The organism is Stenotrophomonas sp. 05L413 (assembly GCF_056397945.1).
The window spans coordinates 57,672-113,261 of sequence record NZ_JBFTOL010000003.1 but is presented as its reverse complement, the minus strand read 5'-3'; the positions used below and the strand labels follow the sequence as shown (position 1 = coordinate 113,261).

At 67.6% G+C, this 55,590-nt stretch carries 54 protein-coding genes and 1 tRNA gene (2 of these 55 running past the window's edge); 41 read left to right on the top strand and 14 right to left on the bottom strand.

The window, feature by feature from the left end; translation table 11 throughout:
* The 5 genes from AC1DIQ_RS07160 to AC1DIQ_RS07140 all read right to left on the bottom strand — a co-directional run.
* Positions 1–716, bottom strand: the 5' portion of a protein-coding gene (locus tag AC1DIQ_RS07160; protein ID WP_282258916.1) for an SDR family NAD(P)-dependent oxidoreductase. Its footprint begins 70 nt before the window's first position; 716 of the gene's 786 nt are visible here — the first part of the coding sequence; it begins with the start codon at positions 714–716; its stop codon lies off the left edge, out of view.
* The gene (amaB, locus tag AC1DIQ_RS07155; RefSeq protein WP_478049740.1) at positions 716–2,248 is read right to left on the bottom strand and encodes an L-piperidine-6-carboxylate dehydrogenase; all 1,533 of its coding nucleotides are present in this window, start codon (positions 2,246–2,248) and stop codon (positions 716–718) included. The genes AC1DIQ_RS07160 and amaB overlap by 1 nt, the downstream gene beginning before the upstream one ends.
* A gap of 185 nt (positions 2,249–2,433) precedes the next feature.
* Positions 2,434–2,510: transfer RNA gene (locus tag AC1DIQ_RS07150), tRNA-Arg, on the bottom strand.
* 147 nt (positions 2,511–2,657) lie between these two features.
* Positions 2,658–2,822 carry a hypothetical protein gene (locus tag AC1DIQ_RS07145; RefSeq protein ID WP_183073613.1) on the bottom strand — a complete coding sequence of 55 codons (165 nt, stop codon included), beginning with the start codon at positions 2,820–2,822 and terminating at the stop codon, positions 2,658–2,660.
* A 16-nt stretch (positions 2,823–2,838) separates the two neighbouring features.
* Positions 2,839–3,210: a hypothetical protein gene (locus tag AC1DIQ_RS07140; RefSeq protein WP_478049739.1), complete on the bottom strand. Its 372-nt coding sequence runs from the start codon at positions 3,208–3,210 to the stop codon at positions 2,839–2,841.
* Positions 3,211–3,366: 156 nt separating this feature from the next.
* On the opposite strand from AC1DIQ_RS07140, the gene AC1DIQ_RS07135 reads away from it, so the two are divergent.
* The 10 genes from AC1DIQ_RS07135 to AC1DIQ_RS07090 all read left to right on the top strand — a co-directional run bounded on the left by AC1DIQ_RS07135 (position 3,367) and on the right by AC1DIQ_RS07090 (position 9,910).
* Complete coding sequence (locus AC1DIQ_RS07135) at positions 3,367–3,855, top strand: DUF421 domain-containing protein (protein WP_478049738.1); 489 nt, start codon at positions 3,367–3,369, stop codon at positions 3,853–3,855.
* A gap of 92 nt (positions 3,856–3,947) precedes the next feature.
* A complete protein-coding gene (locus AC1DIQ_RS07130) occupies positions 3,948–4,187 on the top strand; it encodes a hypothetical protein (RefSeq protein ID WP_152150632.1) in 240 nt (79 codons plus the stop codon).
* A gap of 190 nt (positions 4,188–4,377) precedes the next feature.
* Positions 4,378–5,541, top strand: coding sequence for a zinc-dependent alcohol dehydrogenase (locus tag AC1DIQ_RS07125; RefSeq protein ID WP_019183026.1), 1,164 nt, complete (start codon positions 4,378–4,380; stop codon positions 5,539–5,541).
* 1 nt (position 5,542) lies between these two features.
* Positions 5,543–6,535, top strand: a complete 993-nt coding sequence (locus AC1DIQ_RS07120) for an acyl-CoA dehydrogenase middle domain-containing protein (protein ID WP_152150634.1) — start codon at positions 5,543–5,545, stop codon at positions 6,533–6,535.
* Entirely contained in the window at positions 6,532–7,281 is a 750-nt protein-coding gene (locus tag AC1DIQ_RS07115) for a PIG-L deacetylase family protein (RefSeq protein ID WP_478049737.1), read from the top strand. The genes AC1DIQ_RS07120 and AC1DIQ_RS07115 overlap by 4 nt, the downstream gene beginning before the upstream one ends.
* Positions 7,278–7,865 (top strand): class I SAM-dependent DNA methyltransferase, encoded by a 588-nt coding sequence (locus AC1DIQ_RS07110; RefSeq protein WP_478049736.1) that lies wholly within the window; start codon positions 7,278–7,280, stop codon positions 7,863–7,865. Before AC1DIQ_RS07115 ends, AC1DIQ_RS07110 begins: the two co-directional genes overlap by 4 nt.
* Positions 7,862–8,575: a glycosyltransferase family 2 protein gene (locus AC1DIQ_RS07105; protein WP_152150638.1), complete on the top strand. Its 714-nt coding sequence runs from the start codon at positions 7,862–7,864 to the stop codon at positions 8,573–8,575. The genes AC1DIQ_RS07110 and AC1DIQ_RS07105 overlap by 4 nt, the downstream gene beginning before the upstream one ends.
* Complete coding sequence (locus tag AC1DIQ_RS07100; RefSeq protein WP_121036634.1) at positions 8,575–8,844, top strand: PQ-loop domain-containing transporter; 270 nt, start codon at positions 8,575–8,577, stop codon at positions 8,842–8,844. The genes AC1DIQ_RS07105 and AC1DIQ_RS07100 overlap by 1 nt, the downstream gene beginning before the upstream one ends.
* A gap of 169 nt (positions 8,845–9,013) precedes the next feature.
* Entirely contained in the window at positions 9,014–9,463 is a 450-nt protein-coding gene (locus AC1DIQ_RS07095) for a PA2169 family four-helix-bundle protein (RefSeq protein ID WP_019183020.1), read from the top strand.
* Positions 9,464–9,622: 159 nt separating this feature from the next.
* On the top strand, positions 9,623–9,910 hold the full coding sequence (locus tag AC1DIQ_RS07090; RefSeq protein WP_046272599.1) for a hypothetical protein: 288 nt from the start codon (positions 9,623–9,625) through the stop codon (positions 9,908–9,910).
* Positions 9,911–9,968: 58 nt separating this feature from the next.
* Here the strand turns inward: AC1DIQ_RS07090 and AC1DIQ_RS07085 are convergent, their stop codons facing one another.
* Entirely contained in the window at positions 9,969–10,457 is a 489-nt protein-coding gene (locus AC1DIQ_RS07085; protein WP_152150645.1) for a GNAT family N-acetyltransferase, read from the bottom strand.
* Positions 10,458–10,560: 103 nt separating this feature from the next.
* On the opposite strand from AC1DIQ_RS07085, the gene AC1DIQ_RS07080 reads away from it, so the two are divergent.
* The 6 genes from AC1DIQ_RS07080 (at position 10,561) to thrC (ending at position 17,388) form a co-directional block, all read left to right on the top strand.
* A complete protein-coding gene (locus AC1DIQ_RS07080; protein WP_121036636.1) occupies positions 10,561–11,250 on the top strand; it encodes a helix-turn-helix domain-containing protein in 690 nt (229 codons plus the stop codon).
* A 67-nt stretch (positions 11,251–11,317) separates the two neighbouring features.
* On the top strand, positions 11,318–12,265 hold the full coding sequence (locus AC1DIQ_RS07075) for a DMT family transporter (protein ID WP_121036637.1): 948 nt from the start codon (positions 11,318–11,320) through the stop codon (positions 12,263–12,265).
* Positions 12,266–12,394: 129 nt separating this feature from the next.
* Positions 12,395–12,523, top strand: coding sequence for a hypothetical protein (locus AC1DIQ_RS07070; protein WP_264298032.1), 129 nt, complete (start codon positions 12,395–12,397; stop codon positions 12,521–12,523).
* 89 nt (positions 12,524–12,612) lie between these two features.
* Complete coding sequence (gene thrA, locus AC1DIQ_RS07065) at positions 12,613–15,135, top strand: bifunctional aspartate kinase/homoserine dehydrogenase I (RefSeq protein ID WP_478049735.1); 2,523 nt, start codon at positions 12,613–12,615, stop codon at positions 15,133–15,135.
* Between the two features lie 11 nt (positions 15,136–15,146).
* Positions 15,147–16,064, top strand: coding sequence for a homoserine kinase (locus tag AC1DIQ_RS07060; RefSeq protein WP_478049734.1), 918 nt, complete (start codon positions 15,147–15,149; stop codon positions 16,062–16,064).
* 31 nt (positions 16,065–16,095) lie between these two features.
* Positions 16,096–17,388 (top strand): threonine synthase, encoded by a 1,293-nt coding sequence (thrC, locus tag AC1DIQ_RS07055; protein WP_121036639.1) that lies wholly within the window; start codon positions 16,096–16,098, stop codon positions 17,386–17,388.
* A gap of 7 nt (positions 17,389–17,395) precedes the next feature.
* Here the strand turns inward: thrC and AC1DIQ_RS07050 are convergent, their stop codons facing one another.
* Positions 17,396–18,157: a Crp/Fnr family transcriptional regulator gene (locus AC1DIQ_RS07050; RefSeq protein ID WP_019183011.1), complete on the bottom strand. Its 762-nt coding sequence runs from the start codon at positions 18,155–18,157 to the stop codon at positions 17,396–17,398.
* A 141-nt stretch (positions 18,158–18,298) separates the two neighbouring features.
* Between AC1DIQ_RS07050 and hisS the strand changes: the two genes are divergently transcribed.
* The 15 genes from hisS (at position 18,299) to AC1DIQ_RS06975 (ending at position 32,188) form a co-directional block, all read left to right on the top strand.
* Complete coding sequence (gene hisS / locus AC1DIQ_RS07045) at positions 18,299–19,696, top strand: histidine--tRNA ligase (protein WP_478049733.1); 1,398 nt, start codon at positions 18,299–18,301, stop codon at positions 19,694–19,696.
* Positions 19,697–19,719: 23 nt separating this feature from the next.
* Entirely contained in the window at positions 19,720–19,986 is a 267-nt protein-coding gene (locus tag AC1DIQ_RS07040) for a hypothetical protein (RefSeq protein ID WP_282258887.1), read from the top strand.
* Positions 19,987–20,152: 166 nt separating this feature from the next.
* Positions 20,153–20,473 carry a YerC/YecD family TrpR-related protein gene (locus tag AC1DIQ_RS07035; RefSeq protein ID WP_152150660.1) on the top strand — a complete coding sequence of 107 codons (321 nt, stop codon included), beginning with the start codon at positions 20,153–20,155 and terminating at the stop codon, positions 20,471–20,473.
* Between the two features lie 11 nt (positions 20,474–20,484).
* Entirely contained in the window at positions 20,485–21,396 is a 912-nt protein-coding gene (gene hisG / locus AC1DIQ_RS07030) for an ATP phosphoribosyltransferase (RefSeq protein WP_121036643.1), read from the top strand.
* Entirely contained in the window at positions 21,393–22,688 is a 1,296-nt protein-coding gene (hisD, locus tag AC1DIQ_RS07025) for a histidinol dehydrogenase (protein WP_478049732.1), read from the top strand. The genes hisG and hisD overlap by 4 nt, the downstream gene beginning before the upstream one ends.
* Positions 22,685–23,773, top strand: a complete 1,089-nt coding sequence (gene hisC, locus AC1DIQ_RS07020; RefSeq protein WP_121036645.1) for a histidinol-phosphate transaminase — start codon at positions 22,685–22,687, stop codon at positions 23,771–23,773. The genes hisD and hisC overlap by 4 nt, the downstream gene beginning before the upstream one ends.
* On the top strand, positions 23,770–24,843 hold the full coding sequence (gene hisB / locus AC1DIQ_RS07015) for a bifunctional histidinol-phosphatase/imidazoleglycerol-phosphate dehydratase HisB (protein WP_478049731.1): 1,074 nt from the start codon (positions 23,770–23,772) through the stop codon (positions 24,841–24,843). The genes hisC and hisB overlap by 4 nt, the downstream gene beginning before the upstream one ends.
* The gene (hisH, locus tag AC1DIQ_RS07010; protein ID WP_152150668.1) at positions 24,840–25,442 is read left to right on the top strand and encodes an imidazole glycerol phosphate synthase subunit HisH; all 603 of its coding nucleotides are present in this window, start codon (positions 24,840–24,842) and stop codon (positions 25,440–25,442) included. Before hisB ends, hisH begins: the two co-directional genes overlap by 4 nt.
* The gene (hisA, locus tag AC1DIQ_RS07005; protein ID WP_121036648.1) at positions 25,439–26,173 is read left to right on the top strand and encodes a 1-(5-phosphoribosyl)-5-[(5-phosphoribosylamino)methylideneamino]imidazole-4-carboxamide isomerase; all 735 of its coding nucleotides are present in this window, start codon (positions 25,439–25,441) and stop codon (positions 26,171–26,173) included. Before hisH ends, hisA begins: the two co-directional genes overlap by 4 nt.
* On the top strand, positions 26,167–26,943 hold the full coding sequence (hisF, locus tag AC1DIQ_RS07000) for an imidazole glycerol phosphate synthase subunit HisF (protein ID WP_121036649.1): 777 nt from the start codon (positions 26,167–26,169) through the stop codon (positions 26,941–26,943). Before hisA ends, hisF begins: the two co-directional genes overlap by 7 nt.
* The gene (gene hisIE, locus AC1DIQ_RS06995; protein ID WP_121036650.1) at positions 26,933–27,571 is read left to right on the top strand and encodes a bifunctional phosphoribosyl-AMP cyclohydrolase/phosphoribosyl-ATP diphosphatase HisIE; all 639 of its coding nucleotides are present in this window, start codon (positions 26,933–26,935) and stop codon (positions 27,569–27,571) included. The genes hisF and hisIE overlap by 11 nt, the downstream gene beginning before the upstream one ends.
* Before the next feature lie 93 nt (positions 27,572–27,664).
* Complete coding sequence (locus AC1DIQ_RS06990) at positions 27,665–29,263, top strand: calcineurin-like phosphoesterase C-terminal domain-containing protein (RefSeq protein ID WP_121036651.1); 1,599 nt, start codon at positions 27,665–27,667, stop codon at positions 29,261–29,263.
* Between the two features lie 145 nt (positions 29,264–29,408).
* The gene (locus AC1DIQ_RS06985; RefSeq protein ID WP_336619079.1) at positions 29,409–30,410 is read left to right on the top strand and encodes a glucokinase; all 1,002 of its coding nucleotides are present in this window, start codon (positions 29,409–29,411) and stop codon (positions 30,408–30,410) included.
* A gap of 33 nt (positions 30,411–30,443) precedes the next feature.
* Positions 30,444–31,442 carry a glycosylasparaginase gene (locus AC1DIQ_RS06980; RefSeq protein ID WP_282258872.1) on the top strand — a complete coding sequence of 333 codons (999 nt, stop codon included), beginning with the start codon at positions 30,444–30,446 and terminating at the stop codon, positions 31,440–31,442.
* The gene (locus AC1DIQ_RS06975; protein ID WP_461770429.1) at positions 31,439–32,188 is read left to right on the top strand and encodes a copper homeostasis protein CutC; all 750 of its coding nucleotides are present in this window, start codon (positions 31,439–31,441) and stop codon (positions 32,186–32,188) included. The genes AC1DIQ_RS06980 and AC1DIQ_RS06975 overlap by 4 nt, the downstream gene beginning before the upstream one ends.
* A 120-nt stretch (positions 32,189–32,308) precedes the next feature.
* On the opposite strand, the gene AC1DIQ_RS06970 is transcribed toward AC1DIQ_RS06975, so the two are convergent.
* Positions 32,309–35,374 (bottom strand): TonB-dependent receptor, encoded by a 3,066-nt coding sequence (locus tag AC1DIQ_RS06970; protein ID WP_152150683.1) that lies wholly within the window; start codon positions 35,372–35,374, stop codon positions 32,309–32,311.
* 567 nt (positions 35,375–35,941) lie between these two features.
* On the opposite strand from AC1DIQ_RS06970, the gene AC1DIQ_RS06965 reads away from it, so the two are divergent.
* The 6 genes from AC1DIQ_RS06965 to AC1DIQ_RS06940 all read left to right on the top strand — a co-directional run bounded on the left by AC1DIQ_RS06965 (position 35,942) and on the right by AC1DIQ_RS06940 (position 45,868).
* Entirely contained in the window at positions 35,942–38,428 is a 2,487-nt protein-coding gene (locus AC1DIQ_RS06965; RefSeq protein ID WP_478049730.1) for a GH92 family glycosyl hydrolase, read from the top strand.
* Between the two features lie 118 nt (positions 38,429–38,546).
* Positions 38,547–39,590, top strand: a complete 1,044-nt coding sequence (locus tag AC1DIQ_RS06960; RefSeq protein WP_121036657.1) for a LacI family DNA-binding transcriptional regulator — start codon at positions 38,547–38,549, stop codon at positions 39,588–39,590.
* Positions 39,591–39,634: 44 nt separating this feature from the next.
* A complete protein-coding gene (gene fucP / locus AC1DIQ_RS06955; RefSeq protein WP_282258864.1) occupies positions 39,635–40,945 on the top strand; it encodes an L-fucose:H+ symporter permease in 1,311 nt (436 codons plus the stop codon).
* Between the two features lie 7 nt (positions 40,946–40,952).
* Positions 40,953–41,948, top strand: a complete 996-nt coding sequence (locus AC1DIQ_RS06950; RefSeq protein WP_282258862.1) for a carbohydrate kinase family protein — start codon at positions 40,953–40,955, stop codon at positions 41,946–41,948.
* Positions 41,945–43,138: an AGE family epimerase/isomerase gene (locus tag AC1DIQ_RS06945; RefSeq protein WP_478049729.1), complete on the top strand. Its 1,194-nt coding sequence runs from the start codon at positions 41,945–41,947 to the stop codon at positions 43,136–43,138. The genes AC1DIQ_RS06950 and AC1DIQ_RS06945 overlap by 4 nt, the downstream gene beginning before the upstream one ends.
* An 87-nt stretch (positions 43,139–43,225) precedes the next feature.
* Positions 43,226–45,868 (top strand): beta-mannosidase, encoded by a 2,643-nt coding sequence (locus AC1DIQ_RS06940; protein ID WP_478049728.1) that lies wholly within the window; start codon positions 43,226–43,228, stop codon positions 45,866–45,868.
* 73 nt (positions 45,869–45,941) lie between these two features.
* Here the strand turns inward: AC1DIQ_RS06940 and mtnC are convergent, their stop codons facing one another.
* From mtnC to AC1DIQ_RS06915, 5 genes are all read right to left on the bottom strand, one after another.
* A complete protein-coding gene (gene mtnC / locus AC1DIQ_RS06935; protein WP_461770434.1) occupies positions 45,942–46,640 on the bottom strand; it encodes an acireductone synthase in 699 nt (232 codons plus the stop codon).
* A 3-nt stretch (positions 46,641–46,643) separates the two neighbouring features.
* Positions 46,644–47,207: a 1,2-dihydroxy-3-keto-5-methylthiopentene dioxygenase gene (locus AC1DIQ_RS06930; RefSeq protein ID WP_121036663.1), complete on the bottom strand. Its 564-nt coding sequence runs from the start codon at positions 47,205–47,207 to the stop codon at positions 46,644–46,646.
* Positions 47,208–47,324: 117 nt separating this feature from the next.
* Complete coding sequence (locus tag AC1DIQ_RS06925; protein ID WP_121036664.1) at positions 47,325–47,966, bottom strand: methylthioribulose 1-phosphate dehydratase; 642 nt, start codon at positions 47,964–47,966, stop codon at positions 47,325–47,327.
* A 112-nt stretch (positions 47,967–48,078) separates the two neighbouring features.
* Complete coding sequence (locus tag AC1DIQ_RS06920) at positions 48,079–49,503, bottom strand: amino acid permease (protein ID WP_121036665.1); 1,425 nt, start codon at positions 49,501–49,503, stop codon at positions 48,079–48,081.
* Positions 49,504–49,571: 68 nt separating this feature from the next.
* A complete protein-coding gene (locus AC1DIQ_RS06915) occupies positions 49,572–51,050 on the bottom strand; it encodes an amino acid permease (RefSeq protein ID WP_121036666.1) in 1,479 nt (492 codons plus the stop codon).
* 185 nt (positions 51,051–51,235) lie between these two features.
* Here AC1DIQ_RS06915 and AC1DIQ_RS06910 point away from each other — a divergent pair, with 185 nt between their 5' ends.
* On the top strand, positions 51,236–51,817 hold the full coding sequence (locus tag AC1DIQ_RS06910; RefSeq protein WP_478049727.1) for an NUDIX hydrolase: 582 nt from the start codon (positions 51,236–51,238) through the stop codon (positions 51,815–51,817).
* Positions 51,818–51,859: 42 nt separating this feature from the next.
* Here AC1DIQ_RS06910 and serA read toward each other — a convergent pair whose 3' ends face one another.
* A complete protein-coding gene (gene serA, locus AC1DIQ_RS06905; protein WP_478049726.1) occupies positions 51,860–53,101 on the bottom strand; it encodes a phosphoglycerate dehydrogenase in 1,242 nt (413 codons plus the stop codon).
* A 204-nt stretch (positions 53,102–53,305) separates the two neighbouring features.
* Between serA and AC1DIQ_RS06900 the strand changes: the two genes are divergently transcribed.
* From AC1DIQ_RS06900 to AC1DIQ_RS06890, 3 genes are all read left to right on the top strand, one after another.
* Positions 53,306–54,694, top strand: coding sequence for an FAD-binding oxidoreductase (locus AC1DIQ_RS06900; RefSeq protein WP_478049725.1), 1,389 nt, complete (start codon positions 53,306–53,308; stop codon positions 54,692–54,694).
* Between the two features lie 61 nt (positions 54,695–54,755).
* Entirely contained in the window at positions 54,756–55,052 is a 297-nt protein-coding gene (locus AC1DIQ_RS06895; protein ID WP_478049724.1) for a DUF2388 domain-containing protein, read from the top strand.
* Positions 55,052–55,590, top strand: partial view of a DUF7844 domain-containing protein gene (locus AC1DIQ_RS06890; RefSeq protein ID WP_478049723.1) — the beginning only. The gene runs 1,276 nt beyond the window's last position; the window shows 539 of its 1,815 coding nt (coding positions 1–539); it begins with the start codon at positions 55,052–55,054; the stop codon falls past the right edge of the window. Before AC1DIQ_RS06895 ends, AC1DIQ_RS06890 begins: the two co-directional genes overlap by 1 nt.

The window sequence follows — 55,590 nt, the reverse complement described above, 5'->3', positions numbered from 1 at the left end:
CACAGGAACAGCGCGGCGTTGGCGATGGCCGCCGGCTCGCCGAAGCGGCCAAACGGGATCTTCGCCAGGGTGTTTCGATACAGCTCCGGGTCCTGCTCGCGCCGACGCGCCCACAGCCCATCCTCGAACTCGATCGAGCCGGGGGCGATGGCGTTCACGCGGATCCGCTGTGGCGCCAGGGCCAGGGCCTGCGAAGTGGTGTAGTGCATCAGCGCGGCCTTGGCCGCCGCATACGGCGCGCCACCCGGGCGCGGCTGCTGGGCAGCGATCGAGGCCAGGTTGAGAATGCAGGCATCACTGGACTGCTGCAGCCAAGGCAGGGCCAGCCGCGAGGCACGCACGGCCGCCATCAGGTCGACGTTCAAGCTGGCTTCCCAGCCCGCCTCATCGTCGGTCATGCCGTAGCCGGTCGCGTTGTTGACCAGCACGTCGACGCCGCCCAAGGCCTGAGCAGCATCGGCCAGCCAGCGGCCGATGTCGCCCAGCTGGGAGAGGTCGGCCGTGGCCGTATGCACGGCCAGGCCGAGCGCGCCGGCATCCGCACGCAGCGCGGCCAGACCGGCCTCACCGCGTGCGCAGACCGAAACGCGGGCGCCTGCCGATGCAAACGCCAGCGCCATCGCGCGCCCGATGCCCTTGCTGCCACCGGCAATCAGCACCCGGCGCCCGGTGAACTCCAGGCGTGGGCCGGCGGGCAGGTGGGGCGCGGGGTCCATCACAGGTCGAACTTGATGCCCTGGGCCAGCGGCAGCGAATCGGAGTAGTTGATGGTGTTGGTCTGGCGGCGCATATAGACCTTCCAGGCATCCGAGCCGGACTCACGGCCACCGCCGGTGTCCTTCTCGCCACCGAACGCACCGCCGATCTCCGCACCGGAGGTGCCGATGTTGATGTTGGCGATGCCGCAATCCGAACCGGCTGCCGACAGGAAGCGCTCGGCGGTCTTCAGGTTGGTGGTGAAGATCGAGGACGACAGGCCCTGCGGCACGCCGTTCTGCATGTCGATCGCTTCGTCCAGCGTGCTGTACTTCATCACGTACAGGATCGGGGCGAAGGTCTCGTGCTGGACGACCTCATCGCTGTTCTTCAGGCCTGTCACGATGGCCGGCAGCACGAAGTTGCCGGCGCGGTCGAGGCGGGTGCCACCGGTCTGCACGGTGCCGCCGCTGGCCTTGGCCTTCTCGATCGAGGCCAGGAACTGCTGCACGGCGCCGTCGCTGTTGAGCGGGCCCATCAGGTTGGCCGGGTCGGTCGGATCGCCGATCTTGCCTTCCACCTGCTTGTACGCCTTGATCAGCGTGGCCAGCACGTCGTCATGGATGGATTCGTGCACGATCAGGCGGCGCGTGGTGGTGCAGCGCTGGCCGGCGGTACCGACGGCGCCGAACACGATGCCCGGGATCGCCAGCTTCAGATCAGCGGTTTCATCCAGAATGATCGCGTTGTTGCCGCCCAGCTCAAGCAGGCAGCGGCCCAGGCGGTGGGCGACCTTTTCGGCGACCTGGCGGCCGACCTGGGTGGAGCCGGTGAAGCTGATCAGCGGCACGCGCTTGTCGGCCACCATCTTCTGCGACAGTTCGGTGCCGGCATCGTTGATCAGGAAGAACAAGTCCGGGAACCCACCGTCACGCAGCGCTTCATTGCAGATGCGCATGGAGGCGATCGCGGTCAGCGGCGTCTTGTTGGACGGCTTCCACAGGCAGATGTCGCCGCAGATCGTGGCCAGGAACGAGTTCCAGGCCCACACCGCGACCGGGAAGTTGAACGCACTGATGATGCCGACCAGGCCGAGCGGCTGGTACTGCTCGTACATGCGGTGGCCCGGGCGCTCGGAATGCATCGTGTAGCCATAGAGCATGCGACTCTGGCCCACGGCGAAATCGGCGATGTCGATCATCTCCTGCACTTCGCCATCGCCCTCGGGCTTGCTCTTGCCCATCTCCAGCGCGACCAGCGAGCCCAAGGCATCCTTGTTGGCGCGCAGGGCTTCGCCACACAGGCGCACGGCTTCGCCACGGCGCGGGGCCGGGGTGGTGCGCCAGACCTTGAAGGCTTCCTCGGCGCGGGCCACGATGGTTTCGTAGTCGGCGTCGGTGGTCGCGTAGACCTGGGCGATGGCTTCGCCGGTGGTCGGGTTCACCGGGGTGATCACACCGGCATCGGTGGCCGAGGACCACTCGCCGTTGCCAAGGTAGGTGCCAGCGTTGGTCGCGTCGAGGCCGAGGGCCTTGAGCAGGTCAGAGGACATGCAAACTCCTGTTGCGTTGCGTTTGTAAGGCGCTGGCCGCTGGCAGGGTGGGGGGGCGGCAAGCTGAACCCCGAATGGTAACAGAGGGGGGCGATGCCTCATCTGGCGGTGCAGCGCAAGGATCGGCAGACGCCCATGGCGGCAGGAACCCGCGCGGCCGGCGATGGCGCCAAAGCATCCGATGCTGGTGACCCCGGCCCGATTCGAACGGGCGACCTTCCCCTTAGGAGGGGGACGCTCTATCCAGCTGAGCTACGGGGCCAAAACGGCCTGCAAGGATACAGGCAAACAGGCCCCCCTGCAGCCGGGCGTGCATCCACACGCGTGTTTCCCGCTCAGACGAGGCGGGCGTTGGGGGTTCTCATCCTCCGGTGGCCGCAGCGGTCTGCGCCAGCGGAGGGTACGCCGGCTACGGTGCTTTTGGGCGCTCGTAATCCTGGGGTCTGGCAGTGTGTTCCGCCTCCGGCATGTCCTTGTCCTTCCAGCGGGCGTCATCGTTCCTCAGCGTGTCCGGCGTGTGGCTTTTCTGCTGGTCATCTTCTTTGGTAGCCGGTGCTCGCGGTGCAGTGGTCATGACATCTCCTCGTTGATCAGCGATCCAGCGTCTGTTTGCCGGCCGTACCGTGCTGGCCGAAGTCTGGCTGGGTAATGCCGTCGTCCTCGCGCACGCCGTCCGGCTCACCTTCACCGGCTTTGCCTCCCTTGCCGTGGCCGTGCTGGTTGTAGCCCTCGTTCTCGGTCTTCAGGTGCTCCGCATCCGGATCTTTCGCGTCCTTGTCGTCCTCAGGCGGCTTGGCCGCCACGAACGGAGAGATCGGGTCACTGGCCGGGAAGGTCTCTTCCAGCGCTTCGTCGTGGTTCTCCGAGGTGCGCTTCTTGTCGACCGTGCCTTCGGCCGGTGGGCAGGTGTGCGTGGCGTGGGCGTCTTCGGTGGAGGCGGGCGGGGTCTTGTCGTGCTGCATGGCGTGTCTCCTGCGCGAACGGGTAGGGCGGTGATGCCTCGACGCTAGCCCTGGCGCTGTTACGAAGCGGCAGGGATCCCGTGAAGGGCGGGTGCTCCCACCGGCTTCACTTCGGACTTCCTATCGTCCAGACCTCGCCACACGGAGGCTGCCGCGATGCATGAGATGTTCGAGCTGGGAATGGAATGGTGGGAGTTCGTGGTCCGCGCGGTTGCGGTGTATGTGGTGGTCCTGCTGCTGACCCGTATGAGCGGCAAGCGCTCGATGGGGCAGTCCACGCCGTTCGACATCCTGGTGATCGTGCTGCTGGGCACGGCGGTGCAGAACTCGCTGATCGGTGAGGACACTTCGCTGCCCGGCGGGCTCATCCTGGCCGCGACGCTGATCGGTCTGAACTGGTTCGTCGGCTTTCTGGGTGCGCGCAGCAAGCGCCTCAACGAGATCGTGGAGGGCGTGCCGGTGGTGCTGGCGCGGCACGGTACGATCTACTGGGAGCAGGTGAAGCGCTGCAATGTCAGCCCGGCGGATCTGGAAGTGGCGATGCGCGCCAACGGCTGCGAGGGCTTCGGGCAGGTGGAGCTGGCGGTGCTGGAAACCTCCGGCGAGATCACGGTGCACAAGCGCCGCGCCGCCGGCGATGACTGAGCGGGCGCGTTCGCCGGTCACTCCCGCCCTCGCTGGATGTTGACGGTGTGCCGCGTAGCGTCGTGCGCAGTCCCACAACAGGAACACGCGCGATGCACATGCCACTGCACAGTGAAACGACGGCCCGATGCGATGAGGTGATCGCCCAGGTGCCGGACCCGACCCCGGAACCCGTGCCGCCCGCGCCGCCAGTGGAAGAACCGGGCCGTGGTGATCCGCCTGCGCAGGAGCCGCCGCAGGAGATCCCACCGGAGGGCGACCCGGCACCTGCATCGCCGCCGCAGGAACTGCCGCCGGATCCGGAGGCGCCTTCGGCGCCCTCGGTGGAGTAGGCGAACCACGCATGAGGCGCTGGCCGCGCCCGCAGAATGAATGATTCAGTCCTCATGCCCTGCGGAGCGCATGCGCTCCAGCCTCTGCAGTGCGACGCGTTCACCCGGATAGACACGCCGCACACGGCGCGGTCACGACGCTGCCACGCCGTACCACGTACCACAGAGGTACTTGGACACGGAGTTTGCTATGCGCGCACTGACTTACCACGGCAGCAAGGATGTACGGGTCGATACCGTGCCCGATCCCGCACTCGCTGCCCCGGACGACATCATCCTGCGCGTCACCGCCACGGCGATCTGCGGCTCGGACCTGCATCTGTACCGCGGCAAGATCCCGGATCTGCACACCGGTGACGTGCTCGGCCATGAGTTCATGGGCGTGGTGGAGGAGGTGGGCGCTGGCGTGATGGATCTGCGCCCGGGCGACCGCGTGGTGATTCCGTTCGTGATTGCGTGCGGCGAATGCTTCCACTGTCGCCTGGCCGAGTTTGCTGCCTGCGAGACCACCAATACCGGCAAGGGCGCCGCCGTGAACCAGAAGGGCATCCGCCCGCCGGCGGCGCTGTTCGGGTACAGCCATCTCTATGGCGGTGTATCGGGTGGGCAAGCGGAGTTCGTGCGTGTGCCGAAGGCCAATGTGGGGCCGTTGCGCATTCCCGATGCGCTCGCCGATGAGCAGGTGCTGTTCCTCTCCGACATCCTGCCGACCGGCTACCAGGCGGCGATCAATGCAGGGGTGAAGCCGGGCTCCACGGTGGCGATCTTCGGTGCCGGCCCGGTCGGGCTGATGAGTGCGGCATGTTGCCGCCTGCTGGGCGCGGAGACCATCTTCATGGTCGACCATCTTCCGTATCGCCTGGCCTTCGCGCAGCAGACCTACGGCGTGACCCCGATCGATTTCACCCAGGTGGAGGATCCGGCGGAATACATCATCACCCAGACCAACGGCCGCGGCGTGGATGCCACGATCGAAGCGGTCGGCTTCGAGGCGGAGGGCAGTGCGCTGGAATCGGCGCTGACCACGCTCAAGGTGGAAGGCAGCAGCGGCGTGGCGATCCGCCAGTGCATCGCCGCGACCCGTCGCGGCGGCACGGTGAGCATCCCGGGTGTGTATGCCGGTTTCATCCACGGCTTCCTGCTCGGCGATGCATTCGACAAGGGCCTCACCTTCAAGATGGGCCAGACCCACGTGCAGAAGCTGATGCCGGAGCTGCTCGACCATATCGGCGAAGGCCGGCTGGATCCGGGCGTGATCGTGACGCACCGGCTGTCGCTGGAAGACGCGGTGCGTGGCTATGAGATCTTCGACCGCAAAGAGGAGGATTGCCGCAAGGTGATCCTGACGCCCTGACATGAATGCCGTGGCTTCTCTTGTACCGCCGGCGGCACCGCAGCCGGTGACCGATGGCGATGACCTGCAGGCGCAGGCGCGTGCGTGGATCGAACACCAACCCTCGTTGTCGCGCCCCGGCAGTGGGGACACGTTGCTGCGCTGGCAGGCGTTGGCGCATATCGCCGCGCGCGATCTCTGCCTGGCCAAGGTGTTGGAAGCGCATTACGACGCGCAGGCGATCCTGGAAGAACTCGGCGCCTCGATGCCGGACCGCGATCGGCTGGGCGCCGTATGGGCGGCCGAAGGGCCGGCGGCGACCCTGCGCTTTGATCGGGCCACCGGCACGCTGTCCGGTGACAAGCCATGGTGCTCTGGTGCAGGCTGGGTTGACCATGCCCTGGTGACGGTGCGCGATGATGGGCGCTCGCGGCTGTTCCTGGTACCGGTGCGCCGCGCCAGCGTGAGTTTCCTGCCACAGACGTGGCAGGCCACGGGCATGGGGCGGGTGCCGAGCGGGACAGCCCGTTTCGACCAGGTGCCGGCCGTCGAGGTTGGCGCGGCGGACGCCTATCTGCAGCGTCCGGGGTTCTGGCATGGCGGCGCAGGCATCGCGGCGTGCTGGTTCGGCGGCGCGAGCGCGTTGGCTGAGCCCTTGCTGCATAGCGCGCGGGCCGATGAACCGGGCACGACGGCCGGCCTGCTCGGTGAGATCGACCTGGCGTTGTCGCCGTGCGCCTCCCTGTTGCGTGAGCTGGCCGCGTTGATCGATGCGCAGCCCGAGCTGCCGCATCAGCGGGAGATCGTGCGGGCGCGCAGCGCGGTGGAGCGCGCCGCCTCCCTCACGCTGGATCGGGTGGGCAGGGCGCTGGGGCCTGGTCCGATGTGCATGGACCCGGCGCACGCCCGGCGCTGGGCCGACCTGACGGTGTTCATCCGGCAGAGTCATGCCGACCGCGACTGGCAGCATCTTGGCAACCTGATGCACCGCGAGGGCCGCACGTGGACGCTGTGAATCGTCAGATCGAAGGCGGCGGCGTGACCGAAGCGCAGTGGGCGGCATCGCCGTGGTTGCAGGCGCTGCCGCTGGCGTCCCTTGCGGCGCTGTTCGGCGATGCGCGGCGGCTGGTGGTGGTGTCGCCGCATCCGGACGATGAAGTGTTGGCATGCGGCGGCCTGATGGCGCTTGCGCACCACGCCGGCTTGGCCATCACGGTGATCTCGGTGACGGACGGCGAAGCCTGCTATCCCGATCAACCTGCGTGGTCGCCCGAGCGGCTGCGCGTGGCCCGTGCCGCTGAGCTGGACGACGCGCTGCGCTGCCTGGGCTTGGCGAGTGCAGCGCGGATCGCCTGGCACATCGGCGATGGCGCGGTGACGGCCAGCGAGGCATGGATCGGCGAGCAGCTGGCGGCCCTGCTGCAGCCGGATGATCTGGTGTTGGCACCGTGGCGCTTGGATGGGCATCCGGACCATGAAGCGGTCGCGCGTGCCTGCGTGCAGGCCTGCACCGCGCGCGGCGCCGCGTTGAAGGAATACCCGGTGTGGGGCTGGCATTGGCTGGACCCGCAGGCGGCACCGACGGCCTGGGCGCCCGCCACGCGCTATGCGCTGGAGGACGACCTGCTGGGCTGCAAGCGCGATGCCATCCAGCAATTCGTGACCCAGACCGGCGCGGTGCCGGGGCTCGAGTGCGAGCCCATCCTGCCTGCCGCTGTGCTGCGGCGGTTTGAACGGAACTACGAGGTATTGATTGGATGAGCGATGTCGCCTACTTCAACGCGCTGTACGAGAACGAGGATCCCTTCCAGTACCGCACCCGCTGGTACGAACAGCGCAAGCGCGCGCTCACCCTTGCAAGCCTGCCGCGCGAGCGCTTTGGCCGTGGCTGGGAGCTGGGCTGCTCCAACGGGGTGCTGACCGCGGCCTTGGCCGAGCGCTGCGACCACCTGCTCGCCACCGATCTGAGCGAAGGCGCTGTCGTCTCGGCGCAGGCGATGACCCGGCGCCACGCGCACGTTTCCATCGAGCAGGCACGTCATCCTCAGGACTGGCCAGCAGGCACGTTCGATCTGATCGTGCTCGGTGAAATGGGCTACTACCTCTCACAAGACGACATGCGTCAGGTGGCGGCGCAGGTGGTTCAATCGCTCACGCCGCAGGGCGTGGTGATCGCCTGCCATTGGCGCGTGCCGTTCGAGCAGGCGCGTTGCAGCGCTGCGTTCGTGCACGCGCAGTTTGATGACAGCCTGCCCCGCCTGTTCTCGTATCGTGACGAGGACATGCTGCTGGAAGGCTGGTCGGCCGAGACCACCTCGGTGGCCGAACACGAGGGCCTGCGATGATTGCCGTGACCGTTCCCGCGCACAACGAGGAACAATTGATCGCGGCCTGCCTGCAGTCGCTGCAGGTGGCCGCGTTGCATCCCGCGCTGCGTGGCGAGCCGGTGGTGATCGTGGTCGCCCTTGATCGCTGCAGTGACGCGACCGAGTGGATCTGCCAGCGCATGGGGGTGGAGGTGGTGACTGTGGAGGCGGGCTGTGTCGGCGTCGCGCGCGCGGCGGCGAGTGAGCGCGCGTTGGCACTGGGGGCTCGCTGGATCGGCTGCACCGACGCGGACAGCGCGGTGCCGCCGGACTGGCTGGCGCGCCAGCTGCAATGCGGTGCGAATGCCTTCTGTGGCGTGGTGGCGGTGGGCGATTGGCTGGACTACCCGCAGGCCGTGCGCGAGCAGTTCCTGCAGCGCGAGCATGCGGTGGATGGGCACCCGCACGTACACGGCGCGAACATGGGCTTCAGCGCGTTGGCCTACCGGCAAGCCGGCGGCTTCGCGCCGCTGGCAACCGGTGAGGACGTTGCGCTGATCCAGGCCATGTACGGCGCTGGCATGCAGGTGGCGCGGCTGGCCAGCCCCCGGGTGATCACCAGCGCACGCCGGCACGCGCGTGCACCGCACGGGTTCAGTGACTTCCTGCGCCGCCTGGAACAGCGCGTTGGCTTGGCGGCAGATGAGGTGGTGAGCGACGTGCCGCCGCTGTCACTGCTGGCGCGCTGATGGCCCCCATCGATCTGCTCGGCTGGGCGGCGACCGCCGTGCTGATCGCCACGCTGTGGCGGCAGATCTGGAAGCAGTGGACCGCCGAGGATGCGCAGGCGGTATCGACGTGGTTGTTCGTTGGCCAGATCACTGCCTCGGTATTGTTCATTGCGTACAGCGCGGCGACCGGATCGATCGTTTTCGTGGTGACCAATTCGCTGATTTTGCTCACGGCGATCGCCGGGCAATGGCTGTCCTGGATCAAGCGCAGACGGGCGGGGAAGTAACACGTATTTCGCGCCTCGACGACGCGCCGTGCACATCTGCCGCGCAGTGCGTTGAGCTCGCTGAACACTCGCATTTCAGTGTCACGCCGACTTCATGGCCAATGCGGAAAAGTCGACTCACCCCGACAACAACACACGGGTCAAACCGGACCAACAGGAGTACATCGCAGTGAATACCGAATCGAAGACCGCGCATAACTTGAACGACCTGATCGAAATCGCCCGCGATGGCCAGGAGTTCTACACCGAGGCCGCAGGCAAGGTCGAAGATGCCGAGTTGGCGGCGCTCTTCACCCGTATCGCCGGTGTCAAGAATGAGATCGTCCGCTCGCTGAGCGCCACCGTTGTCGCCGCTGGCGGCAAGCCGGCCGACCATGGCACCTTCGTCGGTTCCATGCAGCAGTTCTACGGCAAGGTGCGCGCCACCCTGGGCGACAAGCAGTACGGCTACGTGGCCGAGCTGGAGGAATCCGAGGATCGCCTGCTGAAGGCGTTCAAGGACACCCTGACCGACGCCGACACCTCGCCGGCCGCGCGCCAGGAAGTCCAGCGTCTGCTGCCGCAGGTGCAGGAGTGCCATGCCGTCATGCGCGACCGCAAGCACGCCATGAAGCACTGAGTTCCAGTCGCTTCCTGAAGCGGTATCCAGACAGCCCCGGCACTGCCGGGGCTGTTTGTTTGTGTCCGGCAGGCGGGGTGGCGGCCAAGGTCCAGACGGCGCCGAACGGTAGTGGGGGAATTGGTGCATACTCGGGACAAAGAGCCGCTTGGATTTGTCATGGAACACATGCGTTGGCTGACGCTTCGTCTCAGCAACAATCAATCCATCGGCCCGAAGGTGCTGATGGACCTGTGGGCCAACGCGTGCGAGACCAATCAGTCCTCGGTGACCCGCGAAACGCTGCCCGGGAAATCGACCTCCTACGCCCTACACGCACCGACCTCGCTGGCCTACCCCAAGCGCGCGGAGCTGCGCATGCGCAAGCTGCTGGAAGAGGCTGGATACACGTTCACGCTCGGCTCGCTTGCCGACCGCCCGGCACCGCAGCCGGTGCGCTTCCGCTGACGCCGTTCACCGGCGGCGCATTCATTCATTCTTGAACCAGGGCGCCGCAACCGCGCGTTCAGTCGACGCGGTCGGCGGCCACGCTGCGGACCATGATCCGGACCGGCATGCCGGCGGCATGCTGCAGTGATTCCAGCGGGGCCCAGCCCAGCCGACGATACAGGCCGCCATCATCGGCTTCGGTCTGCAGGTAGAGATCGCGTACGCCAAGCGCGCGACCGCGCACCAGCAATTCTTCGATGACTTTCTCGGCCAGGCCGCGCCCGCGGTGCGCCGGATGGACATAGACGCCGCCCAGCCAGTGCAATCGTTCGGGCCGCTCGGTCCGCTCATGGAACTTGAGCTGCGCTGCGGCGACCGGCACCGCGTCATCCAGCGCGATCAGCAGCAGGGGCAACTCGTCGTCCTGCAGGAACACTTCCAGCCGCTGCTGCTGATCGAGCAGGGTCAGGTCCGGCACGTGGCGTCCCCATTGCTGGAAGTACCACTCGGCCAGGATGGGCAGCAGGTCGGGGCGGTCACTGAGGGGAACGATGGTGCAGGCCACGGTGAACGCTCCATGTTGGACGGGTCGGCTGCCATGGTACGCGGATGCGCGGGCGTTTCGCCGCCGCTTGCAGCGGCCTTCACCCTGCGCGCAGACTATCGCCATGCACGCCAGCGCCTGCCATCTGCGGTGTTACGGAACGTCCAGCGATGTGGACCGGCATGACTTTGCGCAATGGGTGCTGCCGCTGCGCGGCGATCTGGATGTCGAGGTCGATGCGTTTGGCGGCCGCCTGGATGTGCTGCAGGGGGCCTTCGTGGCGCCCGGCGAGGGACATGCGCAGACCGGCGATGGCGATCATCTGATGTTGATCGTCGATTGCCCGGCGGGGGTGATCGATGACCACACCCTGGAGCACCTGCGCCGCCAGCGTTGGCTGGCACTGCCGAAGGGAGTGCGCCAGCGCCTGGCCGGTGCGCCCGCACACGGCAGTGAGGGTCTGCTCGCGACCCTGCTGCAGCAGTACGCGCCCGCTGGCAGCGCGGCACGCCTGCATGCCCTGTGCACCCGGCTCTCGGCCAACCCCGGCGCGGACTGGAACGTAGCCCGCATGGCCGCGCTGGTTGGCATCAGCGGCAGCCGCCTGCACGCGGCCTTCGTACAGGAATTCGGGGTGCCTCCCCAAGCGTGGCTGAGTGCCTGCCGGTTACGCTGGGCCAAGCATCGGCTGCTCACCAGCACCGACAGCATCGCCACGATCGCGCTGGATGCCGGCTATTCCGAGCACAGTGCGCTGACCCGTGCCCTGCGCCGGGAGACCGGGCTGACCCCGCAGGCCTTCCGGCGGCAGTAGCCTCGGTCAAGACGTCGCGGTGCGCGGCTTCTACACTGCGCGGCCGATGCATACCGCGTGAGCTGCAATGAAACGATCGATGGGAGTGGGCATCGCCAACGGCATTGCCGCCGGCGCGCTGTGGGGCGTGGTGTTCCTGGCCCCGGCGGTGCTGCACAGCTTCAACGCGGTACAGCTCTCGGCCGGCCGTTATCTGGTCTACGGCCTGATTGCCGTCGTTCTGCTCGCGCCGCGCTGGCGGCAGCTCAAGGACCGGCTGGCGTGGCCCGAGTGGCGTGGTCTGCTGTGGCTGAGCCTGGCCGGCAACCTGGTCTACTTCCTGCTGCTGGCCAATGCCGTGCAGTGGGCCGGTGGTGCGGCCGCCTCGCTGATCGTGGGATTGATGCCGGTGGTGGTGACCCTGGCTGGCGTGCGCGAGGAAGGCGCCGTCCCGCTGCGACGCCTGGCTCCGGCGCTGCTGTTGTGCCTGCTCGGTGTGGCGCTGGTGGGCTATGAAGCCTTGATGGCCGAACATGCGCAGGGCTCGGCCGGGCGCCGGTTGCTGGGGCTGCTGTGCGCAGTCGGGGCGTTGTTGTCCTGGGCGGTGTATTCGATCGGCAACAGCCGCTGGCTGGCGCGCCGGCCGGATCTGTCCGGGCATGACTGGTCGCTGCTGACCGGCATCACCACCGGCGGGCTTGCCCTGGTGCTGGTGCCCAGTGCGTTCCTGACCAGCGCGACGGTCCATCCGCCAGGCGAGTGGCTGAACTTCTGGCTGATCAGCGCGGGCGTGGCGGTGGTCGCCTCGGTGCTCGGCAATGCCTGCTGGAACCGCGCCAGCCGCCACCTGCCACTGACCCTCACCGGGCAGATGATCGTCTTCGAGACCCTGTTCGCCCTGCTGTACGGCTTTGCCTGGCAGCAGCGCTGGCCGACGCCGATGGAAACGGTCGCCATCGTCTGCCTGGTCTCGGGCGTGCTGATGTGCGCGCACGCGCATCGCCCACCGGCGGCGGTGGCGGAGCATGTGGGATAGGGAAGGCCTTGCCGCGGCTTGATGGTCACAATCGCAACTTGTTGGCCGACGATGGCAGCGGTTTACGTGCCACCATCTTTTGCAGCGCAGCACTTGACAAGCAGGGCGGCGGCGTAGTTTTCTTGATCCATGGTCATCACCGCCGCCCACGCCTACCTGCTCGTTCCCGCCTCCGCGGGCGCCCTGGCCGTGTCGACCGGTACCACCATCATTACCACCGCCACCACTCGCCCGGTGCGGCCCGTCGTCTTCGCGTAATTTCCGAAAACCACGGCCCCGCACCCAGATCAGGTGGCGGGGGAAACTCTCAAACCTGATGTGACGCGGGGCCTCCCATCGAGGTCAGCATGTCTTCTGTCGCCGCTTCCGCTCCACCTTCCGCCCAGCCCGCCGCTTCCGTCGCCGCGCGGGCCGGCGTGACCACCGTGGTCCACAAGTTCGGCGGCACCTCGGTGGCCGATGCCGAGCGCTATCGCCATGTGGCGCAGCTGCTGCTGGCGCGTGAGGAGACGATGCAGGTCACCGTGGTCTCGGCGATGAAGGGCGTGACCGATGCGCTGATCGGGGTGGCCACGTTGGCCGCAGAAGACGCCTCGGCCTGGCGCGAACAGTGGCACGCCTTGCGGGCACGCCACCGCGGTGCCGCCGTTGCCTTGCTCGGCGAGCACGCCGGGGCGACGGTGGAATGGCTGGACCAGCGTTTCGATCAGTTGGCCGAGGTGCTGGGTGCGCTGGCAGTGATCGGCGGCCTGCCCACCGAAGTGCTGGACCGCGTGCAGGGCATGGGCGAGGTGTATTCGGCCCAGCTGCTCGGGAAGTACCTGCAGACGCTGGGCGAAGACTGCGCGGTGCTGGACGCGCGCGATGTGCTGGTGATCGAGCGCGGTGAACTGGGCGTGGACGTGGACTGGGTGCGCAGCGCCGAGCGCCTGGCCCAGTGGCGCCTGCAACACCGACAATCGCGCATCGTGGCCACCGGCTTCGTCGCCCGCGACCGCCAGGACCGCATCACCACGCTGGGCCGCAACGGCAGCGACTACTCCGGCGCGATCTTCGCCGCCTTGTTCAATGCCGACGAGCTGCACATCTGGACCGACGTGGACGGCGTGCTCTCGGCCGATCCGCGGGTGGTGCCCGAGGCGGTCCAGCTGGAAGCGCTGAGTTACGACGAAGCCTGCGAGTTGGCCTATTTCGGCGCCAAGGTGGTGCACCCGCAGACGATGTCGCCAGCGATCGAGCGCGGCCTGCCGATCATCATCCGCAACACCTTCCACCCGGACCATCCGGGCACGCGCATCACCGCCGAGCGCACCGTCTCCGGTCCGATCAAGGGCCTGACCCTGAGCCCGGACCTGGCCGTGATCAACCTGGAAGGCACCGGCCTGATCGGCGTGCCCGGCACGGCCGAGCGGGTGTTCGCCGCGCTGCGCAATGCGCATGTGTCGGTGGTGATGATCTCGCAGGGCTCCTCCGAGCACTCGATCTGCTGCGTGGTGAGGCAGGCCGAGGCGGTGCGCGCACGCGAATCGCTGCTGCAGGCCTTCGCGCACGAATTGAGCCTGGGCCAGGTGCAGCGCGTGCAGCTGACCGACAACGTGAGCGTGCTGGCCGCCGTGGGCGATGGCATGGCCGGGCAGCCCGGCGTGGCCGCGCGCCTGTTCGAGTCGCTGGGCCGCGCACAGGTGAACATTCTGGCGATCGCGCAGGGTTCCTCGGAGCGCAACATCTCGGTGGCGGTGGACAGCCGCCATGCGACCAAGGCGCTGCGCGCGGCACATGCCGGATTCTGGCTGTCGCCGCAGACGTTCTCGGTCGGTGTGATCGGCCCGGGCAATGTGGGCGCGGCGCTGCTGGATCAGCTGCAGGCCGCCCAGGTGCAGCTGCTCGGCCGCGCCAATGTGGATCTGCGCCTGCGCGCGGTCGCCTCGCGCAGCCGCATGGTCCTGGACGAGCGCGGCCTGAAAGGTGACTGGCGCGCGGCGCTGTCCGGCCCGGCGCAACCGAGTGATCTGGAGGCGTTCACGGAGCATCTGCTCTCCGCGCATCTGCCGCATGCGCTGATCATCGATTGCAGTGGCAGCGCCGACGTGGCCGACCGCTATGCCGGCTGGCTGGCCGCGGGCATCCATGTGGTCACCCCGAACAAACAGGCCGGTGCCGGCCCGCTGGAGCGCTATCACGCGATCCGCGAGGCAGCGGCTGGCAGTGGCGCGCGCTTCCGCTACGAAGCCACGGTCGGCGCGGGCCTGCCGGTGATCACCACGCTACGCGACCTGGTCGATACCGGCGATGAGGTGCTGGCGATCGACGGCATCTTCTCCGGCACGCTGGCGTGGCTGTTCAACAAGTACGACGGCCAGGTGCCGTTCTCCGAACTGGTCAGCCAGGCGCGTGGCATGGGCTATACCGAGCCGGACCCGCGCGATGATCTCTCCGGCGTGGATGTCGCGCGCAAGCTGGTGATCCTGGCGCGTGAGGCAGGCCGTGAGCTCAGCCTGGCGCAGGTGCGCGTGGAAAGCCTGGTACCCGAAGCATTGCGCCAGGCCAGCGTGGACGACTTCATGGCCGGCCTGCCGCAGATCGATGCGGTGTTCGCCGAGCGCCTGGCGGCCGCCCGCGCGGACGGTGCCGTGCTGCGCTATGTGGCGCGCCTGACGCCGGACGGCGCCGAAGTGGGCCTGGTCGCGCTGCCGGCAGGCCATGCCTTCGCCAACCTGCGCCTGACCGACAACGTCGTGCAGTTCACCACGCGCCGCTACTGCGACAATCCGCTGGTGGTGCAGGGCCCGGGCGCCGGGCCGGAGGTGACCGCCGCCGGCGTGTTCGCCGATGTGCTGCGCGTGGCGGTGGGTGAAGGAGCACGTCTGTGACTGAGGGCAGCATGACGGAAGCACGTGCGTTTGCGCCGGCCTCGGTCGGCAACGTGGGGGTCGGGTTCGACATCCTTGGCCACGCCATTGAGGGCGTTGGCGATACCGTGACGGTGCGGCGAATCGGGGAACCGGTGGTCCGCATCCACGCGATCCGCGGTACCACGGTGGATCTGCCACGGGTGGCCGAGGACAACACCGCCGGCGCCGCGTTGATCGCGCTGCGTGCCGCGCTGGATCTGCCGTTCGGCTTCGAGGTGGAGATCGACAAGGGCATCGCGCTGGGCTCGGGCATGGGCGGTTCGGCCGCGTCGTGCGTCGCGGCGCTGGTCGCGGCCAATGCGCTGTTGCCGCAGCCCTTGTCGCGCGAGGCGCTGTATCCGTTCGCGTTGACCGGTGAGGCCGTGGCCAGCGGGGGCCGGCATGGCGACAACCTCGGGCCGATGCTGCTGGGCGGGCTGGTACTGAGCACGGCGGACCGGCTGGTGCCGGTGCCGGTCCCGGCGGCGTGGCACAGCCTGCTGGTGCACCCGGATGCCGTGCTGGAGACCCGCCGCGCGCGCGCCGCGCTGCAGGGGCATTACGCGTTGGGCGAGTTCGTCGCGCAGAGCGCGAATCTGGCACTGGTGCTCAGTGGCTGCTTCACTGGCGATGCCTCGCTGATCCGTGCCGGACTGCGTGATGTGCTGGTCGAGCCGCGCCGTGCCGGTCTGATCACCGGGTTTGCCGCCGCGCGCGACGCGGCGCTGGCGGGCGGGGCGATGGGCGCCAGTATTTCCGGCGCAGGGCCGAGCGTGTTTGCCTGGTTCGAGCAGCGTAACGCTGCCCTTGCTGCGCAGGCGGCCGTGCAACAGGCATTTGCCGAGGCCGGCTTCGACAGCCAGGCCTGGGTGTCGCCCTTGAATGCGCCCGCCGCGCGCCTGCTGTGACGCGTCCACTCTTTCTACTCTGGGATGTCCGATGAAGTTCGTTTCCACGCGTCACGCTGCACCCGCCGCTTCACTCAGCCACGCGCTCGCCGCTGGCCTCGCCCCGGACGGTGGCCTGTATGTCCCCGAACACCGCCCGCGCCTGCAGCACTGGTCAGCGCAGGGGTCCTTCGCACAGACCGCTGCGGCGCTGCTGGCGCCGTATTTCCATGACGATGCCCTGGAGAAAGCGCTGCCCGAACTGTGCGAGCAGGCCTTCGATTTCGATGCGCCACTGCGCCCCCTGGCGACCGCCGATGACCATGTGCTGGAGTTGTTCCATGGCCCCACGGCCGCCTTCAAGGATTTCGGTGCGCGCTTTCTCGCGGCGTGTCTTGCGCGCCTGCAGCAGGGGCGCGAGCGTCCGCTGACGATCGTGGTCGCGACCTCCGGCGACACCGGCGCCGCCGTCGCCGCGGCCTTCCATCGGCAGCCGGGAATCCGGGTGGTGGTGCTGTACCCGGATGGCCGTGTCTCGCCGCGCCAGGCGCATCAGCTGGGGTGCTTCGGCGACAACATCCACACGCTGCGCGTCGCCGGATCGTTCGACGATTGCCAGGCGATGGTGAAACAGGCGCTGGGCGATCGCGAGCTGCAGGACGCGGTGCCGTTGAGCTCGGCCAACAGCATCAGCCTGGGCCGCTGGCTCCCGCAGATGAGCTATTACGCCCACGCTGCCCTGGTCCATCAGGCGCAGACCGGCCACGTGCTCAACCTGGTGATTCCGACCGGCAACCTGGGCAATGCGATGGCAGCGATCCTGGCGCGGGCGATGGGCCTGCCGCTGGGGCAGATCGCGCTGGCGACCAATGCCAATGATGTGTTGCCGCGCTACTTCCACGGCGAGGCCTACCAGGCACAGACCAGCGTGGCGACGATCGCCAATGCCATGGACGTGGGGGCCCCGAGCAATTTCGAGCGGCTGCGGTGGCTGTACAACGACGACGATGCGGCACTGCGCGCTGCGTTCAGCGCGGAAGCGATCGACGATGCGGCGATCCGCGAGCTGATCCGTCGGCGACATGACCTGTATGGCGAGGTGTTCTGCCCGCATACGGCGACGGCGGTGGCGCGCCTGGAGCATCTGCGGGCCGCGGGCGCACAGGGCCACTGGGCGGTGGCGGCGACCGCACACCCGGCCAAGTTCGAATCGGTGGTGGAGCCATTGATCGGGCGGGCGCTGGACGTGCCGCCGGCCCTGGCCGCGCTGCTGGAGCGGCCCGCGCAGGCCGAAGCCTGCGCACCGGCGTATGGGGCGCTGCGTGAGGTGCTGTTGCGCGGGTGAGGCGGGGTCAGTACGACTCGTCGGCCGAGAGCTTCTGCAGGCCGGCTTCGTCCAGGATCTCGACGGTGTTCAGATGGGGCAGGGCGATCAGGCCCTGCTGGCGCAGCTTGGTGAAGGTGCGGCTGACGGTTTCCATGGTCAGGCCGAGATGGTCGGCGATGTCGCCACGGCCCATCGGCAGGGTCACGCGCAGCCCCGGCTCACCGAGCAGCGCTTCCCGCGCGGCCAGGCGCAGCAGGAAATCGGCGACCTTCTCGGCCGGCTGCAGCCGGCCCAGCGCCATCGCGGCATCCTGCGCGGCATCCAGCTCCTGGCAGGCGCGCTGCAGCAGCTTGCGCTCCAGATGCGGGAAGCGCGAGCGCAGGTCCTTCATCTGCGGCAGGGCCACGCGGCAGACCCGGCTGTCGGCGATGGCCTCGATGTCATAACGGTGGTGATCGCTGCCGCTCAACCCGAGAAAATCGCCGGGCAGCACGAAGCCGCTGATCTGGCGGCGGCCATCGGCCAGCGTGCGGACCAGGCGCAGCGCACCGGCGGTAATCGTATAGACATGTTGGCGCGGCTCACCGGCACGGGCCAGGGTGGAGCCCAGCGGCAGTGCCTGGGACACGGTGACCCGCTCCAGCGCCTGCACTTCATCCGGCGACAGCGCCGAGCAGACCGCCAGGTGCCGTACCGAGCAATGCAGACAGTCGCGCAGCGGCGAACAACCGGGGGCGGCGGGGTCTTCAACAGCGGAAAGCGCGGTACCGGAGTGGGGCCGGGTCATGTCAGGTCAGCAAGCGGGACCTGCCTATGATACGTCATGCCGCCATTGGCCCGGCCCCGATGTCCGGATGCGGCTCGTTGCGCCGGCTGCGGCTAGAATATGCCGCTCGCTCATCCCCCCGTTTCCGCAGGAGTCCCGCAAGTGATCAAGCCCCGTACGCCGCCCGGCATCATGGAATTGCTGCCGCGTGAGCAGATCGCGTTCCAGCGCATGCTGGACGTCATCCGCCGCAACTACGAGCGGTTCGGGTTCCTGCCGGTGGAAACCCCGGTGTTCGAGCTGTCCGATGTGCTGCTGACCAAATCCGGTGGCGAGACCGAGCGCCAGGTGTATTTCGTGCAGTCGACCGGCGCGCTGGCCAATGCTGCTGAAGCCGAAGAGAAAGCGCTGCCCGAGCTGGCCCTGCGCTTCGATCTGACCGTGCCGCTGGCGCGCTACGTCGCTGAGCACGAACACGACCTGACCTTCCCGTTCCGCCGTTACCAGATGCAGCGCGTGTACCGGGGTGAGCGTGCCCAGCGGGGCCGTTTCCGCGAGTTCTACCAGTGCGACATCGATGTGATCGGCAAGGACGCGCTGAGCACCCGCTATGACGCCGAAGTGCTGGCGGTCATCCACGCGGTGTTCGCCGAGCTGCGCATCGGTGATTTCTCGGTGCAGCTCAACAACCGCAAGCTGATGCGCGGGTTCTTCGAAAGCCTGGGCGTGGCCGATGGCGAACGCCAGCTGGCCGTGCTGCGCGAAGTGGACAAGCTGGACAAGCGTGGCGCCGATTACGTGCGCGAGACGCTGGTGGGCGAGGGCTTTGCGATTCCGGCCGAGCAGGTCGAGCGCATCCTGGCCTTTGTGGCGGTGCGTTCGAGCAGCCATGCCGATGCACTGGCGCAGCTGGATGCGCTGCTGGCCGACGGCACCGCCGGCGAGACGCTGAAGCTGGGCGTGGCCGAGCTGCGCGAAGTGCTGCAGCTGGTCAAGGCGCTGGGCGTGCCCGAAACCGCGTACTGCCTGAACTTCTCGATCGCGCGCGGCCTGGATTACTACACCGGCACCGTCTACGAGACCACGCTGACCGACCACCCGCAGATCGGCTCGATCTGCTCGGGTGGCCGTTACGAAGACCTGGCCAGCCACTACAGCAAGTCCAAGCTGCCGGGCGTGGGCATCTCCATCGGCCTGACCCGCCTGTTCTGGCAGCTGCGCGAAGCCGGCCTGATCGCCGGTATCGAGGACAGCAGCGTGCATGCGCTGGTGGCCCTGATGGATGACAACGGCCTGCCCGAGTCGCTGGATATCGCCCGTCGCCTGCGCGTGGGCGGCATCAACGCCGAAGTGCAGATGGAGCCGAAGAAGATCGGCAAGCAGTTCCAGTACGCGGCCAAGGCCGGCATCCGTTTCGTCGTGCTGGCCGGTGAAGATGAGCTGGCGCGTGGCGTGGTGGCGGTCAAGGATCTGCTGCGCGAGCAGCAGTTCGAGGTCGCCCGCGACGAGCTGGCCAGCGCGCTGCAGGTCGAGCTGGAGCAGGCCAAGGCCATGGCATGAAGCGGCTTGGGGCAGGGGCGCTGATGGTGCTCCTGCTCGCGGCCTGCCAGAGTGATCCGGCGCTGCGCAGCCAGCGGATCGGCCCGGGGCACTACCAGCTCTCGGTCGATCGCTGCCATGTGATCGATCGGGAACAGCTTGAGCACGACCTGCGCGCGCTGGCCGGCAACCGCTGTCCCGGCGGCGCCGGCCCCCTGCAGGCCGTGGAGTCGTTCCCCAGCCGCCAGGGCAGCCTGCTCGGCGAATGCCTGCGCAGCGGCGGCCTGCGTGCCGAGGTCCGCTGCCGGTAGGGGCCGACTGCTGGTCGGCGTGCTTCCTTGGATACCCATCACAACGCCCGCTAACGCGGGCGTTGTGCGTTTCCAGACCCTGAACCGGTCCATTTCGCCTGCGGCGGCGGTTTGACTGCGCGGTTTCGTTTGCGCTAATGTAATAGCACGCTATTACATTGATACGATGAAACTACGTCCCGTCCCCCGCGAAAAAGACGCCCAGGCCGATCTGGCCTCGCTGGCGCGCGCCTTTGCTGCCCTGTCCGATCCGGACGCGGTGACCGCGTTCCTGCGCGATCTGTGCACCCCCGCCGAGCTGGAAGCGCTGTCCGACCGCTGGAAGGTCGTGCCGCTGCTGCAGCAGGGCGTGCCGTACCGCGAGATCCATGAGTTGACCGGGGTCAGCGTGACCACCACCGGGCGCGTGGCGCGCTCGCTGGACCACGGCCACGGCGGTTACGCCGCCGCCATCGCCGCCACGCCGTCCTCCCCCGAATCCGAGTAGAGACCTCCCCCATGAGTGCAACCCAGACCGCCCCGGCACGTGACCGGCTGCGTATCGCCATCCAGAAGAACGGGCGGCTGGCCGAGCCCGCCCGCAGCCTGTTGACCGCCTGCGGGCTGAGCTGGCGGCAGAGCCGCGACAAGCTGTTCTGCTACGGCGAATCGCTGCCGGTGGATCTGCTGCTGGTCCGCGACGACGATATCCCCGGCCTGATCGCCGATGGCGTGTGCGACTTCGGCATCGTCGGGCGCAACGAGCTGGACGAGCAGGGCGCCGCCCGCCGCCGGATCGGCCTGCCGGATGCGTACCAGGCGCTGCGCGGGCTCAACTTCGGCCAGTGCCGCTTGATGCTGGCGGTGCCGGAGGAGTGGGAATGGACGGGCGTGGAGCAGCTGGCCGGCAAGCGCATCGCCACCAGCTACCCCGCGATCCTGGCTGATTGGCTGGCCGAACGCGGCGTGGATGCCCAGGTGGTCGAACTGTCTGGCTCGGTCGAAATCGCCCCGCGCCTGGGCACGGCTGATCTGATCTGCGATCTGGTGTCCAGCGGCGCCACCCTGGCCGCCAACCAGCTCAAGCCGGTCGAAACCCTGCTGGAAAGCGAAGCGGTGCTGGCTGGCCCGGTCCGTACACCCGATGACGCCCGCGCCGGTCTGATGGCCATGCTGCTGCGTCGTCTTGATGGCGTGGTGAAGGTGCAGGACAGCAAGCTGCTGATGTTCCGCGCCGCGCTGGACCGGGTCTCCGAGTTGACCCGCCTGCTGCCCGATGCCGATCCGCTGGTGCAGCTGCCCGATGATGGCGGCCACCTGCGTTTGCAGACCATGTGCCACGGTGCGTTGACCTGGCAGCGGTTGGAGGACCTGGAGCGCGCGGGCGCGCAGGGATTGATGGTGCTGAGTGTGGAGCGGTCGCTGGCATGAATCGTTTGACGTGGTCCCAATTGGATGCCGGCGCCCAGACGCAGGCGCTGCAACGCCCGGTCCAGGCCGTGGCGGCGCGTACCCGTGCGTCTGTCGCGGCCTTGATCGCAGCGGTGCGCGAAGGCGGCGATGCCGCACTGCGCGAGATCACCCTGCGCTTCGACGGGGTGGCGCCGGAGACGTTCGAGGTGAGCGAAGGTGAATTCGCTGCGGCCGAACAGGCCGTCTCGGCCGAGCTGCGCCAGGCGATGATCGATGCCGCCGCGCGCATCCGTACCTTCCACCAGGCCGGCATGAGCCAGGGCTATTCGGTCGAGACCGCGCCCGGCGTGCGTTGCGAGCGCGTGGTGCGCCCGATCGGTCGGGTGGGTCTGTATGTGCCGGCTGGCAGCGCGCCGTTGCCGTCCACCGCGCTGATGCTGGGCGTGCCCGCACAGCTGGCCGGCTGCCGGGAAGTCGTGTTGTGCACGCCGCCGCGCAAGGACGGTAGTGCCGATCCGGCCGTGCTGGTGGCCGCACGCCTGACCGGCGTCCACCGCGTGTTCAAGCTGGGCGGCGCGCAGGCGATCGCGGCGATGGCATATGGCACTGAAAGCGTTCCCGCCTGCGACAAGCTGTATGGCCCGGGCAACAGTTACGTGACCGAAGCCAAGCAGCAGGTCGCCCAGGACGGCGCTGCGGCGATCGATATGCCGGCCGGGCCTTCCGAAGTGCTGGTGATCGCCGATGCCGGCGCCAATCCCGCATTCGTCGCCGCCGATCTGCTCTCGCAGGCCGAGCACGGCCCGGATTCGCAGGTGCTGCTGCTGACTGAAGACGCGGCGATGGTGGACCGGGTCGAGGCTGCGGTTGAAGCGCAGCTGGCGCAGTTGTCGCGTGCGGAAATCGCGGCGCAGGCGCTGGCGTCCTCGCGTCTGATCCTGGTCGATTCGCTGGACGACGCTTTCGCGATCAGCAACCGGTATGCCCCGGAGCACTTGATCCTGGCGCTGCGCGAGCCGCGCGCCTGGTTGGACAAGGTGGAGGCCGCCGGTTCGGTGTTCCTTGGCGATTACACCCCCGAAGCGCTGGGCGATTACTGCAGTGGCACCAACCACGTGCTGCCGACCGCCGGTGCCGCACGTGCCTACAGTGGCGTCAGCGTGGCCAGCTTCCAGAACCTGATCAGCGTGCAGTCGGCCACGCCCGCTGGCATCGCGGCGATCGGCGAGTGTGCCCGTGTGCTGGCACGCGCCGAAGGCCTGGATGCGCACGAGAACGCGGTGACCCTGCGCATGGAGGCCGCCGCATGAGCACTGCCTCCCTCCTGTCCCTGGTGCGTGCCGACCTGCAGGCGTTTGCCGGGTATTCCTCGGCGCGCAGCAGTGCGCTGGTCGGCGATGTCTGGCTCAACGCGAATGAGTCGGCGTGGGCCAACCCGGCCGACGCCGCCGGTGGCGCGCGTCGCTATCCCGACCCACAGCCGGCCGCGTTGCGAGATCGGCTGGCCGAGCTGTACGGCTGCTCCGCCGAACAACTGCTGATCGGCCGTGGCAGTGACGAGGCCATCGATCTGCTGGTGCGCGCGCTGTGCGAGCCGGGCCGCGATGCGGTGCTGACCACACCGCCCGTGTTTGGCATGTATGCCGTCTGCGCGCGGCTGCAGAACGCGCCGTTGATCGAAGTGCCCTTGGTCGATCTGGGCGATGCGCTGGTCGCCGATATCGATGCGGTGATCGCCGCCGCGCTGGGTGGTAACGCCAAGCTGGTGTTCCTGTGCTCGCCGTCCAATCCCGCAGGCAGCCTGATCACGCTGGCCGAGATCGAACGGGTGGCGACGGCGTTGCAGGGCAGGGCGCTGGTGGTGGTGGATGAGGCCTACGGGGAGTATGCCGAGCAGCCGTCCGCGACCACGCTGCTGAGCCGTTACGACAACATCGCCGTGCTGCGCACGTTGTCCAAAGCGCATGCGCTGGCGGCCGCGCGTATCGGCACCCTGATCGCCGATGCCGCCCTGATCCAGGTGCTGCGCCGCTGCCAAGCGCCCTATCCGGTGCCGGCACCTTGTGCCGAGCTGGCGCTGGCCGGTCTCGGCGCCGAGAGCCTGGCCATCACCACCCAGCGCATCGCGCAGATCAAGGCCGAACGTACCCGGCTGCAGTCCGGCCTGGCAGTACTGCCCGGCGTGGTGCGTGTCTATCCCTCGCAGGGCAACTACCTGCTGGCCCGCTTTACCGACCCACAGGGCGCGTTCGATGCGCTGCTCGCCGCCGGTGTGGTGGTGCGTGACCAGCGTGCCGCGCCGCAGCTGGGCGATGCGCTGCGCATTACTATCGGCAGCCCGGATCAGAACGACCGTGTACTCGCCGCCCTGATGGCCCGGAGGGCTGCCGCATGACCCCGATTCTGTTCGTCGACCGCGACGGCACCCTGATCGAAGAACCCGCCGATTTCCAGATCGACGCCTACGAGAAGCTGCGCTTCGTGCGCGATGTGATCCCGGCGATGCTCAAGCTGCGCGATGCGGGCTATCAGTTCGTGATCGTCAGCAACCAGGATGGCCTGGGCACCGAAGGCTATCCTCAGGCCAGCTTCGATGGCCCCAACGATCTGATGGTGCAGATCTTCGCCAGCCAGGGCATCACCTTCCGTGACGTGCTGATCGACGGCACCTGGCCGCAGGACAACGCGCCGACCCGCAAGCCGGGTATCGGCCTGATGCTGCCGTACCTCCAGGACCGCAGCATCGACTGGTCGCGCTCGGCGATGGTGGGTGACCGCCTGACCGATATCCAGTTCGCGGAGAACATGAAGATCCGAGGTTTCCAGCTGCGCACCGAGCAGTTCGGCGGCGACTGGGACTGGACCTCGATCGCGCATGAGCTGGCCGATGCACCGCGCCGCGCCACTGTGCAGCGCAATACCAAGGAGACGAAGATCCGGGTCGAGGTCGATCTGGATCGCACCGCCGAGCCGCAGACCCACACCGGGCTGCCGTTCTTCGATCACATGCTGGAGCAGATCGGCAAGCACGGCGGCTTCGCGCTGAGCGTGCAGGCCGAGGGCGACCTGCACATCGACGAGCACCACACCATTGAAGACACCGGCCTGGCGCTCGGCCAGGCCCTGCGCGAGGCACTTGGCGACAAGCGCGGCATCGGCCGCTACGGCTTCACCCTGCCGATGGATGAGACGCTGGCCAGTGCCGCGCTGGATTTCAGCGGCCGCCCGTACTTCGTCTTCGAAGGCGAGTTCAAGCGCGAGCGCGTGGGCGACATGCCGACCGAGCTGGTGCCGCACTTCTTCCGCTCGCTGTGCGATGCGGCCGGGCTGAACCTGCACCTGAGCGTGCGCGGTGACAACGACCACCACAAGGTCGAGGCCTGCTTCAAGGCGCTGGCGCGCGCGCTGCGCCAGGCCTTGCCGCGGCAGGACACCGCACTGCCGAGCACCAAGGGGGCGCTGTGACCGAGGTTGCGCTGATCGATGCGGGCGGCGCCAACCTCGGCTCGGTCCGCTATGCGCTGGAACGGCTGGGCGTGCAGGTGCGGCTGGTACGCGATGCGCAGGGCCTGCAGGGCGTCTCGCGGGTGATCCTGCCCGGCGTCGGCGCGGCCCCGCACGGCATGGCGCGTCTGCATGCACAGGGCCTGGTGCAGCCGCTGCGCGAGCTGCAGGTGCCGCTGCTCGGGATCTGCCTGGGCATGCAGCTGCTGTTCGACGGCTCCGAGGAAGGACACGTCGAATGCCTGGGCCTATTGCCCGGAGTCGTGCGCCACCTGCGTCCTGCCACCGGCATCCGTGTGCCGCACATGGGCTGGAACCGGCTGCTGCCCCTGCGCACGTCGCCGCTGCTGGCCGGCGTGCCGGCGCGGGCCAGCGCGTACTTCGTCCACAGCTACGCCGCGCCCCTGGGCGAAGACACCGTGGCCGCGTGCGATCACGGCGGGCTGTTCGCGGCCGTCGTGCAGCGCGGCCGGCACAGCGGTGCCCAGTTCCACCCGGAGCGCTCAGCCGACACCGGCGCGCGCATCCTGCGCAATTTCATCGAGAACGAACCGACATGAGTTTCATCGTCTATCCCGCCCTGGATATCCGCGAAGGCCGCGTGGTGCGGCTGCTGCAGGGTGACTACGCGCAGCAGACCACCTACGGCGATGACCCGCTGCCGCGCGCGCAGGCCTTTGCCGCGGCGGGCGCAAGCTGGATGCACCTGGTGGATCTGGATGCGGCCCGCGCCGGTGGCTACACGCTGGCACCGCTGCTGTCCTCGATCGCATCACAGACCGGCCTGAAGGTGCAGACCGGCGGCGGTGTGCGCTCGCGCGATGACGTCGCCCGGATTCTCGATGCCGGTGCCACCCGCGTGGTGGTCGGCTCGGTATCGGTCCGCGAGCCGGACACGGTGATTGGCTGGCTGCGCGAGTTCGGTCCGGAGCGGCTGACCATCGCGCTGGACGCGCGCCAGGCCGAGGACGGCCGCTGGCTGTTGCCGGTGCATGGCTGGACCGAGACCGCCGAGGACACGCTGGACGTGTTGGCCCAGCGCTACGCAGAGGCGGGCATGCAGCACCTGCTGTGCACGGATATCGCGCGCGACGGCATGCTGTCCGGGCCGAACATCGATCTCTACCGGCATCTGGCCGCACGGCTTCCCGGCGTGGCGGTGCAGGCCTCCGGTGGCGTGCGCGATGCCGATGATGTCGCCCAGGCCAAGGCGGTCGGCTGCGGCGGGGCGATCCTCGGCAAGGCATTGCTGGAAGGGCGCATGACCCTGGAAGGGGCGCTGGCATGCTGAGCCGCCGCCTGATTCCGTGCCTGGATGTGCGCGATGGTCGCGTGGTCAAGGGCGTGCGCTTCCGCGATCACGTGGACATGGGCGATATCGCCGAACTGGCGATGCGCTACCGCGACCAGGGCGCGGATGAACTCGTGTTCTACGACATCGGCGCCAGCCCCGAAGGGCGTGCGGTGGACGTGGCCTGGATCGAGCGCATCGCGCGCTTGATCGACATTCCGTTCTGCGTGGCCGGCGGGATCAGCGATGTGGAGACCGCACGGCGTGTGCTGCACGCCGGCGCCGATAAAATCTCGATCAACTCACCGGCCCTCGGTCGGCCCGAACTGATCGAGGAGCTGGCCGATGCCTTCGGCGTCCAGTGCGTGGTGGTCGGCATCGATTCGGTGCGCGAGGCGGACGGACAATGGCGGGTGCGCCGCTTCAGTGGCGATCCGGACAAGACCCAGGCGGTGGCCGTACGTACCTTGGACTGGGTGGTGGAGGCACAGCGCCGGGGTGCCGGGGAGATCGTGCTCAACTGCATGGACAGCGATGGCGTGCGCCGCGGCTACGATGTGGCCCAGCTGCGCCAGGCCCGTGCGCTGTGCCAGGTGCCACTGATCGCCTCCGGCGGCGCGGGCGAGATGCAGCACTTCGCCGATGTGTTCGACCAGGCCGATGTCGACGGTGCGCTGGCCGCCAGCGTGTTCCACAGTGGCGCCATTGCCATTCCCGCGCTCAAGCAGTTCCTGCGCGAGCAGCAGATCGAGGTTCGAGATGTCTATTGACGTGAATTCCATTGACGTGCAGCCATCGCGCGAGGCGCTGGCGCAGCTGGATTGGGGCAAGGGCGATGGCCTGTTGCCGGTGGTGGTGCAGGACACGGATACGTTGCGCGTGCTGATGCTCGGCTATGCCAACGCGGCCTCGCTGGCGCAGACCCTGGCCACAGGCCACATGACCTTCTTCAGCCGCAGCAAGCAACGGTTGTGGACCAAGGGCGAATCCTCCGGCAACGTGCTGGCGGTGACCGCCGTGCGGATCGACTGCGACAACGACACCCTGCTGGTCAGTGCGCGCCCGGCCGGGCCGACCTGCCATACCGGCAGCGAGAGCTGCTTCCCGCAGGCACCCGGCAACTTCCTGGGCCGGCTGGATACCGTGGTGCGCGAACGCGAGCAGCAGCGCCCGGCCGGCAGCTACACCACGTCGCTGTTCGAGGGCGACATCCGCCGCATCGCGCAGAAAGTGGGCGAGGAGGGCGTGGAGACCGCGCTGGCAGGGGTGGTGCAGGACGATGACGCGCTGCTGGGCGAGTCGGCCGATCTGCTGTTCCATCTGACCGTGCTGCTGCGTGCGCGTGGGCTCTCGCTGGATGATGCGGTCGCGGTGCTGGCGGCGCGCCACGCCGGGTAGGGCAGGGCTGCACATCGTTTAACGTCGGTGAAACGCGGTGCAGGCGATGATGTGCCGCTCTACAATTCTCCACCCCCGACCGGACCGCCCCCGATGACCCGTACTGCCGCCTGGCTGGCTTGCCTGCTGTTGATGACTTCGCCTGCCTGGGCTGCTGAAACGACCGTCACCGGCAAGGTGTATCAGGAGCGCGACGGCAAGCCCGGGCGCGGCCCGACCGATCCCGGCCTGGCCGGGGTACAGGTCTCCAACGGCGAAACGATCGTGCGCACCGCCGCCGATGGCAGCTACAGCCTGCCGGTGCGCGAGGGCCAGACCATCTTCGTGATCAAGCCGGACGAGTACCGCTTCCCGGCGGCGGCCAATGGGCTGCCTTCCTACTGGCGCCACTACGCGCCCCAGGGCTCGCCAAAGCTGAAGTACGACGGCATCCGCGCCACCGGCGGCGCCACCCGCAACTGGGATTTCGCGCTGGAACCGGCCAAGGGCACCGATGCGGCACGCAACGGTTTCGAGATGCTGGTGTTCACCGATTCGCAGACCGCCAGTCGCCAGGACATCGGCTACTACCAGCGCGCCATCGTCGAGCCGATCATCGGCAAGCACCCGGCGCGGCTGGGCACCACCCTGGGCGACATCGTCAACGACGACCTGAGCCTGTACCCGGACATCAACAAGGTCACCGCGCAGCTGCAGGTGCCGTGGTTCCACGTGCCGGGCAACCACGACCTGGACATGGACGCCGGCAACGATGCGCACTCGCTGGACAGCTGGCGCGCCGTGTACGGCCCGGATACCTATGCGGTGGAAGAGGGCGGCGCGAGTTTCGTGTTCCTCGATGACGTGGTCTACGACCCCAAGGCCAAACCGAGCTACGTGGGTGGCCTGCGCGCGGACCAGTTCACCTTCCTCGGCAATTATCTCAAGGGGCTGCCGCGTGATCGGCTGATCGTGCTCGGCATGCACATCCCGCTGTTCGATGCCGCGCCCGGCCGGGAGACGTTCCGCCATGCCGACCGCACGCGTCTGTTCGCGCTGCTCAAGGACTTCCCGAACGTACTGGTGCTCAGCGGCCACAGTCACACCCAGCAGCACTACTACCACGGTGCGGCCGAAGGCTGGCAGGGCAGCAAGCCGCTGCACGAGTACAACGTGGGCGCGGCCTGCGGGGCATTCTGGTCGGGCGTGAAGGACAGCAACGGCATCCCCGATGCGACCATGAGCGATGGCACCCCGAACGGCTATGCGGTGCTGTCGGTCAAGCCCGGTGGCGACTACGGCCTGCGCTATTACGTGGCGCGTGCGCCGGACGATTACCAGATCGCCCTGCATGCGCCGAAGGTGCTTCGCCAGGGCGCTTATCCGGCCTGGGGCGTATACGCCAACGTGTTCATGGGCCAGGCCGATTCGTTGGTGGAGTACCGCGTGGACGATGGCGCCTGGCAGCCAATGAAGCGCGTCGAGCAGCCCGATCCGCGCCTGCTGCAGGAGAACGTCGCCGATGACACCGCCGAGCGCCTGCGTGGCTTCGACCGCTCGCCGGAAGCCACGCCGTCACCGCACCTGTGGCGCGGCGCGCTGCCGACCCACCTGGCCGTGGGCGAGCACAAGGTGGAAGTGCGTGCCGTGCAGGGCGATGGCCCGACGGCCACGGCCAGCACCAGCTACCGCCTGCAGACCGCCAAGCCCTGAGCACGGCGCCGTGGGTTCAGTACGGCGCTGTATGGCGCAGGCGGCTTTGCATTCCCCCGGCGATGCCTGAGAATCGCCGGGATTCAATCGATTCAACCAAGGCAAGCGAGTGAGCGCAGCGGTACCGGTTCCGGCTCAACCTGATGTGGCGCGGACCGCGGCCCACCGGGATTCCCCCCCTGACACGCTGATCGTGGCCGATGTGGGCGGCACGTTCGCCCGCGTCGCGCTGGCCACTGTGCGGGCGGGTGCTGCGCCACAGCTGAGCGGCCTGCAGCGTTATGCCTGCGCCGAGCACCCCAGTCTGGCCGCGATCCTGGCCGCTTTCATCGCCACGCTGCCGGCAGCGCCGGACAGTGCCGTGGTCGCGATCGCTGGCTTGCTGGACGGTGATCACCTGGTCAACACCAATCTGCCGTGGCCGGTCTCGGTCGCCCGGACCCGTCACGATTCCGGGCTGGCGTCGCTGGCGCTGATCAACGATTTCGAAGCGGTGGCCTATGCGATTCCGCACGTGGCGCCGGAGACGATGGTGGCCCTCAATGGCGATCCCGAGCCGGGACCGCGCTGGCCGGCGCTGGTGCTGGGCCCGGGCACCGGCCTGGGCGCAGCGCTGCGCTTCGAGGGCGGCGAGCGTCCGGTGCTGGCCAGCGAAGCCGGCCACGCCGCGTTGAACGCCTGCAATCCGCTGGAACTGGAGGTGCTCTCGCGCCTGCTGCAGCGCTGGGAGCACGTGGACAACGAGCGCGTCCTGTCAGGTGGCGGCTTGATGAACCTGTATCCCTGCCTGTGCGATATCCGTGGCGTCACGCCGCACTGGACGAGCACCGAAGCCCTGATCGCGGCCGCCCATGAGGGCGTGGATGCGGTGGCGGTCGAGACGCTGGAGGTGTTCTGCGCCTGGCTCGGCAGTCTGGCCGGCGACCTGGCCACGACCTTCGGTGCGCGCTCGGTCTACCTGGCCGGTGGCATCTCCACGCGGGTGGACCGCTTCCTGCGCGATGGCGGTTTCCGCGCGCGCTTCCTGGCCAAGGGCGTGATGCACGATGTGCTGCGCCAGGTGCCGATCTGGCGGGTGGACCACGGCGAGCTCGGCGTGCTTGGCGCGGCGGTCTGGCATGCGGAGCATCGCTGTATCGTCGTGTAATTCCCTCATTTTCCGTTCGCTGGAGACCTACCCATGACTGACCGCAGGCGATTTCTCCAGGCCAGTGCCTTGGCCGCTGGCGCCCTCGCGCTGCCGACGTTGCAGGCACGTACTGCCTCCGGCGCGCGCGTCGTGTCCACCTGGGATTTCGGTGTGGGAGCCAACCAGGTGGCCTGGAAAACGCTGGCGAGCGGCGGCTCCGCGCTCGATGCGGTCGAGGCCGGCGCGCGCTGGGCCGAGAGCGATCTGTGTAATCCCACGGTCGGGCGCTGCGGCAATCCGGACCGTGACGGCGTGCTGAGCCTGGATGCCAGCATCATGGACGGCGATGGCCGCTGTGGTTCGGTGGCGGCGCTGAGTGATATCGCGCACCCCGTCTCGGTGGCACGGCGGGTGATGGAACAGACGCCGCACGTGATGCTGGTGGGCGAGGGCGCGCAGCAGTTCGCGGTGCAGCAGGGCTTTGAACGCAGGAAGCTGCTTACCCCGGAAGCCGAGAAGGCCTGGCGCGAGTGGCTCAAGACCGCGCAGTACACGCCCGAGATCAATGCCGAACGGCGCAGCCGCCCCGGCGACAGCAGCAACCACGACACACTGGGCATGCTCGCGATCGATGCGCAGGGGCGCCTGGCCGGTGCCTGCACGACCAGTGGCATGGCCTGGAAGATGCACGGCCGCGTTGGCGACAGCCCGATCATCGGGGCCGGCCTGTACGTCGACAACGAGGTCGGGGCGGCCACCGCCTCGGGTGTCGGTGAGGAAATGATCCGCAATGCCGCCTCATTCCTGGTGGTCGAGCTGATGCGCCAGGGCCGCTCGCCGGCCGAGGCCTGCCGCGAGGCGATCGCCCGGGTAGTGCGCAAGCGCCCTGAGGCAAGCAAGACCCTGCAGGTGTGCTTCCTCGCGTTGAACAAGCACGGTGAGGTCGGCGCCTATGCGCTGCACCGCGGCTTTGTCTACGCGGTCTGCGACAAGGACCGGCAGGACGATCTGCGTGATTCCGCCTCGGTGTACACGAGCGAGCAGACGTGAGCGCGCCGTGCCGGGTGCTGGAGATCGCGTCCAATTCGGTGGCCTCTGCGTTGGCCGCCCAGCAGGGGGGCGCGGATCGGATCGAACTGTTCGACAACCTCGCCGAGGGCGGCACCACCCCGTCGCAGGGCAGCATCGCGGTCGCCCGTGATCGCCTGCAGATTCCGCTGTTCGTGCTGATCCGGCCGCGGCCTGGCGATTTCCTCTACACCGCGCTGGAGGCCGAGATCATGCTGCGCGATATCGCGTACTGCCGTGCACTCGGCTGCGAGGGCGTCGTGATCGGCGCGCTGGATGCCGACGGTGGCATCGACATGGCGTTGTGCCGGGAACTGGTGTCCGCAGCAGGCCCGCTCGGCATCACGTTCCACCGCGCCTTCGATGCGGCACGTGATCTGCCGGCGGCACTGGAGCAGATCGTGACGCTGGGCTGCCAACGCATCCTGAGTTCGGGCGGGCAGGCCAGTGCACTGGCCGGTGCCGATGTGCTGGCCGCCCTGGTGGCGCAGGCCGGCGACCGCATCTCACTCATGGCCGGTGCGGGAATCACTGCGGCCAACGTCATGGAGGTGGCCGACCGCAGCGGGTGCGTTGAACTGCACGCCTCGGCGAAGGCGACGCAGCCGTCGGCAATGCGTCACCACAATCCCGCGTTGACCGGGTTGTCGCCGGACTGGAACGTGACCGACACAGCGCACGTCAGAGCACTGTGCGCGGCTCTTGATAATAGGGACGGAGGTAGTTAATCCGCGACGCCCGGCCGCAATTAACTACCTCCGTCCCCATTAGAAAAACGGCAGCCGCCTGTACAAGCGCAGCTGCCGTGGAGGACCGTTGCCCCGCCCGAAGGCGGGGGCGGGTGAGGCTTAGAACTTCCAGTTCACGCCGAAGTACAGCTGGCGGCCGGCATAGATGTTGGACAGCAGGCGGGCCTGGCTGTCATCGCCGATATAGCTCTGCAGCTCGGACTTGGTGGCGTTCAGTACCGAGGCGGTGACCGTCCAGTCCGGGGTGATGTTGTAGGCCACGTTGAGGTCGAGCTGGTCGTACGGCTTGGTGTAGGTGGTCATGCCGTTGTTCAGGCCGCCCACCACTTCGCCACGGCGGTTGTACGAGGCGCGGGCCAGGATCGTGTCGTTCTCATAGAAGATCGTGACGTTGGCCTGGTTCTTGGCGCTGCCCACCAGCGGCGAGGCACCGATTTCTTCCCCATCCAGCACGATCGAGGCGAGGTTGGTGTCGTTGTAGGTGTAGTTGGCCTGGACGCCGAAGCCCATGTCGAAGGTGTACTGGCCGTACACTTCAACGCCCTGCGAGACGCCGTCACGGCCGTTGGCTTCGGTGCGGTACTTCTGCACGGTGACCGACTGCCCGCCGACCGTCATCTGCTGGTCGCGCACCACCGGCACGGTGAAGTTGTCCACGTTCTTGCGGAACAGCGCCACGCCGGCGGCAGAGCCGGGCTTGAAGTACCACTCCAGGCCGAGGTCGAACTGGACGGCCTTGAACGGTTCCAGGTTCTTGTTGCTGCCCGAGCCGTACCAGCCCGGGGTGTCAGTACCACCGGCCACACGGCGGTCGTTGCTGTACTCCTCGCTGATGTAGTTCAGGCCGCCCGGGTAGGCGATGCTGGTATAGCCCGGCCGCGCGATGACCTTCGAGGCTGCGCCGCGCAGCACCAGGCTGTCGTTGATGTCCCAGGCGATGTTGAAGCTCGGCAGGAAGTCGGTATAGGTCTTGTCCAGTGAGCTGAGGGTGTAGACCTTGTCGCGCACCTGGTTGTCCGGCAGGCGCACGAAGCCACCCTGGCAGCGCAGGGTCGGATCCGCGGCCGGGTCATCGCAGCTCATCGGCGACCCGTTGGCGTTATCGACGAAGTAATCGTTGAAGCGCTCGACCGAATCGCTCGACTGGGCGAACTGCTCGGTACGCACCACGCGCACACCGACATTGCCGCGCAGGCGCTCGGTACGGAAGTTGGCCTGGAAGTACCCGGAGTAGATCTTCTCGTTGACGTCGTAGACGAAGTCTTCTTCGGTGCGGTTGTGCGAGCCGCCGTAGGTCTGGTTGAGGTAATTGATGTAGGCCGGGTAGTTGATGCCCGGGAACACGTTGGCGTTGAAGCCGCCGGCGATGTTGCTGATCGGGTTGGACAGGAAGAAGCCCGGCTGGGCATCACCGGCGGTGGAATCGCAGCCGGCCTGGTAACGGTTGTTGTCGTAGTCGGCCGGATCCAGGCCCTGGCACACCCAGTAGGTGTTGCCGGTGTTGCGGTGGACCTTGCCGTCACGGTACTTGGTGCCGAACTGGATGGAATCCAGCCAGCCGGTCTCGAACAGTTTGGTGAAATCGGCCTGGAAGTAGTTCTGTTCAACCTCGGTCTGCATCCACGACGAGTCGGTCGAGCCGGTGTCGACTTCGGCAATGCCGGCCATCAGCTGCTGCTGCAGGTCCGGGGAGAACTGCACCGACGGCGTGCCGGTCAGGTCCCATGCGGTGTACTGGTTACCCGACAGATAGTCCGGACCGACCTTGCGGCGCGGCTTGGCCGACATCCGGAAGTTCATCGACGGGCCACCTTCGGACCAGGTACGGCCACCGGTGAAGGACGCCTTCCACAGCGGGCTGATGTCCCATTCGACCGACAGGTCGGCGGTCTGCGAAAGCGCCTTTTCCTTGCTGTAGCCACCGGTCAGCTGCGGGGTGGGCAGGGTGCAGTCGTCCGGCCCCCAGCCGCCCGGCGCAAGGCCGGCCGCCGCGGCCTGTTCTTCGCTGCAGATGTAGGCCTTGCCTGGCAGCTTCTCGAACTGTGCGCCGGTCACGATGCTGCCGCTGGGATCGAAATCGAGCCCGTTGAGCAGCCGGCCGCCGGCCCAGTTACCGTCACCATTGAAGCGGGCCATGCTCCACTCCGGCACCTTGAGCATGTTCTGGGTGTAATCGCCCTGCAGCTCGAAGCGGAAGTAGTTGGCGGTCAGGGTCAGGTTGTCGAGCGGCTTGAACTGGAAGGTCAGCTGGCCGCCCTTGCGCTCGCGTTTTTCTTCCTTCACCGCGAAGTTGACCGAGGTCGGCATGAAGAAGTCGCTGTAGTTGCCGCCGGTCTGGTTGTTGAAGCCGGACTGCCCCCACCAGTAGTGGATACCATCCTGCGGCAGCGCATTGCCGTTGGCATCACGCGCGTCACCTGCGCCATACCACTGGTAGTCCTCGGTGCTGGCTTCCATGGTGCGGCTGGTGCGCTTCTGCTGCGTCACGCCCACCAGCACGCCGAAGCGTTCGTCCTTGCTGTGCCAGGAATACAGCGCCGAGGCCTGCGGATCGATGTCGTGGCTGGTGTCCGATGAGGTGCCTTCCAGGTTGACGTAACCGGAGTTGGCTTCCATATCGAGCGGGCGGCGGGTATGCAGGATCACGGTGCCACCGATGCCGCCTTCGTCGATGCGCGCTTCCGGGGATTTGAACAGCTCCGCGCTGGACAGCATGTTCGACGGCAGCAGCGTGTAGTTGAACGAACGCGACGCCTCGTTGTTGGTTTCCGAGGTGGCGACGTAGTTGCCGTTCAACTGGGTGAGGGTCAGGTCCGGCGCGAGGCCGCGCACGCTGACGCTCTTGCCTTCGCCGCCACTGCGCGTGATCACCACGCCGGGAACGCGCTGCAGCGCGTCGGCCACGTTCTTGTCGGGGAACTTGCCCACGTCTTCGGCGGTGATCACTTCGACCACGGCGTTGGCATCGCGCTTCTGCTGCAGGCTCTTCTCGATGGCGTAGCGATAGCCGGTGACGGTCACGCTGTCGAGCGTGGTCGCATCGGGGGTGCCGGTGGCCGGGGTTGCTTGTTGCGCGAAGGCGCTGGCCGGCACGATGGCCGTGGCCAACGCGCTGGCAATGGCCGCGGACAACGCAACGCGGCGGTGCATGCGTGACATCTTCATTCCACTCTCTCCCTCTCCTGGATTGAAACGGTGGCGATACGAATTCTTTGAATCGATCTAATGTTTGAAGCCGACTTTCTCGAGCGTCGAGTTGCCTGGCGCGTCCCGCATGCATCGCGTGGGGCAGTCCCCCGGCTCCCCACTTCCGGCAATCGTGACCGTTTTAAGTTGGATCGATCTAAACGATTGGCGGGGGATTTTTAGCACGACCGCGCGGGGGACGCATGCTGCTCCGCAATATGGATCCCGGCGGTGCTTTCGCTTGTGCCGGGCCGAGGCCGCGGCGGCGCTGGGTTGGCCGCCCCAGCCCTGTCGGCGGGCCGACGGGTGCCGATCCGCTTGCCCACGGGTGGGCGGTGCAGCCGAGTGCGCAACTGGACACGCTGCTGCTGGCCCCAGGGTGCCGCCGATGTTGCAGCGCAGAATGCATCCCCCGAAATTCCCGTGCTTTACTTAAATCGATCTAAATTCACCGGGGTGTGGATTGGGTCGCCCAGTCCAGGGAACCAGCGGCGCCCGCCGCCACTGGTTCGCGCTGCCGCCACGTCCGCCAAGGAGTCCGTGTCCGTGACCCGTTTTTCTCACCGTCCTTCCGTTGTTCCCGCCGCCGGTGCCGTCCCGGCCCGCCGCCGCCCACTGGCGGGTCTGGCCTGCCTGCTGGCCCTGAGCTGCGCGCCGCTGTTGCTTCAGGCCGCGCCTGCGGCGCTGGAGCGCGAGGTCAACACCTTCATCGGCAGCAAGGACGATGGCAATACGTTCCCGGGTGCCTCGGCGCCGTTCGGCCTGATCCAGGTCAGCCCGATCGGTGAGCACTATGCTGGCTGGCGCTACGACGATCCCAAGATCCGTGGCTTCGGTCATTCCTTCCTGTCCGGCGCCGGCTGCTGGGAGCAGGGCGGCCAGGTCTCGGTCCTGCCGGTGACCGGCAGCATCGGCCCGGGCGGTGACTTCAATACCGACGACGCCAAGAGCTTCGACCACAAGCGCTACGCCTCCAGCTACACCCACGAGGGTGAAATCGGGCAGGCGGGCTACTACAAGGTGCGCCTGACCAACTACGGCGGCATCGACGCGGAGGCTACCGCACGCACGCGTGCCGCGGCCGAGCGTTACACCTTCGCCGCCGATGCGGGCACCGGCCACGTGCTGGTCAACCTCGGCCAGGCCAACGAGCGCCATTCGGTGATCGGCAGCGTGGTTGATGTTGTCGGCGACCGCGCGGTGGAAGGCAAGCTGGTCACCAAGAGCTTCTGTGGCGGGCATCAGTACACCACCTGGTTCCGCATCGAGTTCGACCGCCCGTTCAAGGCGTTCGGTACCTGGGGCGAGGGCGGCGGCCTGCCGGGCGCACGCCATGGCATGGAAGGCGAGCTCAAGCCCAGCGGCGCCTGGCTGAGCTTCGATCTGGCCAAGGGCCGTGCGGTGACCGCGGTCAGCGCGATCTCGCACGTGGATGCCGAAGGGGCGCGCGCCAATCTGCGCAGCGATGGCATGCAGGGCGGTCGCCTGCTCGGCTTCGATCAGATGCGCCAGATGGCCCAGCAGCAGTGGCGCAAGGAATTGGCTGCCGTGCGTGTCCAGGGCGGCAGCAGCGACGACCGCACCGTGCTGTACACCGCGCTGTACCACGCGTTGCTGCAGCCGCTGACCGGCAGCGATGCCGACGGCCGTTACCGTGGCTACGACGACAACATCCATCGCGCCGATGGCTGGACCTACTACGAGTACTTCTCGCTGTGGGATACCTACCGCGCACAGAACCAGTGGCTGGCGTTGACCAAGCCGGAGGTCGCGCGCGATATCGGCCGCACCCTGCTGGCGATTGAAGCGCAGGGCGGTTGGCTGCCGCGTTGGGGCTACGCCAACTTCGAAACCAACGTGATGACGGGTGACCCGGTCACGCCGTTCCTGGTGGACCTGTGGCGCTTCGGCGCGCTGGCCGGCCGCGAAAGGGAGGCCTACACCGCGCTGCGCAAGAATGCGTTCGAGGTGCCGCCGATGAACTCGCGTCATGCGGGCCGTTCGGGCAACCCGAGCTACCTGGCCAATGGCTATGTCCAGTACGACCGCGCCTTCCCCTCCAAGGGGATGGACGTGGATCCGCACCACGGGGGTTCGGCGACGCTGGAGTACGCGCTGGCCGACTGCGCCCTGGCGCAGATGGCCGATGGCCTCGGCCATGCCGCCGATGCCGGCGTGCTGCGCGAGCGTGGCCGCAACTGGCACAAGGTGTGGGACCCGTCGGTGCGCGATGAAGAGGGCGATTTCAACGGCTTCCCGCGGCCGCGCATGGAAGATGGCGCGTGGTACCTGCCGGCCGATGGCGCGTACAGCCCGCGCTCGCACCATGGCTTCCATGAAGGCACCGCGTGGCAATACCAGTGGCTGGCGCAGCAGGACGTGCCGGGCCTGGTCCAGGCCATGCACGGCCGCGAGCAGGCCGCGCGGCGCTTGGATACCTTCTTCGCTTACGACGCGCTGGTGAAGACGCCGCTGACCGCCGCCCGCAAGGAATGGGTGGTCGGTCCCTACAGCTACTACAACCAGTACCGCTACAACCCCAACAACGAACCGGACCTGCACGCGCCCTGGATGTACACGCTGATCGGGCAGCCGTGGAAGACCGCCACCGTGGTGCGCGCCGCGCAGCAGTTGTTCACCAACGCGCCCAACGGCGTCACCGGCAACGATGACCTGGGCACGATGTCGGCCTGGTACCTGTTCAGTGCGCTGGGCCTGTACCCGGCGGTGCCGGGCAGCGGCGAGTTCCTGTTGCATACGCCGCGCTTCGCCCGCGCCGAGATCGATCTGGGCCAGGGCAGGACGCTCACCCTGAAGGCGCCGGGCGCGGATGGCCGCCAGTTGCAGTATGTCCAGAACGTGCAGGTCGATGGCCGCGCGCATGCGCCGGTGTGGCTGGACTGGGCGCAGCTGCAGCGCGGTGGCACCATCGCCTTCGCCCTGGGCAGCACCGCGCAGGAGAACGGCTGGGGTACCCAGGCCGAGGCGCTGCCGGCGTCCTTCTGCGCCACCCCCGGCGCAGTACTGGAATGAGCCACGCGCCGGTCCGCGCCGTGGCCAGCCCACCGGGGTTGACCCTTGGCGCGGGCAGGGACCGCTGGTCAATGCGATCGTTTAGGCTTGCACCTTGCTTGAGGAACCCGACGACCCGATGAAAGACAAGGCCACCCCCGCCGGCAAAGGCACGCGCGCGGTCACCGTGACCGACATCGCCGAAGCGATCGGCGTGTCGCGCGCGACCGTCTCGCTGGTGCTGCGTGGCAGCCCGCTGGTGAACGTCGACACCCGTGCCAAGGTGGAGGCCGAACTGCGACGCCAACGCTACGTGTACAACCGCGGCGCGGCCAATCTGCGTCGCCGCACGTCCTCAAGCGTGGCCCTGGTCATCAACGACCTGTCCAACCCGTTCTTCGCCGAATTCGCCTCCGGGGTGGATGAAGCGCTCGGCGGCAAGGGCTTCGTGACCCTGCTTGGCAGCACCGGCGAATCGCCGGAGCGGCAGCAGGCGGTGCTGACCACGCTGATGGAGCACATGCCCGCCGGGTTGATCCTGTCGCCGGCCGAAGGCAGCGATGCCGGGCAGCTGCGCCAGGTGCTCGGCCATGCCAACGTGCTGCTGTTCAACCGCGAACTGCCGGGGGCCGACTGGGACTTCCTGACCCTGGACAACCAGCAGGGTGCCTACCTTGCCACCCGTCATCTGATCGAACAGGGCCACCGCCGCATCGCGTTCTATGGCGGCCACGCGGTCTCCAGTTCGTGCCATCAGCGTCGTACCGGGTATGCGCAGGCGCTGGTCGAGGCGGGCATGCCGGTGCAGCCGGCGTGGCTGATCGAAACCTCGCCCAGCCGCCTGGATGCGGCTGCGCGCGCCGGCGAGCTGTTCGCGCTGGATGCCGTGCCGACCGCAGCGGTCTGCTACAACGACAGCGTCGCGCTGGGCCTGATGCTGGGCCTGGCCTCGCGCGGCGTGCAGCCGGGCCGCGACTTCGCGGTGACCGGTTTCGATGATATTTCCGAGGCCTCGGTGGCATCGCCGCCGCTGACCACGCTGACCGTCAACCCGCGCGAGCGCGGGCGACAGGCGGCCGAACTGCTGTTGCTGCGTCTGGATCATCCCGACGCGGCGCCGGCCCGTACCGTTGCACCGGTCCAGCTCCGCGTTCGCGAGAGCAGTGGCGCGATGACCGTCTGATGGTTTCCCCAATCACCTGCTCGCGCACTGAGGCGCGTACCTGAATGCCCATCTCTCCTACGCCCCGCCTCCCCTCCTCATCCTCCGCTGCGCCCGTGGTGAACACGCGTGTCGCGCTGGCCGTGGCGACCACCATCTTCTTCATGTGGGGCTTCCTCACCTGCCTCAACGACATCCTGATCCCGCATCTGAAGGCGGTGTTCGAACTGAACTATGCCCGCGCGATGCTGGTGCAGTTCACCTTCTTCGGTGCGTACTTCCTGATGTCGCTCCCGGCCGGCCGGCTGGTTGCGCATCTGGGCTACAAGAAGGGCATCGTGGCTGGCCTGGCGATCGCCGCGGTTGGTGCGCTGGGCTTCTGGCCGGCCGCCGAACTGCGCGTGTATGAAGCCTTCCTGGGCGCCCTGTTCGTGCTGGCCACCGGCATCACGGTGCTGCAGGTCGCGGCCAACCCGTACGTGGCGCTGCTCGGTCCGGAACAGACGGCCTCCAGCCGGCTGACCCTGGCCCAGGCGCTGAACTCGCTGGGGACCGCGATCGCACCGATCTTCGGTGGCCTGCTGATCCTGGGCAACACGGTCAAGAGTGCCGATGAGATCGGCGCGCTGCCGGCTGCCGAGCAGATCGCCTACCGCGTGCAGGAAGCGCAATCGGTGCAGGGCCCGTACGTCGGCCTGGCCGTGGCGCTGTTCCTGCTGGCCGTGTTCGTCTACCTGTTCCGTCTGCCTGCGCTGACCGAGACCACCGAGCAGGCCGATACCAGCAAGCACACCCTGCTGGATGCGCTGCGCCATCGCCACGTGCTGTTCGGCGTGCTGGCGATCTTCTTCTACGTTGGGGCGGAAGTGTCGATCGGCAGCTTCCTGGTCAACTACCTGTCGCTGCCCAACATCGGCGGCTTCACCGAGAAGGAAGCCACCCATTACGTTTCGGCTTACTGGACGCTGGCGATGATCGGTCGTTTCGCCGGCTCGGCGATCATGACCCGGTTCTCGCCGCGTGTGCTGCTGACCCTGTTCGCGGGCATGAACGTGGCGCTGCTGGCGCTGACCATGCTCAGCCAGGGGCAGGTCGCGCTGTATTCGATCGTGGCGGTGGGCCTGTTCAATTCCATCATGTTCCCGACCATCTTCGCGCTGAGCATCGAACGCCTGGGCACGCTGACCAACAAGGCCTCCAGCCTGTTGATCATGGCCATCGTCGGCGGCGCCGTGGTGCCGTACCTGCAGGGCCTGCTGGCCGACCAGATCGGGCTGCATGAGTCCTTCATCCTGCCGCTGCTGTGCTACGGCTACATCATCTTCTACGGCCTGTCCGGTTCGCGCCCGGCCGTCGGATTCCGTCAGGGAGCTTGAGGCCACGATGTCCAAGATTGTTTGTTTCGGCGAGATTTTGATCGATCTACTTGCCCAACCGCCGGCCACCCCGGACACCCCGCGTGCCTTCCTGCAGTATGCCGGCGGTGCGCCGGCCAACGTGGCCGTGGCCGCAGCGCGGCTCGGTGCGGACACCCATTTTGCCGGCATGCTCGGCCAGGACATGTTCGGCGACTTCCTCGCCGAGAGCCTGGCCAGTGCCGGCGTGGCGACCGACTGCATCGTGCGCACCGACGCCGCCAAGACCGCGCTGGCGTTCGTCGCACTGGATGCCGGCGGCGAACGCAGCTTCAGCTTCTACCGCCCGCCGGCGGCCGATCTGTTGTTCCGCAGTGTGCACTTCCACCCGAACTGCTTTGAAGGCACGCGCAGCTTCCACGTGTGCTCCAACAGCCTGACCGAGGCCGAGATCGCGCAGGCCACGCTGGAGGGCATGCGCCGCGCCCGCCAGGCCGGTGCGATGGTCAGCCTCGACCTCAACCTGCGCCCCGCGCTGTGGCCGACCGCTGTCGACCCGCTGCCGCGGTTGTGGGAAGCCCTGTCGCTGGCCGATCTGGTCAAGCTCTCGCGCGAAGAACTGGAGTACCTGGCGGCCGCAGTGCCGGGCGGCGACGCCGCCGTGATCGCACGCCTGCTGGGTGCGCAGGCGCAGGCGGTGGTGATCACCGACGGCGCCGCGCCGATCCGCTGGCATACCCGCCACACCCACGGCGTGTTGACCGGTTTCCGCGTGACCACGGTTGATTCCACCGCGGCGGGCGATGCCTTTGTCGGCGGCCTGCTGTTCGGGATCGGCGAGCGCGGCGGCGACGGCACCGGTTTTGCCGCGTTCTGCCAGGACCCCACCGCGCTGGTGGAGGCGATCCGGTTCGGCGCGGCCGTCGGTGCTTTGGCCGTGACCCGCAAGGGCGCCTTCGCCGCGATGCCCAGCCTTCATGAAGTCCAGCAACTGCTGCAGCAACAACAGGATGACGCCGCATGACCACGCCGGTTCCGCCGACCCCCGACTTCCGCTCGCCCGCGTTCCTGCGCGCCCACATCGCGCAGACGATGGCGTTCTACCAGCCGCATGAAATCGACCCGAAGGGCGGTTTCTTCCACTACTACCGTGACGATGGCAGCGTGTACGATGCCAGCCACCGCCATCTGGTCAGCAGCACCCGGTTCGTGTTCAACCATGCGATGGCTTACCGCGAATTCGGCAAGCCCGAGGATCTGGCGGCGGCCGAACACGGCGTGCGCTACCTGCGCGAGGTGCATCGCAATCCGGCCACCGGCGGTTATGCGTGGACGCTGCGCGACGGCGTGGTCGAAGACGCGACCAACCACTGCTACGGCGTGGCGTTCGTGCTGCTGGCCTACAGTTGCGCGCTGAAGGCCGGCATTGGCGAGGCGCGTTCGTGGATGGACGAGACCTGGCAGCTGCTGGAAACGCGCTTCTGGGAACCGGCGTTCGGGCTGTACAAGGACGAAGCCGACGCCGACTGGAACTTCACCGACTACCGCGGCCAGAACGCCAACATGCACATGTGCGAGGCGATGCTGGCCGCGTTCGAGGCCAGTGGCGAGCAGCGCTACCTTGATCGTGCGCTGCTGCAGGCCGACCACATGACCCGCCGCCAGGCGGCGCAGGGCGACGGCCTGGTGTGGGAGCACTACGATACCCAGTGGCAGATCGACTGGGACTACAACCGCGACAACCCCAAGCACCTGTTCCGTCCGTGGGGTTTCCAACCCGGGCATCAGACCGAGTGGGCCAAGCTGCTGCTGATCCTGGATCGCCACGTACACGCCGACTGGCTGGTGCCGACCGCGCGGCATCTGTTCGATGTGGCGGTGGCGCGCAGTTGGGACGCCGAGCGTGGTGGGTTGTATTACGGCTTCGCGCCGGATGGCAGCGTCTGCGATGACGACAAATATTTCTGGGTACAGGCCGAATCGCTGGCCACCGCCGCGCTGCTGGCCAAGCGCACCGGCGATGCCGTGTACTGGGACTGGTACGACGCCCTGTGGGGCTACGCGTGGCAGCACATGATCGATCATCGCTACGGTGCCTGGTACCGCATCCTGGATGCGGACAACCGCAAGTACAGCGATGAGAAGAGCCCGGCCGGCAAGACCGATTACCACACCATGGGCGCGTGCTACGAAGTGCTCAACGTGGTCCGTTGAATCCGGAAGCCGACCGTCGGTCGGCTTCCCCGACATCCCGGTAGCGCCGACCGTTGGTCGGCTGCCCCCGCAGCCAGGCAGGTCCCCATGCGCGCGCACAGCCGTCTCCATGTCGTTGCACCGGCCAGCTGGCTGATGCTGGTCCTGCTGGCAGCATGGGCACTGCCCGTGGCAGCCGCCCCGCTGGCGGCGGAGTGGTCATTCCGCCTGCTGCCCGGTGACGCGCGCGGTGCCGCGCACCCTGACCTGCAGCAGTGGCGCCCGGCACAGGTGCCGGGTGCGGTGCATACCGACCTGCTGGCGCGGGGGCAGATTCCCGATCCTTACGTGGGTGCGCCGGAGGCCGGGCTGCAGTGGATCGGCCTGGCCGACTGGGAATACCGCGCACGATTCGATGTGGATGCGACGACCTTGGCGCGCGCGCACGCCGAACTGGCGTTCGAAGGCCTGGATACGTTCGCCACGGTCACGCTCAACGGCCAGCCGTTGCTGCAGCCCAACAACAGTCATCGCACCTGGCGTGCACGGGTGGAGGGCAGGCTGCGGCCTCGCGGCAATGAACTCCGGATCGTGCTGCATTCGCCGATCCGCAGCCTGCTGCCGGACGTGCAGGCGATGCCGCACAAGATCGCCGGCAACTACCCCTCGCCGTATGGCGATGAGCCCAAAGACGCGATGGTCGGCAATTTCGTACGCAAGCCGGGCTACCACTTCGGTTGGGACTGGGGCCCGCGTTACGTGACCGCGGGCATCTGGCGGCCGGTGACGCTGGAGAGCTGGGACGCGCAGCGCTTGACCGCGATGGCGGTGCAGACCCGTGCGCTGGATGCCGCACAGGCTGAGCTTGAGATCGCGGTCGAGGTGGAAAGCGCAGTGGTTGGTTCCGCGTCGGTGCAGATCGAGGTGCTGGATCCGGACGGCACGCGCGTGGCGCGCATCGACCGCAGGACGATGCTGAAGGCCGGTGACAACCGCGTCGCGGTGCCGGTGGCGCTGCAGGAGCCGCGGCGCTGGTGGCCGGCCGGGCAGGGCGAGCAGGCCCGCTATACCGTGCGTGCCACGCTGGCACCTGAGACGGCGGAGGCGACGCACATCGAGCAGCGCACCGGCCTGCGTACCGTCGAGCTGCGCCGCGAGGTGGACCGCAACGGCGGACAGGGCTTCGCGTTCGTGATCAACGGTGTGCCTATCTTCGCCAAGGGCGCCAACGTGATTCCGTTCGACATGTTCCCCGCGCGTGTGGACGCGGCGCGGATCCGCCGCGAGCTGACCGCGGCGCGCGATGCCAACATGAACATGCTGCGCAACTGGGGCGGTGGCTATTACGAAGACGATGTGTTCTTCGATATCGCCGACGAGCTGGGGCTGCTGGTCTGGCAGGACTTCATGTTCGGTGGCGGCATGCAGCCCGGCTACGATCCGGCGTTCCGCGCGAACGTGGTCGGCGAGGCGCGCGACAATGTGCGCCGCCTGCGGCATCACCCCAGCGTGGTGCTGTGGTGTGGCAACAACGAAGAAGAGACCGCATGGAAGGACTGGGGCCACGGCCGTGACCTGACCGCTGCCGATCCTGCCTTCGCCGCGAAGGTCTGGCAGGGCTATGTGGAGTTGTTCGGCAACGACCTGCGCCAGGTGGTGGCCGAGGAAGGGCTGGGCGTGCCGTACTGGTCCAGCTCGCCGAGCAATGATCTGGACGAGAAGGCCAACGATTCCACCCGTGGCGACAAGCACTACTGGCAGGTGTGGGGCAACCCGGCGCTGCCGGTGACCGCCTACCTGCGTGAAACGCCGCGCTTCATGTCCGAATACGGGCTGCAGGCCTGGCCGGTGCTGCGCACGCTGGACGTCATCATTCCCGCCGCCGAGCAGCAGGTGGACAGCCCGACGGTGCGCGCGCACCAGAAGTTCATGGCGGGCGAGGGCAACCAGCGCCTGCTCAAGTACATCGAGGAGGAGTACGGCACGCCGCGTGACTTCCCCACGTTCGTCTACCTGAGCCAGGTGATGCAGGCCGATGGCATCCAGCTCGCTGCCCTGCATCACCGGGCCTCGCGGCCGTACACGATGGGCTCGCTGTACTGGCAGCTCAACGATGTATGGCCGGGGGCGTCGTGGTCCAGCATCGATTACGCCGGCCGCTGGAAGGCGCTGCACTTCCACGCCAAACGTTTCTTCGCCGACCACGCGGTGGCGGCGTTGCGCGACGAGGGCGTGACCCGGGTGAGCCTGCTCAATGATCGTCAGCAGGGCCTGCAGGCGACATGGCGGCTGCGCGTGCTCGATCTCGACGGCACCCAGCGCAGCGAGCAGCGGCACACCGTGGCAGTGCCACCACTGTCCGCGCTGGAGGTAGGGCAGTTCGCCGATGCCGTGTTGTTGAAGGGCGCCGATCCGGGCCGCACCGTGGCGGTGGTCGAGCTGTTCGACGGCGCCACGCTGTTGTCGCAGCAGGTGGTGTATTTCGTCCCGGCCAAAGCGTTGGCGCTGTCACCGGCGAAGATCGACAGCGCGCTGCGCGCCGATGGCGACGGCTACCTGCTGACGCTGCGCTCGCCGACGCTGGTGCGGGCGCTGTGGATCGACTTCGATGGGCTGGATGCCGCGCTGGAGAACAATGCGCTCGACCTGTTGCCGGGTGAAACGGTGACGATCCGGCTGCGCGCGGAGGCGGATCTGGCCACGCTGCGCGGCGCGTTGCGCCTGCACTCCTTGGCAGATATCCGGAGGTAGGGCCACGCCATGCGTGGGTGGCGTGGTACCGGAATCGCGCGAAAGGCATCCACGCGTGGCGTGGATCCACCCGTTACAGCGTGATCTGCTGGAAGTTCTCGACGCGGTCGTGGCCGTGGGTGGCCTCACCGCTGCGCGGCAGCGGGTAATCGTCCAGGCGGTCGATCAGGCGCGTCTGCAGGCCGGCATCGCGCGCGGCATCCAGCTCTTCCACCACGTCAGACAGGAACAGGATCTGCGCGGCCGGTACACCGATCGCCTCGACGATACGGCGGTAGCTGTCGGCCTCACGCTTGCCGCCCACTTCGGTATCGAACCAGCCCGAGACCAGCCCGGTCAGGTCACCGGCTTCGCTGAAGCCGAAGAACAGCTTCTGCGACGGCACCGAGCCGGAGGAATACACGTACAGCGGCTTGCCCTGCGCATGCCAGCCCTTCAGTACGGCGGCCACTTCCGGATAGAAGTGCGCCTTGTAGTCGCCGTTGCGGTAGCCGCTTTCCCAGATCATGCCCTGCAGCGCCTTGAGCGCGGTGTGCTTGCGGTCCTGGTCGATCCAGCCCTGCAGCGTCTCCACGATCAGGCTGTCCTGGCAGGCGCCACCGATCTCCACCGCCACCGCGTCCAGCCAGCGGCGCACCTGCGGCTCCTGGCCATGCGCGGCGACGAACGCCGGCAGTGCCTTGCGCGCATACGGGAACAGCACGTTCTTGACGAACGAAATGCTGCTGGTGGTGCCCTCGATATCGGTGAGGATGACGGTCGGTTGCGGCATGGATCAGTCGGCCTGGTGCTGTGCGGGGTGGTAACGCGGGAAGGTCTGGGCGATGTCGCTGCCGGTGAAATGGCCGACCCAGCCATCCGGCTCGGTGAAGAAGCGGATCGCCACGAAACTCGGTTCCTCGCCCATGTCGAACCAATGGGTGATGCCATCGGGCACGGCGATCAGGTCGTTCTTGACGCACTCGATCTCGTAGACCTTGCCGTCCACGTGCAGGGTGAACAGCCCCGACCCGGCGACGAAGAAGCGGACTTCATCTTCCTTGTGGAAGTGCTCGTCCAGGAACTTCCTGCGCAGCTCGGCGCGGTTCGGGTTGTCCGGCGCGATCGAGGCGACGTCCACGCTCTTGAAACCGTGCGTGGCGACGAGACGGTCGATATCGACCTTGTAGGCGGCGAAGACCTCGTCCTGGCTGGCGCCCGGCGCGACCTCGTGGGCCGCCTGCCAGCGCTCGAACGTGACGCCGATCTTCTTCAGTTCGGCAGCGATCGCCTCGCCATCCCGGCTGTCGAACAGCGGGACATCCGGGGCGGTGTCATCAAAGATACGGAGTCGGCTCATGGCGGCGGCATCGAGGCGAAGAGGGGAAGGAAAGGGTACCAGTGCGGCGCCGGGGTGGGGGCGACGCACTGATGCCGATGCGCGGAATACAGATTCTCTTCAGGAATCTGAGCGCGATCAGCCACGCAGCTTGCGCAGTTCCAGCTCACAGTGCAGCAGGAATTCGAAGGCTTCCATGTGGCGGCGCGCCTCGGCCATGGTGCGGCCCCACGCGTACAGGCCGTGGCCGTCGATCAGGTAGCCCCACAGCGGCTGGGTGTCGAGCAGGGCATCGACCTGGGCCGAGAGCACGTCCATGTCCTGGGTATTGGCGAACACTGGCACATCGATCGCCATCTCGTGGGTGCTGTTGCCGTGGAAGGCCTTCAGCAGCTCATAGCCTTCCAGGCGGATATGGCCCTGCGGCGCATACAGGCGCGAGGCGATGGTCTGCACCGGCGAATGGGTGTGCAGCACGCAGCCGATCTCCGGGAACCGGCGATACAGCTGGGTGTGCAGCAGCGTCTCGGCGGACGGGCGCAGCGGGCGGCCGACGGCCTGGCCGTCGAAATCGACCACCATGATGTCGTCCTCCACCAGCCGGCCCTTGTCCTTGCCGGACACGGTGATCGCCGCGTGGCGGTCATCCAGGCGGTGGGAGAAGTTGCTGCTGGTGGCCGGGGTCCAGCCGGCGTGCGCCAGCTCACGGACGTTGTCGATCAGCAGCTGGGCCAGCTCGCTCAGGCGCGCGGTGTCGTACGGGAAGGTGGGGGTGCTCATGGGGCTATTTTACGGCGCTTCCATCGATTTCGCGCGCTCTGCGGTAGTGCCGGCCGCCGGCCGGCTCCTCATGAGCGTGTTGGGTGCAGGTGGAGCCGGCCAGCGGCCGGCACTACTTGCGCAGCCGGCTATGGCGATACCCATAACAGAAATAGATCGCGAAACCGCCCAGCGTCCAGAAGCCCATCAGCATCCAGTTGTGGGCCGTCATCGCCGTCAGCAGCGCGATGCAGCTGAGCACGCCCAGGCTGCAGATCAGCCACGCCATCGGCATCCGGAACGGACGCGGCAGGTCCGGTTGGGTACGGCGCAGGATCAGCACGCCCGCGCAGACCGCCGCGAACGCGATCAGCGTGCCCATCGAGGTCAGCTCACCCAGCACGTCCAGCGGGAACACTGCCGCCAGCAGCGCGATGCCGATACCGGTGATCACGGTGTTGATGTGCGGCGTGCGGTACTTGGGATGGATCTTGGTGAACAGCGGCGGCAACAGCCCGTCGCGGCCCATGATCATGAAGATGCGCGGCTGCGCGATCACCATCACCAGCACCACCGAGGACAGCCCGATCAGCGCGCCGATCTCCACGACCACGCGCAACCAGCCCAGCTGCGGATGCGCCGCCACCGCGGTCACCACCGGCTCATCGGTGCCCAGCAGCTGGTACGGCACCAGCCCGGTCATCACCGCGGCCATGGCGATGTACAGCACGGTGCAGATCACCAGCGAGAGCAGCATGCCGATCGGCATGTCGCGCTGCGGTTTGTGCGATTCCTGCGCGGCTACCGACACCGCCTCGAAACCGATATAGGCGAAGAACACCATTGCCGCACCGCGCAGCACGCCGTCGAAGCCGTACTTGCCCGGGCCTTCGTTTTCCGGAATGAACGGGGTCCAGTTGGCCGGGTCCACGTACTTCCAGCCAACCACGATCACCAGCACGATCAACGCGGTCTTGAGCACCACCATCGCCATGTTCATGGCCGAGGATTTGCTGATGCCCACGTAGCACAGCCAGGTCAGCAGCAGCACCAGCACCGCGGCCGGGATGTTGGCGATGGCGCCGGTCGGGCGCAGCTGGCCATCCAGTGGCGCGCTGACCAGCGCGGCGGGGAGATGGATGTCGAAATGGCTGAGCAGGCTCAGGAAATAGCCGGTCCAGCTGACCGCCACGGCCGAGGCGGAGACGCCATATTCCAGCACCAGCATCCAGCCGATGAACCAGGCCGAGAGCTCGCCGAAGGTGGCATAGGTATAGGTGTAGGCACTGCCGGAGACCGGCACCATCGCCGCGAACTCGGCGTAGGCCATGGCGCAGAACGCGCAGCAGATCGCGGCGAGCACGAACGACAGCATGATCGCCGGGCCGGCGTGGTTGGCCGCGGCCTGGCCGGTGATCACGAAGATGCCGCCGCCGATCACCGCGCCGATGCCCAGCGCGGTCAGGCCCCAGGGGCCGAGGGTGCGGCGCAGGCTCAGGCCGTTGGCGTCTTCATGGGCGGCGTGCGGATGCTTGGTGGCCCACAGTTGCTTGAACATGGTTTGGATGTCTTCTCAGGCGCGACGTATCAAACGACCGGGCCGGCACGTGGCCGGCCCGGCAGCACTCAGGCGTTCTTCTTGTTCAGCTTGCTGTGGCGGATGCCGTAGCCGAAGTAGATGCACAGGCCCAGCAGGGTCCAGGCCACGAACAGGTGCCAATGCACGACGAACGCCTGGTAGAACAGGAACAGGCAGGCCAGCGCGCCCAGCGGGCAGATCACCCACACCAGCGGCACGCGGAACGGTCGCTCCAGTTCCGGGCGCGTGTAGCGCAGGACAAGCACGCCGATGCAGACGGTGGCAAAGGCCAGCAGGGTGCCCATCGAGACCAGTTCACCGAGCACGTTCAGCGGCACGGTACCGGCCAGGGTGGCGGCGATGGCGCCGACAACGATCGTGCTCCAGTACGGGGTACGGAAGCGCTTGTGCACCTTGCCGAAGATCTTCGGCAGCAGGCCGTCGCGCGAGATCGTGTAGGCGATGCGGGTCTGGCCCATCATCATCACCAGCACCACCGAGGAGAGGCCGGCGATCGCGCCGATTTCCACGGCGGTCTTCAGCCAGGACAGGGTCGGGTAGGGCTCCAGCGCGGTCGCGACGGGCTTGTCCGTGCCCAGCAGGTGGTACGGCATCATGCCGGTCAGCACGGCGCAGACGATGATGTAGACGATGGTGCACACGGCCAGCGAGCCGAGCAGGCCGATCGGCATGTTGCGCTGCGGGTCCTTGGTTTCGCCGGCGGCGGTGGAGACCGCATCGAAGCCGATGTAGGCGAAGAACACGATGGTTGCCGCACGGAACACGCCACTCCAGCCGAACTCACCCGGCACGCCGGTGTTCTCCGGAATGAAGGGGGTCCAGTTGGCCGTATCCAGGTGCGCGGCGCCGAACCCGATGAACAGACAGATCACGGTGACCTTGATCGCCACGATGATCGCGTTGACGAAGGCCGACTGCGTCACGCCGACGTACAGCAGGCCCGAGACGGCCGCCACGATCAGCACCGCCGGCAGGTTGAACAGCTTGCCGGAGGAGATGAACTCATGGCCGGTCCAGGCGATGGGCGCGGCGCTGAGCGCATCGGGGAAGGGCATGTTCAGCGTGGTGGTGATGAAGCTGATCAGGTACGCCGACCAACCCACCGCGACCGAGGCCGAGGCGAACAGGTACTCCAGCACCAGGCACCAGCCGATGAACCAGGCCATGCCTTCGCCGAGGGTGGCGTACGAATAGGAATAGGCGCTGCCGGAGACCGGCATCATCGCCGCGAACTCGGCGTAGCACAGGCCGGCCAGCGCGCAGGCAAAGCCGGCGAACACGAACGAGAGCATCACCGCCGGGCCGGCATGGTTCGCCGCGGCCTGGCCGGTGAGCACGAAGATACCCGCACCGATCACCGCGCCGATACCCAGCAGGATCAGGTGTTTCGCTGTGAGGGTCCGCCTCAGTGTGGGCTCGCCGTCCAGGCTGCCTTCGATGGGCTCGCCGGCATCGACGTGCGGTGCCGGTGCGACCGGTTTGACCCTCAACAGAGACTTCAGCATGCAGTGCTTCCCTAAATGAACAAAGGTGAGGCGCGCGGTACATTGCCGCACGCCCTGATGGCGACTGGGCGGCCCAGCGGTGCGGGGCCCGCTGTACCTTAGCCAAAGCTGAAGCCGCTGTACAAGCACAAATGCAGCATGGCCGAGCGATAATCGGCCAAATCCGCACGATGCCTGCACCTGCCATGTCGCTGAACCTCGAATCCGTTGCCATTCCTGACGCCGCCCTGCGCAGCCAGCTTGATGCTTACGCCCGCCGACACCCCGAGCACGCGGCATTGGCTGACGAATTCAGCACAGTGCTGGAGGATCCGGACAACCCGTTCCTGCGGGAGCGCCTGGCCGGGCACTTCACCGGCAGCGCGTGGCTGGTCAGCGCCGACGGGCAGCGCGTGCTGCTGACCCACCACCGCAAGCTGGACCGCTGGCTGCAGCTGGGCGGCCACGCGGATGGCGAGCGCGATCTGGCCCAGGTGGCGCTGAAGGAAGCCGAGGAGGAATCCGGGCTGACCGCGCTGGTGCTGGAGGATGGCGAGTTGTTCGACATCGACAAGCACTGGATTCCCGAACGCAAGGACGTCCCGGGGCATTGGCACTACGACGCGCGCTACGTCGTGCGGGCGCTGGGCAGTGAGCAGTTCGCGATCAGCGACGAATCGCTGGCGTTGGCCTGGCGCGAGATCCGTGACGTGGCCAATGCGGCGATCGAGACCCCCGATGGGGATGACTCGTTGCCACGCATGGCCAAGCGCTGGCTGGCGCGGTGATTTAACAGGGACGGGGGTAATTATTAATTACCCCCGTCCCCATTAATACAGCACGCGGGTGCGCAGCGTGCCCGGGATGGCGGCCAGTTCGTCGCGCACCGCGCCGGCCTGGGCTTCGCTGGCGGTGATGTCGATCACCACGTAGCCCACCTTCGGGTCCGTACGCAGGAACTGGCCGTCGATGTTGACGTTGTGGCGCGAGAAGATCTCGTTGACCTTGGAGAGTACGCCCGGCACGTTCTGGTGGATGTGCAGCAGGCGCAGGCTCTCGGCGTGCTCGGGCAACGTCACTTCCGGGAAGTTGACCGCCGACAGGGTGCTGCCGTTGTCGCTGTAGCGCACCAGTTTGGCCGCCACTTCCACACCGATGTTGTCCTGTGCTTCCAGTGTGCTGCCGCCCACGTGCGGGGTCAGGATCACGTTGTCGTGCGCGGTCAGCGGTGACACGAACGCATCGCCGTTGCCCTTGGGCTCGACCGGGAACACATCCAGCGCGGCACCACCGAGGTGGCCCGAGCGCAGCGCCGCATCCAGCGCGTCGATGTCGACCACGGTGCCGCGCGCGGCGTTGATCAGGTGTGCGCCGGGGCGCATGCGCGCCAGTTCGTCGGCACCGATCATCCACTGCGTGGCCGGGGTTTCCGGCACATGCACGGTCACGATGTCGGCGCGCGCCAGCAGGTCATCCAGGCTGATCGCCGCGCGGGCATTGCCCAGTGACAGCTTGGTTTCCACATCGTGGAAGATCACCTGCATGCCCATCGCCTCGGCCATCACGCCGACCTGGGTACCGATATGGCCATAACCGATGATGCCCAGCGTCTTGCCGCGCACCTCATGGCTACCGGCGGCCGACTTGGACCAGCCGCCGCGATGGCACTCGGCGTTCTTCTGCGGGATGCCGCGGGTCAGCATGATCGCTTCGGCGATCACCAGCTCGGCCACGCTGCGGGTGTTGGAATAGGGGGCGTTGAACACCGGGATGCCGGCCAGTTCCGCCGCCTCCAGGTCGACCTGGTTGGTGCCGATGCAGAAGCAGCCGACCGCCATCAGGCGCTTGGCGTTCGCCAGCACCTCCGCACTGAGTTGCGTGCGCGAACGGATGCCGACGATGTGGGCCTCGGCGATGCGCGCCTTCAGTTCGTCTTCGGGCAGCGCCTTGCTGTGCAGTTCGATCTGCGAATAGCCGGCCGCGGTGAACACGTCGATCGCGGTCTGGCTGACCCCCTCGAGCAACAGTACGCGGATATCCTGCTTCGGGAACGAGGTCTTTTTCGGCGACATGGGCGGCGTGCGACGTGTGGCGGCGGGAGCCCTCAACTATGCCAGAAGCCGGCCGCGATGGTGCGGTGCGCCAATCGATGTCCAAACGGTTTCAGATGCACCTATTTGGACGAGGCCGACGAGCCGCGGGAACAGGCCCCGCTACTGGACGCGGCGTGGAGTGGCTGGCAGGCTTGCGGGCTCCCCGGCACCGCCAGACGCCCCATGACCGATCCGCGCCTCGATTCGCTGTTGCTCGCTTGCCCCGGGCTGCGCCTGAAGACCGATCCAGCCGATCTGGAGCATTACGGCCGCGATTGGACCCGGCGCTGGACACCCGCGCCGCTGGCGATCGCCTTGCCCGGCACGGTGGAAGAGGTGCAGGCGACGCTGCGCTGGGCCAGTGCCCAAGGGGTGGCCGTGGTGCCCTCCGGTGGCCGTACCGGGTTGTCCGGCGGCGCGGTGGCAGCCCACGGTGAGCTGGTGCTCAGCCTGGAGCGGATGAACAAGCCGCTGGCCTTCGATGCGGTCGACCGCACCCTGACCGTGCAGGCGGGCATGCCACTGGAGGCGGTGCACAACGCGGCGCTCGAGCATGGCCTGATCTACCCGGTGGATTTCGCCGCGCGTGGTTCGTGCTCGATCGGCGGCAACATCGCCACCAATGCCGGTGGCATCCGCGTGATCCGCTACGGCAATACCCGCGAGTGGATCGCCGGCCTGAAGGTGGTGACGATGGCCGGTGAGCTGGTCGAGCTCAACAAGGGCCTGATCAAGAACTCCAGCGGCTATGACTTCCGCCAGCTGCTGATCGGCTCGGAAGGCACGCTCGGCGTGATCGTCGAAGCCACCTTGAAGCTCACCGATCCGCCGCCGGCCAGCAACGTGATGCTGCTGGCGCTGCCCTCGTTCGAGGTGTTGATGCAGGTGTTTGCCGCCTTCCGCGAGCGGCTGCAGCTGCAGGCCTTCGAGTTCTTCACCGACCGCGCGCTCGGGCATGTGCTGGCGCATGGCGCGCAGGCGCCGTTCGACGAGGTCCACCCGTATTACGTGGTAACCGAATTCGCTGCCGGCGACGAGGCGCAGGAAGCCGCCGCGATGGCCGCGTTCGAAGACTGCATGGAGCACGGCTGGGTCAGCGATGGCGTGGTCAGCCAGAGCGACGCGCAGGCCGCGCAGCTGTGGCGCCTGCGCGAGGGCATCACCGAAGCGGTGGCGCGCTACACGCCCTACAAGAACGATGTCTCGGTGCGGATCTCGGCGATGCCGGCCTTCCTTGCCGAAACCCAGGCCCTGATCGGGCAGGCCTACCCGCAGTTTGAAGTGGTCTGGTTCGGGCACATCGGCGACGGCAACCTGCACATCAACGTGCTCAAGCCGGACGAGACCGCCGAGGGGGAGTTCCTGACCCAATGCGAGCACGTCACCAAGCTGCTCGCCGGTGTGCTGGCCCGCTTTGACGGCAGCATCTCGGCCGAACACGGGATCGGCCTGGTTAAAAAGGGCTACCTGGACAGCACGCGCAGCGCGCCGGAAATCGCATTGATGAAGGCGGTCAAACGTGCGTTTGATCCCCAAGCGCTGCTGAATCCCGGCAAGCTCTTCGACCTCTGAGGCAAGACAGGATTTCACGCAGCCTATACGCTCTGTGCTTTCCACCGCGAACGACACCCCGATGATGCGTCCGATCCTGCTTCTTGCCGTGCTCGCCCTGCCGTTGTCGGCGATGGCCTCCAGTTTTGCCGGCAGCTCTGCCGGTTCCGCCTCCGGCGCGTCCTCGGCCGGTTCGTCCAGCTCGGGCGATGACAAGATCGTGCTTGATGCGCGCGATGATGCAGCCGCCTTCGTGGCCAGCGACGGTGCGATCCGTGGTGCCCGTCTGGAAGCTGCGCTGCTGCACCTGCGCGAACAGAGCGTTGCGAAGCAGCAGGCCAGTGACATGGCGCTGGCCAGGACCCTGCTGGCCCGCTGATGCGAACGCGTGGTCAGGTCCGCCGCTGGCGCTGGGCGGTCCTGATCGCGTGGCTCGCCGCGCCGTTCGCACAGGCGGCGCTGCAGCTGGAGTTGCAGCCGCAGGGATTGAGCGTGGCGCAGATCGTGGCCGCCGAGCGTGCCCTGCAGCAGGTGCACACGCGCCTGCCAGCGCCGTGGCAGGCACGTTTCCAGCACCCGGTGCAGGTGCGCTGGTCGGACACGCTGCCGGCCCACGTGCACGGCCGCACCCGCAACGGCACGATCACCCTGCAGCGCGCGTTGCTGGACACCGTGCAGGACGATCAACCGTTGCCACGCCCGCTCGAAGCCGCGCTGATCCATGAATTGACCCATGTGCTGGACCGTTCGCCGCAGGGTGGCTGGTCGCGCGATGCGCGTCTGCGTGACCTGGCCGGCTGGCAGCGACGCCCGTGGAAGCTGGGGCGTACAGCGAATGCCTTCAGCGAGCGCAGTCCGGACGATTACGAGCGCACGCGACCGGCCGAGTTCCTGGCGGTCAACGCCGAGCACCTGCT

Bases quoted from the DNA above. Each gene is read 5' to 3' on its own strand.
- AC1DIQ_RS06945 (WP_478049729.1), top strand. From the start codon at position 41,945: ATGACCACGCCGGTTCCGCCGACCCCCGACTTCCGCTCGCCCGCGTTC.
- hisIE (WP_121036650.1), top strand. From the start codon at position 26,933: ATGTCTATTGACGTGAATTCCATTGACGTGCAGCCATCGCGCGAGGCG.
- AC1DIQ_RS07140 (WP_478049739.1), bottom strand. From the start codon at position 3,210: ATGCAGCACGACAAGACCCCGCCCGCCTCCACCGAAGACGCCCACGCC.
- AC1DIQ_RS06925 (WP_121036664.1), bottom strand. From the start codon at position 47,966: ATGAGCACCCCCACCTTCCCGTACGACACCGCGCGCCTGAGCGAGCTG.
- AC1DIQ_RS07040 (WP_282258887.1), top strand. From the start codon at position 19,720: ATGGTGCTCCTGCTCGCGGCCTGCCAGAGTGATCCGGCGCTGCGCAGC.
- hisA (WP_121036648.1), top strand. From the start codon at position 25,439: ATGAGTTTCATCGTCTATCCCGCCCTGGATATCCGCGAAGGCCGCGTG.
- AC1DIQ_RS06930 (WP_121036663.1), bottom strand. From the start codon at position 47,207: ATGAGCCGACTCCGTATCTTTGATGACACCGCCCCGGATGTCCCGCTG.
- AC1DIQ_RS06900 (WP_478049725.1), top strand. From the start codon at position 53,306: ATGACCGATCCGCGCCTCGATTCGCTGTTGCTCGCTTGCCCCGGGCTG.
- AC1DIQ_RS06940 (WP_478049728.1), top strand. From the start codon at position 43,226: ATGCGCGCGCACAGCCGTCTCCATGTCGTTGCACCGGCCAGCTGGCTG.
- fucP (WP_282258864.1), top strand. From the start codon at position 39,635: ATGCCCATCTCTCCTACGCCCCGCCTCCCCTCCTCATCCTCCGCTGCG.
- AC1DIQ_RS07110 (WP_478049736.1), top strand. From the start codon at position 7,278: ATGAGCGATGTCGCCTACTTCAACGCGCTGTACGAGAACGAGGATCCC.
- AC1DIQ_RS06980 (WP_282258872.1), top strand. From the start codon at position 30,444: ATGACTGACCGCAGGCGATTTCTCCAGGCCAGTGCCTTGGCCGCTGGC.
- AC1DIQ_RS07125 (WP_019183026.1), top strand. From the start codon at position 4,378: ATGCGCGCACTGACTTACCACGGCAGCAAGGATGTACGGGTCGATACC.
- AC1DIQ_RS06915 (WP_121036666.1), bottom strand. From the start codon at position 51,050: ATGCTGAAGTCTCTGTTGAGGGTCAAACCGGTCGCACCGGCACCGCAC.
- AC1DIQ_RS06990 (WP_121036651.1), top strand. From the start codon at position 27,665: ATGACCCGTACTGCCGCCTGGCTGGCTTGCCTGCTGTTGATGACTTCG.
- hisG (WP_121036643.1), top strand. From the start codon at position 20,485: ATGAGTGCAACCCAGACCGCCCCGGCACGTGACCGGCTGCGTATCGCC.
- AC1DIQ_RS07080 (WP_121036636.1), top strand. From the start codon at position 10,561: ATGCACGCCAGCGCCTGCCATCTGCGGTGTTACGGAACGTCCAGCGAT.
- AC1DIQ_RS07135 (WP_478049738.1), top strand. From the start codon at position 3,367: ATGCATGAGATGTTCGAGCTGGGAATGGAATGGTGGGAGTTCGTGGTC.
- AC1DIQ_RS07120 (WP_152150634.1), top strand. From the start codon at position 5,543: ATGAATGCCGTGGCTTCTCTTGTACCGCCGGCGGCACCGCAGCCGGTG.
- AC1DIQ_RS07075 (WP_121036637.1), top strand. From the start codon at position 11,318: ATGAAACGATCGATGGGAGTGGGCATCGCCAACGGCATTGCCGCCGGC.
- serA (WP_478049726.1), bottom strand. From the start codon at position 53,101: ATGTCGCCGAAAAAGACCTCGTTCCCGAAGCAGGATATCCGCGTACTG.
- AC1DIQ_RS06920 (WP_121036665.1), bottom strand. From the start codon at position 49,503: ATGTTCAAGCAACTGTGGGCCACCAAGCATCCGCACGCCGCCCATGAA.
- hisC (WP_121036645.1), top strand. From the start codon at position 22,685: ATGAGCACTGCCTCCCTCCTGTCCCTGGTGCGTGCCGACCTGCAGGCG.
- AC1DIQ_RS06970 (WP_152150683.1), bottom strand. From the start codon at position 35,374: ATGAAGATGTCACGCATGCACCGCCGCGTTGCGTTGTCCGCGGCCATT.
- hisB (WP_478049731.1), top strand. From the start codon at position 23,770: ATGACCCCGATTCTGTTCGTCGACCGCGACGGCACCCTGATCGAAGAA.
- AC1DIQ_RS07060 (WP_478049734.1), top strand. From the start codon at position 15,147: ATGACGGAAGCACGTGCGTTTGCGCCGGCCTCGGTCGGCAACGTGGGG.
- AC1DIQ_RS07145 (WP_183073613.1), bottom strand. From the start codon at position 2,822: ATGACCACTGCACCGCGAGCACCGGCTACCAAAGAAGATGACCAGCAG.
- AC1DIQ_RS07105 (WP_152150638.1), top strand. From the start codon at position 7,862: ATGATTGCCGTGACCGTTCCCGCGCACAACGAGGAACAATTGATCGCG.
- AC1DIQ_RS07100 (WP_121036634.1), top strand. From the start codon at position 8,575: ATGGCCCCCATCGATCTGCTCGGCTGGGCGGCGACCGCCGTGCTGATC.
- AC1DIQ_RS06960 (WP_121036657.1), top strand. From the start codon at position 38,547: ATGAAAGACAAGGCCACCCCCGCCGGCAAAGGCACGCGCGCGGTCACC.
- AC1DIQ_RS07090 (WP_046272599.1), top strand. From the start codon at position 9,623: ATGGAACACATGCGTTGGCTGACGCTTCGTCTCAGCAACAATCAATCC.
- hisF (WP_121036649.1), top strand. From the start codon at position 26,167: ATGCTGAGCCGCCGCCTGATTCCGTGCCTGGATGTGCGCGATGGTCGC.
- AC1DIQ_RS07035 (WP_152150660.1), top strand. From the start codon at position 20,153: ATGAAACTACGTCCCGTCCCCCGCGAAAAAGACGCCCAGGCCGATCTG.
- thrA (WP_478049735.1), top strand. From the start codon at position 12,613: ATGTCTTCTGTCGCCGCTTCCGCTCCACCTTCCGCCCAGCCCGCCGCT.
- AC1DIQ_RS06910 (WP_478049727.1), top strand. From the start codon at position 51,236: ATGTCGCTGAACCTCGAATCCGTTGCCATTCCTGACGCCGCCCTGCGC.
- thrC (WP_121036639.1), top strand. From the start codon at position 16,096: ATGAAGTTCGTTTCCACGCGTCACGCTGCACCCGCCGCTTCACTCAGC.
- AC1DIQ_RS06950 (WP_282258862.1), top strand. From the start codon at position 40,953: ATGTCCAAGATTGTTTGTTTCGGCGAGATTTTGATCGATCTACTTGCC.
- AC1DIQ_RS07050 (WP_019183011.1), bottom strand. From the start codon at position 18,157: ATGACCCGGCCCCACTCCGGTACCGCGCTTTCCGCTGTTGAAGACCCC.
- AC1DIQ_RS07130 (WP_152150632.1), top strand. From the start codon at position 3,948: ATGCACATGCCACTGCACAGTGAAACGACGGCCCGATGCGATGAGGTG.
- amaB (WP_478049740.1), bottom strand. From the start codon at position 2,248: ATGTCCTCTGACCTGCTCAAGGCCCTCGGCCTCGACGCGACCAACGCT.
- AC1DIQ_RS07070 (WP_264298032.1), top strand. From the start codon at position 12,395: ATGGTCATCACCGCCGCCCACGCCTACCTGCTCGTTCCCGCCTCCGCG.
- mtnC (WP_461770434.1), bottom strand. From the start codon at position 46,640: ATGCCGCAACCGACCGTCATCCTCACCGATATCGAGGGCACCACCAGC.
- hisD (WP_478049732.1), top strand. From the start codon at position 21,393: ATGAATCGTTTGACGTGGTCCCAATTGGATGCCGGCGCCCAGACGCAG.
- AC1DIQ_RS06895 (WP_478049724.1), top strand. From the start codon at position 54,756: ATGATGCGTCCGATCCTGCTTCTTGCCGTGCTCGCCCTGCCGTTGTCG.